We start from the raw sequence: 56,774 nt of genomic DNA on the forward strand, positions 1-56,774 counted from the left end.
GCTGGCCGACGTGCGGATACTCGCCGTCGAGCAGTACGGGGCGGGCCCGTTCGGCTCGGTGCACCTGGCCGACCTGGGCGCGGAGGTCATCAAGATCGAGGACCCGCGGTTCGGCGGCGACGTCGGACGGCTCACCCCGCCGTACGCCGAGGACGGCGATTCGCTGTTCTTCGAGGCGTTCAACCGCAACAAGCGCTCCGTCGTGCTCGACCTCACCAGCCCGGCCGGCCGCGAGGTCTTCGAGAAGCTGGTTGGCGTCAGCGACGCGGTGTACTCGAACCTGCGCGGTGACGTGCCCGCGAAGATGGGCATCCGCTACGACGACCTCAAGCACCTGAACCCGGCGATCGTGTGCTGCTCGCTGTCCGGCTACGGCATGACCGGGCCGCGCGCGAAGCAACCCGGCTACGACTACATGCTGCAGGGCCTGGCCGGCTGGATGTCGGTGACCGGCGAGCCGGACGGACCGCCCACCAAGTCCGGACTGTCCATGGTGGACTACTCGGGCGGCCTGGTGGCCGCGATCTCGCTGCTGTCGGCGATCCACGGCGCGCGGCGCGACGGCGTCGGCTCGGACTGCGACGTGAGCCTGTACGACACGGCGATCGGCATGCTCACCTACCTCGCCACCTGGCACCTCAACGCCGAGTTCGAACCGAAGCGCACGCACCACTCGGCGCACCCGAGCCTGGTGCCGTTCCAGAACTTCCCCACCGCCGACTCGTGGATCGTGATCGGCTGCGCGAAGCAGAAGTTCTGGGAGAAGTTCGTCGACGTGCTCGGCTCCCCCGCCTGGGCCGCCGAAGCGCGGTTCGCCACCACCTCGGACCGCTACGCGCACTCCGCGGACTGCGTGCGGCTGATCGAGCAGGAGCTGGCGCGGCGCGGCACCGCCGAGTGGCTGGGGCTGCTGGAGGCCGCCGGTGTCCCGTGCGCGCCGATCAACACGATCCCGCAGGCGCTGCGGGAGGAGCACACCGAAGCCCGCGGCATGGTCGTCACCACCGAGCACCCGCGGTTCGGGGAGGTCAAGCAGGTCGCCTCCCCGGTGCGCGCGGGCGAGCCCAGGACCGACCACCAGCGCGCGCCGTTCCTCGGCGAGCACACCTCGTCCACATTGGACGATTTGCTCGGGCTGGACGCGGCGGAGTTCCAGCGGTTGGCCGGCGAAGGTGCTTTCGGAGCGAATGGAGACGCGCCGTGGATTTCGAGCTGAACGAGGACCAGGCCCAGTTCCAGCAGGTCCTGCGGGACTTCGTGGACTCGGAGATCGTGCCGGTCGCGCAGGAGTGGGAGCACGCGGGCCGCTACCCCACCGAGATCGTGGCGAAGATGGCGGAACTCGGCCTGTTCGGCCTGCTCATCCCCGAGGAGTACGGCGGGGTGGACGCGGACTTCGTCACCTTCACCCTCGTGTTCGAGGAGATCGCGCGTGGCTGGATGGGCGTCGCTGGCATCCTCGGCAGCCACTCGGTGTCCACCTGGATGATCAACCGGCACGGCACCGAGGAGCAGAAACGCACGTACCTGCCCGAGCTGGCGACCGGCGCGCGCCGCACCGGCATCGCGCTGACCGAACCGGACGCGGGCACCGACCTGCAGGGCATCCGCACCACCGCCGAGCGCGACGGCGACCACTACGTCATCAACGGCAGCAAGATGTGGATCACCAACGCCCGCTACGCGGACCCGCTGCCGGTGCTGGTGAAGACCGACCGCACCGCCTCACCCGCGCACAAGGGCATGAGCGTGCTGCTCGTCGACGCGGGCACCCCCGGGTTCACCGTCACCAAGGACATCCCGAAGCTCGGCTACAAGGGCACCGAGTCCTGCGAGGTCGTGTTCGAGGACGTGCGGGTGCCCGCGGCGAACCTGCTCGGCGGCGTCGAAGGGCGCGGGATGCAGCAGGTGCTCTCGGCGCTGGAGACCGGTCGGCTCAACATCGCCGGACGCAGCCTCGGCATCGCGCAGCGCTCCTACGACGAAGCGCTGTCCTACGCGGGCGAGCGCAAGGCCTTCGGCAAGCCCATCGCCGAGTTCCAGGCCATCCAGATCCGCATCGCCGAGATGGCCACCCAGCTGCAGGCCGCGCGGCTGCTGTCCTACTGGTCGGCGAGCAAGCTCGACCGCGGGGAACGCGCCGACCTGGAGACGGGGATGGCGAAGCTGTTCGCCTCCGAGGTCGCACTGCAGGCCGCGCAGGACTCGATGCGGGTGCACGGCGGCTACGGCTACTCGGCGGAGTTCGAGATCGAACGGCTCTACCGCGACTCGATCCTGATGACCATCGGTGAGGGCACCAGCGACATCATGCGCACCGTCATCGCGAAATCCCTCTCCGCCGGGAAGGGGAAGGTCGGATGGTGAGCCCGCGCAGCTGGCTGTTCTGCCCCGCCGACCGGCCCGACCGGCTGCGCGGGGCCGCCGACGCCGCCGACGCGGCCGTCGCCGACCTGGAGGACGCGGTGCACGTCGACGGCAAGGCCGCCGCCCGCGAGCAGCTCGTCCCGGTGCTGCGCGAGGACCCGGTGCGCGCCTGCCGGATCTGGGTGCGGGTCAACGGCGACGAGCACCTGGCCGCCGACCTCGCCGCGCTCGCCGGACTGCCGGTCGCGGGGATCGTGGTGCCCAAGGCCGAGCCGGAGCTGCTGCGGGCCGTCGCCGAACGGGTGGACGTCCCGCTGCTGGCGCTCGTCGAGACCGCGGACGGCCTGTGGCGGGTGCGGGAATCGGCCGCGGTGCCGCAGGTGCGGGCGCTGACCCTCGGCGAGTACGACCTGGCCGACGACCTCGGCACCTGCTCCCCGGAGGTGGACGCGGAACCGCTGCGGTGGGCGCGCTCCCGCGTCGTGGCGGCCGCGGCCGCCGCCGGGCTCGACCCGCCGCCCGCGCCGGTGTCCGCGGACCTCGCCGACCTCGACTCGTACGCGACCGAAACCGGACGGTTGCAGCACTTCGGGTTCTTCGGCCGGATGTGCGTCCACCCGAAGCAGGTGGCGCGGGTGCACGCCGCGCTGCGCCCCGCCGCCGACGAGGTGGACCGGGCGCGGAAGGTGGTGCTGGCCGCCGACGCCGCCGAACGCGACGGCCGGGCCGTGCTCGTGGTGGACGGCCGCATGATCGACGCACCGGTGGTGCGCCGCGCGCGGCGCGTCCTCGACCTGGCCACCGCCGACCTGGCGACCGGTCACGGGTAGGCGCGGCGTTCCAGCAGCGGCGTGAGCCGGTGGTCCACGAGGTCGCGCATCACCAGCGCCGTGTCGGTGCGCTCCACGCCGGGGATCGCGAGCACCTGCCCGGCGATCCGGTACAGGTCATCGGTGTCGCGGGCGACGACCTGCACGAACAGGTCGGCGGGGCCGCTGATCCCCGCCACCTCCAGCACCTCGGGGATGGCGCGCAGCTCCGCGGCCACCGGACCCAGCAGGCTCTGCGTGACCTGCACCGTCATCAGCGCGCGCAGCGGGTAGCCGAGGGCGCGGGGGTCGACGCGGCGCTCGAACGAGCCGAGCACGCCCCGCTCCTCCAACCTGCTCACCCGGCTCTGCACCGTGTTGCGGGACAGGCCGGTCTCCGCGGCGAGCGCGCTGATCGTGGCGCGCGGGGCGCGGGACAGCGCCAGCAGCAGCCGGGCGTCCACGGCGTCGACCGAGTCCTGACTTGGCACCTTGCTCAGCTCCTTCCGGACGATCACGGGCGGACTTGAGCATTCTGCTGCATCACGCCGCGCTGACTTGTGCAGAAAACGAAGTGTTGGTGGAGTTCCCACCATTCATGCCCAGCGGTGGCCGCGGGTCACCCGGTTCGTGAGGAGTTCGACCGATGGCCGACGACGCAGTCGCCCAGCACAGCGGTACGCGCGAGCAGGAGGCGCTCGCCGAGATCGAACGGCGGGTGCTGTGGCTGTCCACCGCGATCATCCACGAGGCGAACCGGAACCGGCCGAACCCCTCGGGTCTGAAGGTCGGCGGGCACCAGGCGTCCTGCGCCTCGATGGTGTCGATCATGACGGCGCTGTGGTTCCACGAGCTCGGCCCCGACGACCGGGTGTCGGTGAAACCGCACGCCTCCCCCGTGCTGCACGCCATCAACTACCTCATCGGCGAGCTCGACGAGCGCTACCTGCCGACGCTGCGCGAGTTCGGCGGCCTGCAGAGCTATCCGAGCCGTTCCAAGGACCCCGACCCGGTCGACTACTCCACCGGGTCCGTCGGCATCGGCGCCACCGCCCCGATCTGGGGTGCGCTGGCGCGCCGCTACGTGCGCTCCACCACCGGGGGCGGCGGCACCGGGCGGCAGTTCTCCCTCGTCGGCGACGCCGAACTGGACGAGGGCGCCGTGTGGGAGGCGCTGCTGGACCCGGCCGTCGCCGAGCTCGGCGAGCTGGTGTGGGTCGTCGACCTCAACCGGCAGTCCCTGGACCGGGTGGTGCCGAACATCGCCGCCGGGCGGCTGCGCGGCATGTTCGCCGCCGCGGGCTGGCAGACGCTGGAGCTCAAGTACGGGCGGCTGCTGGAGGAGCTGTTCGCCCGCCCCGGCGGCGACGCGCTGCGGGACCGCATCGACACCATGACGAACCCGGAGTACCAGCGGCTGCTGCGCTGCGACGCCGCGCAGCTGCGGGACCGGCTGCCCGGTGACGGCCCGGCGCGCGAGGCCATCGATGCCCTGATCGCCGAGCTGGACGACGCGACGCTGCTGGCCGCGATCCGCAACCTCGGCGGCCACGACCTGGGCGCGCTCGGCGAGGTGTTCGGCGAGATCGACGACACCCGGCCCACGGTGATCTTCGCCTACACCGTGAAGGGGCACGGGCTGCCCACCGAGGGGCACCCGCAGAACCACTCCTCGCTGCTCACCCACGAGCAGTTCGCCGAACTCGCGCCCCGGCTCGGCGCCGACGTGGACCGGCCGTGGCAGCGGTTCGACGCCGGCACCGACGCCGGCCGGTTGTGCGCCGAGGCGGGGGCCCGGCTGCGCCGCGAACCGGTGCCGGCCACCGCGCCGCCCGCGCTGCCGCTCGACATCGGCCGCACCCCCACCGGCACCGCCACCACGCAGGCCGCGCTGGGACGGGTGCTGCTGGACCTCACCCGGCAGTCCCCGGAGGCGGCGCGGCGCGTCGTGACCGTGTGCCCGGACGTCAGCTCCACCACGAACCTCGGCGGCTGGGTGAACAAGGTCGGGGTGTGGTCCTCGCGGCAGCGCCGGGACTGGTTCGCCGACGACGCCGAGACCATCCTGCACTGGCGGGAACAACCCACCGGCCAGCACGTGGAACTGGGCATCGCCGAGACGAACCTGGTGGGGCTGCTGGGCGAGCTCGGCTCGACCTGGAGCAGGTGGGGCGAGCCGCTGCTGCCGATCGGCGTGCTCTACGACCCGTTCGTGGAACGCGCGCTGGAGCCGTGGGCGTTCGGCATCTACAGCGGCGGTCAGTCCATCCTCGTCGGCACGCCCTCCGGGGTGAGCCTGGCGCCGGAAGGCGGCGCGCACCAGTCCGTGAAGACCCCGTCCATCGGGCTCGAACAACCCGGCTGCACCAGCTACGAACCGGCGTTCGCGCAGGACGTGGAGTGGGCGCTGCTCGCCTCGCTGGCGCAGCTCGGCAAGCCGGGCGGCACCTCCGCCTACCTGCGGTTGTCGACCCGGCCGCTGGACCAGAACCTCGCCGCGGTCCCGGCCGATCCGGCGGCGCGGGAACGCCGCAGGCGGCAGGTCGTCGCCGGGGCGTACCCGCTGCGCAGCACCCCGGACCCGAAGCTCACCATCGCCGCGATGGGCGTGACCGTGCCGGAGGCGCTGGCCGCCGCCGACCGCCTCGGCCAGGCCGGGGTGGACACCGACGTGGTGTGCGTGACCAGCCCCGACCTGCTGTTCCGCGCGCTGCGGGCGCGGCAGGGGCGCCAGGACGGGTCGAGCTGGATCTTGGACCAGGCGTTCCCCGCGCACCGGGCGGCACCGCTGGTGACGATCGGCGACGGGCACCCGCACACCCTCGCGTTCCTGGCGACGGTGAACCGGGTGCCGAGCACCACCCTCGGCGTCACCGACTTCGGCCAGTCCGGTTCCCCGGAGGACGTCTACCGCCACCACGGCCTGGACACCGACACCATCGTCCGAGCCGGGCTCGACCTGCTGGCCTGATCCACGTCGGCCAGGCCGAATCCACAGCGGAGGGAACCCGGTCCCCGAACTCGTCCCGCCGGTTCCCGGTCAGCGGCGAAGCCGTCGAGCCGCCGACCACCGGGCCCCCGCGAGTTCTCAGCGGTTCCCCCGCGAGGACGGCGATGTCGCCGCGGTGCTGCACGAGGAATGGGTCCCGCAGCGAGGGAACCGCTGAGAAGTCCGCCACCCGGCCCCCGGGGGCAACCGAGCGGCGGGGTCACTCATGCGGCGTCGATGAGCCACCAGTTCTTGTCCTGGTCGCTGTTCGGCTCCAAGACGACGACCTCGTTGAGCGCGTTGCCGTAGTACGGCGCCACGACCTGTTCGGTCGACCGGGACACGATCTTGTACTCGTTTCCGCCGAACGACCTGCTCGGCAGGGACCACTGGAACTCGGGGACGTGCCTGCACTCGCCCTGGGTCAGCGCGGTCTTCCCGTAGTACTGGCCGCCCGGCTTGAGGCACTTCCCGGTCTTGTCGTTGCGGATCAGGTAGTAACCGCCGGAGTTCTCCACCGACCAGCGGTCACCGTCGGCGGTGCTCGCCGAATTCCACGCGTACATCCAGATTCCGTCGTTCGAGTTGTTCCCGTAGTTCTGCGGGAGCAGGCTCCCATCGGTGGCCGAGTTGATGATGCGCAATTCCGCGGACGCCGCACCGGCCGCACCGGTGAGCATTCCGGACAGCGCGGTCAGCACCGCGGCCGCGAGGACGCCGAACCGGACGAGAACACGTTGCATGGCACACCTTTCCCAGAAGTAGGCGAGCCGATCCGGCCGCCACCATCTTGATCGGCGACCGGCAACCGGAACTCGATCACACGAACGGGCGGACGATTCGATTTCCGGAGCCGTTCGACAATGGAAATGAACACTTCGAATTCCGCATCGGGGAGGACCCATCTGTTCCGCAGCTGGCGGCCATCGAGAACGGTCGTTGGACCGGGGCGGACATCGGCCGAACACTCGGAGCGAGCGCACCGGACGCGTTCCGGAGCGCCGGCACCCCCGAGAGGAATCCCGACATGCCTTCGAGCGATCTGGCCCGGTTGATGCGCTGCTTCGCCGCGCGGGCGCTGCTGCTCGCGCTCGCGCTGGGGCTCGCGGGCGCGCAGCTGCTCGCCCTGCTGGCGCTGCTGGCGGCGACCGGCCTGCTGGCCTGGTCCGGTGCTCCCGCGCTCACCACCCGTCGTTGCACCTGCGCGGCGGGTCGTGGTTCTTCCTGCGCCGCAACGGAAGTCGAGGGACCGGCCGTCAGCCGACGAGATGCGCGAGCAGCGCCCGAGCCGCCGGGTTGGTGAGCTCCGCGGAGCGCCCGACCAGGCGGATCGGCCGGACCAGCGCCGGTTCCGCCAGCCGCGCGTGCGGCAGGCCGGAGCGCTCGGCGACGACGTCCGGCACGATGCTCACCCCGAGCCCCGCCGCCACCAGGGCGATCAGCAGCGGGACGTGCGTGGCCTCGCAGACCCGGTTGAGCCGCACCCCGGCGTCGGCGAACCCGCGCGCGATCATCGCTTGCAGGCTGCTGCCGAGGAATTCGACGAACGGCTCGTCTCCGCACTCGGCCAGCCGCACCCGGTCGCGACCGGCCAGCGGATGCCCGGGGTGGCAGACCAACGCCATGCGCTGGGTCCACTCGCCGAAGCGGACGAGCTCCGCGTCGAACGGGCCCTCCCCGGCCACGTACGCCAGGTCCAGCTCACCGGCCACCACCGCGTTCGCCAGGTCCGGCATGATCCCTTCGCGCACGTGGATGCGCACCCCCGGGTACCGCGCCCGGAACTCGCCGAGCTCGGCGGGCAGGTCGAGCACCGTCAACGTCTGGATGGTGCCGATCGACACCCGCCCCCGCGACAGGCCCTGCACCGCGGCCACCTCGCCGCGGGCCGCGACCACGTCGGCGGTGATCCGCCGCGCCGTCGGCAGCAGCGCGCGGCCCGCCTCGGTGAGCAGCACCTTGCGGCTGGTGCGCTCGAACAGCGCGGAGCCCAGCTCCACTTCGAGCTTGCGGACGGACGCGCTCAGCGCGGACTGCACGACGTGCACCTCGCGCGCCGCCCCGGTGAAGCTGCCGTGCCGCGCGACCGCGAGGAAGTGCTCCAACTGCCGCAGCTCCATCGGCCCACGGTAGCGCCACCCGCCGGGACGAACGCCGAGATGGTGGTCACGGCGGGGCGTTCCTCGACCGCCGCCGGCCCGTCCTTCGTGGACCTTCCGGGAAGCCGCCGCGGGCGAACGCCTGCGACGTCCGGTTCGATCCCGGTGGCGCGGCCGGCTGCCGTGCGAGGACGCGCTCGCCGCTCCCCGTTGCTCCAGGTGGCGCAATTCGGCGCGTTCGGCCACGTGGGCGCGGGTTCGGGGATTAGCGTGCCGGGCCCGACCTCGCGGCCGATCGCCGTGGGGGCGCGACGGCCCGCCGGTGCGGGCGGCCCGCGAGGTCGGGAGCGACGCGGGGAACGCCTGGGGCCCGCGTCGACCTCGATCGGAAGGAGCACCACCCATGGTCAGCCGACGATGGCGCGGAGCGGCCGCGGCACTCGCCGCCGGACTGGTCCTGAGCATCCCGGCCACCGCGCAGGCGGTCGACGACCTCGGCGCCGCACCCGCGGCCGAGCAGCCGACGATGCTGCTGGTGCACGGGTTCAACTCCGACCCGCCGACGTCCTGCAACAGCTCGACCTGGAAGACCGCGCTGGAGTACTACCAGGACGCGGGCGGCCGGGATCGCGGCTCGCTGCGGACGATCGGCTACTACGCGGGCGATTCCGCGCACTGCGACGACGTGATCGGCGATGGGAAGGCCACCAAGAACCGGCCCATCCAGGAGATCGCGAAGGACTTCGCCAACCACATCCACGCGAACTACACGGCGAAGGGGAAGCAGGTCGACATCGTCGCGCACTCGATGGGCGGGTTGATCACCCGCGTCGCGATCCTCGGTGCCCGGGAGGGCTGGAGCGGGTTCCCGTCGGAGGTGGACGTGCGCAACGTCGTCACCCTCGGCACCCCGCACCAGGGATTGCGCGACGGCTGCACCGAGGACGAGTTCGAGGCGAAGAAGTGCAGCAGGCAATGGCACCAGATGACGCCGACGAAGGACGGCGGCTCCGGGTTCATCGACAAGCTGCACGAATCCGCGAAGGGGAAGGCCGACCGCGGTCTGGACGACCCGTGGGCGAAGGGCATCGACTGGAGCCTCGCCGGGTCCACTGAGGACGGAACCGTCTCGTACCACTCCGCGATCGACAAGGGGTACTTCGCGCACCAGAAGTACGGCTTCGACGAGGACCTCGACGGCGACGGGTCGAACGAGTGCTCCGACCCGGAGATCAGCCACGGCGCGCTGCGCTCCACCAAGGGAGCCGGCGGGTTCTGCCTGCGCTACTGGCACCACGGTGCCGGCGGCGGGCCGCACACCACGGAGAACGGCTGGTCCCCGCTGAAGGTGGCGTTCAAGGCCGCCACGCACATCGGTGACGACCTGCCGAAGTGACTCCCGGGCCGTGGCGCGGACTCGATCTCCGCGCCACGGCCGGGATTCCGGGTGCTCGCGCCGGGCGGCGTCACCGCACCGGGGCCCGGTGGTCGGCCGCGCGCAGCCCCAGCAGGTCGTCGGTGTCGCCGAGGTCGTGCAGCCGCCACACCGGCATCCGCACCGCTGAGCGCACCCCCGGTTCGGGGTCCAGCAGCTCGCGGCGGCGCAACATCCGGTGCAGGTGCTCGGCCGGATCGACCCCGCCCTCCGGCCCCCGGTCCAGCAGCACCGACAGCGGCACCCCGCCGTCGGAGATCGACGCGTCCACCCGGTGGCCGTTCAGCACCTGGTCCAGCTGCACCGACATCCCCGGCAGCAGCTCGTGCAGCCGCCGCTGGTGGACGTCCGGTTCGGGCGCGCGGTGCCCGCGGCGCGCGGCCGCGAGCAGATTCGCGCCGATGCCGTGGCGCCCTTCCCAGAACGTCGCGTCCCCGACCACCACGAGCTGCGAGCGCGCCCGGGTGATCGCCACGTGCCACAGGTCGCAGCGCCGGTCCAGCCAGCGCGCCGCGCCCTCCGCGACGCCGGGCGCCGCGACCGGGGAGAGCACCACCGCGTCGCACTCCCCGCCTTGGAAGTCGTGCACGGTGCCGATGCGCACCCGCGGATCACCGGCGAGCCGCTGCTCCAGCAACCGGCTCTGCGGGCCGAACAGCGCGATCACGCCGATCGTGGCGTGCTCCGGCAACGAGCGGCGCAGCGCCGCCACCACCCGGGCGACCACGGCGGCCTCCTCCGGGTTGTGCCAGCTGCCGCCCCGCTCCGGCGCGCACGCGCGGCCGGGCACGTCCCGCCACTCCAAGGCGGGTCGTTCCATGGCGGGCCTGCCGCGGATGTCGGTGAGCACGACCTGCGCCTCGCCGGGGAACAGGGCGGCGGCGGTGTCGGCGATCCGCGGGTGGCAGCGGTGGTGCTCGTCGAGCCGGATCGCGCCGCCGGTGGCGCGTTCGGCCGCGTGCCAGGCGCTGTGCCGCCGGAAGCTCAGCGCCCGCTCCTCCAGCCAGTCGGCCGGGATCCGCAGGTCCCGGCGGATCCGCGACTCGGCCGCCGGGTCGAGGTGCGTGACGTGCGCGAGCTGCCCGGCGTCGCCGAGGACGACGGCGCGGCGGGCGCGGAACAGCAGCGGCAGCAGCGCGGCGATGCCGCAGTGCGCGGCCTCGTCGACGACGACCAGGTCGAACAGGGCGGGCACCAGCGGCAGCCGCGCCGCCTCCTCGCAGGTCACGGCCCGGCTGCGCACCGCGGGGTCGCCGTCGTCCTGCTGCCGGACCGAGGCGAGCAGCACCTGTTCGGCCGCGGTGCGGGCCGCGTCCTGCGCGCTGCGCAGCGCGTCGGCGAGCCGCTGGTCGTCGGGGCGCTCCCGCAGCAGCGCCCGCTGCTCGCGCCACGTGTGCTCGGCCGCGGCGAACTCGGCGACGGCCCGGCAGATCGCCCGCGGGTTCCGGTCCGCGCAGTCCCCCGGTTCGATGCCGAGGGCGCGCTGCACGCTCGCACGCCGCCAGCGGGTGAAGATCCAGGCGTCGGCGGCCCCGCCGGCCCGTCGCGCCCACCGGCGCGGGCGCGGGCCGATCCGGTCGGCGAGTTCGACGGCGGTGCGGCCCAGCGACTCGGCGGCGGTGCGCCGGCGCCGGCCGGCCGCGCGCAGCGCAGCGTCGATGCGGCCGATCGCGCCGAGGTCCAGGCGGGCCCGGACCGCGCGTCCTTCGGCCGCGGTGAGTTCGGCGAACGCCGCCGCCAGGTCGGGTGCCGGGCCGGGCCGCCCCGCCGGTTCGGCGCCGGTGCGCACCAGTGCGCCGGGCACCGCCGCGCAACGCCGCCACACCTCGTGCACCGCGCGGTCGTCGGCGGCGGCCACCAGCACCCGCTGCCCGGTGCTGACGGCGGTCGCGACGAGGTTCGCGACCAACGCGGTCTTGCCGCTGCCGGGCGGACCGGTGACGGTGCTGAGCCGCCTGCTCATCGCCGCGCGCACCGCCTGCCGCTGCGATTCGTCGGCGGGCCACGGCAGCACCGGTCGCGGCGGTTCGCCGACCTCGGCGGTGTCGCCGTCGAGCAGCGCGCCCAGCGCGGTGCCCGCGACCCGGCCGGGTTGTTCGGCGATGCCCGCCAGGTCGTCGAAGGCACCCGGGCTGATCAGCCGCGGCTGCTCGGCGAACAGCACCGCCACGTTGCGGGCGCCGTCGCCGCGACCGTCGAGGGATTCGTCCAGGGCGTCCGGCTCCGGTGGCGCGCCGCCCGGCAACCGGTAGGTGCCGTGCAGCAGGTCGTGCACGTCGGCGGCCATCCGCGCGCGCCGCCCGCCGCGCCAGCCCGGCGCGAACCAGGCGGCGAGGGCGTCGGTGCCCTCCACGCCGAGCCGCCGCCGCGCCAGCCCGCGGTGCGGCAGCACCGGCCCGACGGGGCGGAGCCTGCGCCCCGCACCGGAACCGACGGGTTCGACGCGGCGCACCAGCAGCGGCGCGAACTCGGCGGCGGCACCGGCGCGGCCGGGCAGCAGCACCGCCGGGTAGCCCGCCCACAGCGGGCGTCCGCGCCGCTCGGCCTCGTCGAGGAACGCGGCCGCGCCGGGCGGCACCGGTGCGCAGCCGTCGTCGTCGAGGTCGCCGGACAGCAGCCGTTCCCGGCCGGGCAGCACGACGTACCGCTCACCGGCGGCGCGCACCGGGATCAGCCCGGAGTGCGGTTCCTCGGCCAGCAGGCAGCGCCGGTAGTAGCCGAGGACCGCGGCCAGGTCCGGGTCGTCCCGGCCCGAGTCGTCCCGCTCCGGTGCGGGACCCGGTGCCCGCCGCGCGCGGAAGGAGAGCGCGATCGCGTCGTCCACGTCGACCGCGGACCGCACCGGTGGTCGCTCGCCCGCGGCCCGCAGCCGCCGGTCGAGGTGCTCGAACAGCGCGTCGGCGGTGAGCTCCGCCCCGCCGCGCCCCGCGGTGCGCCACGCCTCGGCGAGCCGCTCGGCGAACGCGCCGGTCCCGGCGAGCACGTAGGTGCCGCGCGCGGTCAGCGGGCAGCTCCGCACGGACGTTTCTCCTCGCTGCGGCGGCGAATCCACGATCGCGACCGCGTGCGCGGCGCGGCACGCTTCGAGCTGCTCGTCGACGAACCCGGCGTGCACCCCGGTGCCCGCGAGGTCGTCCGGATCGGTGTCGGCGGCGAGGAACACGTGCTCGCCGCCGGGCCCGATCGCCCCGGGTGCGGCGAGGTGCAGCAGGGCGAGCTCGTCCGGCGCGCAGCCGTCGAGGAACTCGGCGATCTCGGCGCGCAGCCGGGCCGCCGACGGGTCCCGCACCACGCGCACCGGCCGGTAGCCGTCCGCCGTGAGCCGCCGGACGCCCGCCGCGTGGTCCCGGCCGACGCCGATCAGCAGCGCCCGGCCGCGGCGCGGCCGGGTCACGCGTCGGCCCGCAGGTCGCGCGGGAGCGCCCGGACCAGTTCGGGGCATTCGTTCGGCCGGCCGGACAGCCATATCGACCGCCCGCCGAGCACCAGCTCCACCTCGTGGGAGGCGTCGCGGGCGCACCACTCGCTGATCGCGCAGAGCAGCGCCGGTGCGGTCACCGCGCCGGAGGATCCCAGCGACGCCCACAGCAGCGGGCCGGGGGCGTCCTGCTCGGTGGCGAGCGAGACCTGGATGCCCAGGGCGTCGCGGAGCTCGTCGCGCAACGATCGCACCAGCCGTCCGCCGCGGTGCGGATCACCGCCGACCGCGACCCTGATCCAGAAGACCGTCGAGCCGTCCGCCATGCCGCCCTCTCCAGCTGAATCCGCTCAGATCGCCGCAGATCTTAGAAGATCACCGGCTCGATCCGGTCGAATTTCCGGAGATGGCACCCCGACAGCGCAGAACTGAGATGATCTCAGCACGGTCCGCCGGGTGATCCCGCAGCCGCGCGGGTTCAGGCCGCCGTTCGGGGGCGCGCGGTGCGCAGGTGGAACGCGGCGCTGGACGGGTGCGCGTATTCCGGCAGCAGGTGGTCCAGCCGCTCCCCCGCGTCGAACCCCGCCGCCCGCAGCAGTTCCCCGGTCTTCGCGGCGGTGAGCCCGCTCCAGTTCGGCGTGGCCCGCCCGATCTTCCGGTAGTCCCGGAGCACCTTGGGCAGGTAGCCGTGGTCCGCGCCGGGCCGCAGCGAGGCCAGCACCCGGCGCGCGTCGTGCCGCCAGCCGTGCCACACGCCGTCGGCCAGCAGCAGCGCGCCGCCCGGGGCCAGCACCTGTCGCCACACCCGCAGCGCCCGCACCGGGTCCGGCAGGGTCCACAGCACGTAGCGGGCGCTGACCAGGTCGAAGCCGTCGCCCACCACCTCGCCGACGTCGTGCCCGCCGCACTCGGCGAACCGGACGTCCACGTCGCGGCGCCGCGCCTCCTCCCGGGCGTAGCCGAGCATCGCCGGGGACGGGTCGACCGCGGTGACCTCGTGGCCGAGCTCGGCCAGCAGCGTGCTCAGGAAACCGGTGCCGGTGCCCACGTCCAGCACCCGCAGCGGCGCGGTGCGCTCCGGGAACGCCGCGTGCACGGCCTTGTCGCACACCGCGCGCCACGCCTCGCGCTTGTCCTGCGCGTAGCGCTCGTAGAAGTCGTTGTAGGCCGCGGCCCGCTGGGTCCAGTTGTCGCGGACGGCTTCGATGGCGCGGTCGGTCACGGGTGGGTCCTTTCGCCTGGGTCACCTCACCCTGAGCGTTGTCGCAACCGATGTGCAACAGCCTCGTCCGCACGGGAACGCACGTCACATCCCGGCCGTTCGCGGCCACCTTGCCCCGAGTTCTGCCCGATCGGACCTTCCACCGGACCGATCAACCACGGAGAGTAATGATCAATACCGATCGGAGGGCGTTCATGCGAGTACCACGCGCACGCGGTGTACCCGGCCAGGACCGACCCCGCCCGATGACCCACCCGCGGCCGGACCCCGCGCCCGCAGCTCCGATGTCCAGCACCGGCGTGGTGCACCTGCAGCGCACCGCGGGCAACCAGGCGGTGGCCCGTTCGCTGCAACGGGCGCCGGAGCAGGAGTCGTCAACGGCGCCCGGCTTCCTGCGGCAACCCGGCGGCGGGTTCCACGCACTGGTCCCCGACTCGATCGAAGCGCTCTCGGTGAAGGACAAGCTCCTGGACCGCCTCGTGGAAGGGCCGGTGTTCAGCGACTCCGAGATCGCCGACCTCGAGCGGCAGGACCCGAAGTGGCTGCGGGCGATCGGCACCGGGAGCTACGCGGAAGCGGTGGCGTACGCGACAGAGGGCACCTACTACGACTGGCTGCGCCTGGCACCGGGGAAGCGGCTGCTGATCGCCACCGTCGAATGGCGGAAACGCCTCGGCCGCACGGAGAAAAGCCCGGCCTTCACCCTGGGCAGGCACCTGGACCTGCGCGGCGACGCCGTGCCCGCGGCGGACCGCGAGCGGGTCATCGCGGAACGCGACGAGCAGATCAAGGACGCGTTCGTCCGGACCTTGGCGCCCGCGTTCGAGGACGACCCGCTGGTGTCCGCCGACGACGCGAAGCGGAACGTGCGCGCGAACACGATCCTGAGCCGGATCTTCCTGATCCTGCAGAACGGTCTGAAGGTCTACGACGACGCCGCCGCCGACCACGTCGACTACGTCGACGGCGACGTGGCCAGGGCCTTGGCGCACGGGGGCCGGGTCAACATCCGCATCCCGGCGCTGGGCGCGGACGGACCCCCGCCGACCGCCCTGCTGGATTGGCTCGGCGTCACGGAGAACGGCGTGAACGCGCGGGAGAAGGAGGAGAAGCGGGACTACGCCACCCACCACATGGACATCCGCGGGACCGACGAGTTCGTGGAACGCGGCGGCATGGCCGCATCGGCCTCCAACGTGCTCTCCCGCCTCAGCGACGAACAGGTCCGCATGTGGGGCCTGCCCCTCGCCGCCGACGGGATGGGCGGGCACGACTTCAACGGTGACGTGATCCTCCCGGACAACTCGCACGGGCACCTGCTGCTGATCTTCACCCCGCCGCAGCAGGACCAGGACGGGGCGTTGCAGGTCGGCATCGAGACGATCGGCCCCGGCGGCAAGAGCCCCGTCGGCTACCGGCACAACGCCCTGTCCACGGAGGCCACCGCGAACCCGGAATCCAGCTTCTACGGCCACAAGAAGGACAAGATCGGCGGTGGCCGGCTCAAGGACAACCAGCGCTACGTGCCGCTGGCGGAGCTGCCGCTGGGCTGGGTCCGGTTCCTGGACGAGGTGAAGGAAGACTGGCAGGACCGCCTGTTCGAGGCGGGAGACGACCTCCGCTCCCGCCGAGCGCTCTACGGCGAGCTGGTGGGCAGGCGCACGGGCCGGTTCGCACCCAGCACGCTGGGCGAGCGCTCCTTCCTGCTCACCTAGCCGGCTCCGCCGACCTGATCTCGGCGAGCTGCGCGGTGATCGCGGCCATGATGCGGTCGGTAGCCTCCCGCAGGACGGCCGCGGTGAGCGGCAGGCCGATCAGGTCGTCCAGCGGCACCGGTGGTCCGGCGGCCAGCTCGACCGCGGTGCGCCGGAACAACCGGGGCGGGCGGCGGCGCGGCAGCAGGCGGTGCGTGCCCCAGTTCGCCAGCGGCACCACCGGAACCCCGGTGCTCAGCGCGACGCGGGCGATGCCGGTGCGCCCGCGCGCGGGCCAGTGCGCGGGATCGTCGGAGAAGGTGCCCTCCGGGAAGAACACCACGCATTCGCCGTCCGCGGCGGCCCGCACCGCGTCCCGGTAGGCGTCCTGGGCGCGGGCCGTGCCGCGGTGCACCGGGATGTGCCCTCCCGAGCGCATCACGTTTCCCACCAGCGGAATCCGCCACAGGTCGGCGCGCGCCAGGTAGCGCGGGACGCGCCCGGCGGCGAGGCAGAACGCGGTGGCGGTGATCGGATCGGCGAAGGACAGGTGGTTCGTGGCCACCAGCACCCCGCCCGCGGGCAGGCCCCCGCGCAGCCGCAACCGGGAGCTCAACGCCAGCACCGGCCACACCAGGTCGATGGCCAGCCCGAACCAGGGACCCCGGCCGCGGCGGGGGAAGCGCCGCCCGAGCCGGACGGCGTCGCGCAGGCGTTCCGAGATCAGTCGCACGAGGTCCATTCGTAGCCGACGCCGTACCGGACTGGTCGGCCGGCCCGGCGCGCGGGTGCTCTGGTGGACTGCCGTCCCGGGCATCCGGTGGCCAGGGCATGCGGGGGCACCGGCGCGCGAAGGCCCCGCCCGGCCCGGTCGGCCGGACGGGGCGTCCGCACCCCGCGCCGGGTCACATCTGCTGCGCGCCCGCCTTGATGGCCTTGCGGATGCGGGTGTAGGTGCCGCAGCGGCAGATGTTGCGGATCTCGTCCAAGTCGGCCTCGGTGATGTCGCGACCTTCTTCAGTGACCTGCCGGACCTTCGCGACCGCCGCCATGATCTGCCCGGGCTGGCAGTAGCCGCACTGGGCGACGTCCTCGTCCAGCCACGCCTCCTGCATCGGGTGCAGGTCGCGGCCGACGGTGCCGGGCAGGCCTTCGATCGTGGTGACCTCGTCGTCGGGCCCGATGTCGCCGACCCGCACCGAGCACGGGTTGAACGCCTTGCCGTTGATGTGCGAGGTGCACGCCTTGCACACGTTGATGCCGCAGCCGTACTTCGGCCCGTAGAAGCCGAGCACCTCGCGCAGCACCCACAGCAGCCGCACGTCGTCCTCGATGTCCACCGTCACCGTCTCGCCGTTGAGCCGGAAAGTGTGCTGTCCCATGCCGAAAGCTCCTCCCTCATCGCGCCGCGCGCGGTCGACCCGAGCGACCGCCCGCACAAGTCCAGTTCTTGGAAAACCCCGCCGCGCACCCGAACCCCGCACGGCCCACGTCCTTCTTCTCGTCAGCGGCGAAGCCGCTAGCAACGACCCAGCACTCAACCGGACCACCCGCGGGTTCTCAGCGTTCTCCTCGCGAGGACAGCGTTTTCTCCTGTGGCGGAGCCACCGGTGAAAACGATCCCGCAGCGAGGAGGACGCTGAGGTTCCGCCACCCGCCCCGCAAAGCAGGACGACCCGCAAACACGAGACTCAGTAAGCGAAGTCCAGGCCGTTGGTGGGTGATTGCGGCACGGGAGGCACCACCGGCTTCGGATCGAAGCTCAACGTCCCGTGGTTGATGGGGAAGCTCGTCGGCATCGTGCCGGTCGCCGCCCCGTAGGCGCAGGCCGTCGCCGCCATCGACGCGGGCACCCCGAACTCCCCGGCACCGCCCGGTTTTCCGGTGGTGGGCGGCATGATGATGACCCGCACGTCGGGCGGGGCGTTCCACTGCCGGGTGTAGAAGTAGTCATCCCAGCTGCCTTCGAGGAACGTGCCGTCCTTGAGGTGCAGGCTGGAGGTGAGCGCCTGCGCGATGCCGTCGGAGATCCCGCCCTGCATCTGCGCTTCCAGTCCGCGCGGGTTGAGCGCGAGCCCGGTGTCGACGGCGAGCACCACCTTCGTCACGCGCGGCCCGGTGACGGCGTTGCGGATCTGCCGGTTCACCGTCTCGGGCCGGCAGTCGATCTCCACGAGGACCGCGACGGCGCCCTTGTACTCCTTGTGCACGGCGATGCCCTGCGCGCAGCCGTCGGGCATCGACCGGCCCCACTCCCCTTCCTCGGCGACCTCGTCGAGCACCGCGATCAGGCGTTCGTCGTCGAGGAAGGAGCGGCGGAACTCGTAGCGGTCCTTGCCCATCTTCGCGGCCAGCTGGTCGACGATGAGTTCCTGGGCGGTGCGCACGTCCGGGTTGAACAGGTTCCGGTTGGAGCCGGTGGGGAACGTGTCGTACTGCATGATCTCGTTGAGCAGCTGGGTGGTGACCCCGAACTTGTAGGGCACGCCGACGGTCAGCTCGAACACCGGCACCGAGAACGCGGCGAAGTTGCCCAGCCCCAGCGGGGGCAGCCGGGCGGCGACGGACGTGATCGCCTCGGCGAAGCCCATCGTGTAGTCGGTGGCGATGCTGGTGTGCCGCTGCTCGAAGGTGAGCACCTTGTCGTCCACGTAGCTGGCGCGGATGCGCGAGGTGCACATCGGGTGGGTGCGGCCCTGGCGGCACTCGTCGGTGCGGTGCCACATGAGCTTGACGGGCTTGCCGATCTCCTTGGAGATCTCCACGGCCTCCAGCACGACGTCGTTGAACATGCGCCGCCCGAACGCGCCGCCGCCCTGCTGGACGTGCACGCTGACCGCTTCCTGCGGCAAGCCCAGCTTCGCGGCGACCTCCTGCTTGCACAGGATCGGCGACTGCAGGCAAGACCAGATCTCGGCGCTGCCGGGACGCACGTCGGCGACGGCGGTGTTCGGTTCCAGCGCGGCGTTGTTGCGGAAGTGGAAGGTGAATTCACCCTCCACTGTGGACCCGGTGTCCGGGACGACGAGCGGGATCTCGGAGGCCTTGATCTTCTCCAGGATCGTGTCGTCGGATTCGCCGTCGACGGTGCCGGGTTCCCAGTTCACCTCCAACGCGCGGACCGCGTCGATGCACTGGCCGAAGGTGCGGGCGCGCACCGCGACCCCGGTGGAGATCGGGACGACGTCGGTGACGCCGGGCATCCCGCGCACCTCGTCGAGGTTCACCACCGACTCCGGGCCGCCCTTGATCGTCGACGGGCGGCACACCATCGTCGGCAGCGCGTCGGGGATGTCGAGGTCCATGCTGAACTTCTTGCGGCCGGTGACGGCGTCGAGGGCGTCGACCCGGTTGTGCGGTTTGCCGAGGACGCGGAACTCGCTCTCCGGCTTGAGCACCGCCTCGACCTGCTCGGTGACGTCGCTGGCGGCCTTCTGCGCGAGGTCGCCGTAGGGCAGCTGGGTGCCCGTGACCGAGCTGATCACGCCGAGCTTGCTGGTCAGCAGGCCGACGGGTTCGCCGAGCTCGTTCGCGGCGGCCTGCAACAACCGACCACGGGCGATGGCCGCGGCCACCCGGACCGGCGTGTAGATGGAGATCGCCGTGTTGGAGCCGGCGGTGAACTGGTTGAACAGCAGCTCGGGGCGGGCGTCGGCCAGCGACACCCGGACCTTCTCCACCGGCAGGTCCAGCTCCTCCGCGATGATCATCGCGACCATGGTGGTGATGCCCTGGCCGCTCTCGGTGCGCGGCATCTCGAAGGAGGCGGTGCCGTCCTCGTGCACCTGCACCGAGATGAGGTTCGAGGTGGGCAGCGCCGACTCGGTGAGCAGGTCGTTGAGGTCGAGGATGTCGGAGGGTTCCGGCAGCGCCGCGTGCGCGGTCGCCGGATCCGCGAGCTGCCCCAGCTGCGCGGCGGCGGCCACGGTGGGCGCGGCCAGCAGCAGGCCGAGGAACCGGCGGCGGTCGAGGCCGGTGGCCCCGGGGTCCGGGCTTTCCAGGCTGCTCGGCCAGGGTCCACGGCCTGGTCGGGAGGTGCGGCGCTGGTCCATCGCGCTCCTTCCGCCGCCTCCCCGCGCGGCGGGGACGGCGATCGATCGACGTTGATCGGTGGTGGGATCGGTGACCCATCCTGATCAGCACCGGCCCGCGGATCGAGGGCGTTCCGCCCACCGATCCGCACCGGATCTTGTGCGGATTGCCATCACGCGCGCCGCCGGATGGCCCATCGGGTGCTCGCACGACTGGTGGACTTGCCGTGATCCGGAAATTACCCTTCCCCGAACGGCGCTCGCGGGAGCCGCAAAGGAGCGGAGCTCATGACCGACGAATCCACCACGGAACAGCCAGGTCAGGACACCGGCGGCGGGGAGCAGCGGATGCTCGCCGGGCTGGCGCGGGCCTCGCTGGCGAGGGTTCCGGAGCTCGCCGACGCGCTGGTGGACCAGACGTGGGGTTCGGTGTACACCCCGGACGGACCGGTCGCCAAGGACGACCTGTGGCGATCCTGCCGGGACAACATCCACGGCATGCTCACGACGCTGAGCGGCACCGGCCCGTCCCGGCCGGACCTGCTGGGGCCGGCCCGCAGCACCGGCATGCGCCGGGCGCAGCAGCACTGCCCGCTGGACTGGGTGCTGCACGCGTGGCGGCTCAGCGGCCAGGTGCTGTGGGCGGACATGGCCGAGCACACCGGGGCGCACGGCCCGCGGCACCTGCGGGAGCTGGTCGGTTCGGCCGGGGAGCTGTGGGGCGTCACCGAACGGTTCTCCATCGAGATGGCGCTGAGCTACCACGCCGCGGAGCAGGAACTGCTCGGCGGTGCGGAACTGCGCAGCACGATGATCATGGATGCGCTGCTGGACGCGCGGGCCGCCGAGGTGCGCGGGGAAGCCGAGCACCTGCTCGGGCTGGGACGCGGCAAGCGGTTCGTGGTGGCCGTCGCCGAAACCTCCGGCGAGCGCCCCGCATCACCGCGCGAACTCGCCGACGGGTTGCGGCGGCGCGGCCTGGACTCCACGTGGCGGCTGCGCACCGGCTGCCAGGTCGGGATCATCGGCGTCGGCGAGGGCCAGCCCGCCGAGGTCGCGGGCGCGCTGCGCGAACGCGCGGTGGCGCGCATCGGGGTGTCCCAGTCGCTGTCGGCGCTGATGGAGGTCGGCGCCGGTTACCGGATGGCGATGCTGGCGATGACGACGCTGCCCGCGCACCGGCCCGGCGCGGTGTCGCTGGACGAGTGCCTGCCCGACGCCTTGGCGCTGAGCTCGCCGGAACTGGCGGACCGGATGGTGCTGGTGACGTTCGGGCCGGTGCTCGCGCTGCCCACCGCGGAGCGGGAGGAGCTGCTGCACACGGTGTCGGTGTGGATCCGCTCGCTCGGTTCCACGCTGCGCGCGGCGAAATCGCTGTACTGCCACCGGAACACGGTGCTCAACCGGCTGCGGCGGATGGAGTCGCTGACCCACCTGGACCTCAGCGATGTGACGGTGTGGCCGCAGATCCTGCTCGCCCTGTCCATCCTCCGCCGCGAAGGCCGCCTCCCCGCCGAACCCGACACGCCCTGACCGGACCACGACCGCAGAACCCACCCACCGAGCCACATCGTCCGCCTGTCAGCGGCGAAGCCGCTGAGCTGACGACCACGCACGCAACCGGACCACCCGCGGGTTCTCAGCGCTTTCCTCGCGAGGACGGCTTTTTCCCTCGTGGCGGAGCCACTCGGGAAAAGATCCCGCAGCGAGGAAAGCGCTGAGGTTCCGCCACCCGACCCACCCCGCAACAGGAGCGGGACGCACGATCACACATCGCCGGTCGCGAAATACGCTCGGCAGCGGCCTTCGTCGTCGTAGTCGGTGGCGATCTCCAGGACCTGCGCCTCCCCGACCGGCAGCAGCGAGGAGCTGTAGTTCGGGCACGGGTCGTCGCGCGCCGCCGGGACCTCCACGGGTGCGGGGATCGGGACGGGCGTACTCGAACCCGGCTGCTCGGTGACGAACAGCGTCGCCCCGTTGCCCTCGGCGACGGTCCCGTCCGCGTGCTTGAGCTCCTGGCCGACGGTGGGACCTTCCCGTCCGGCGTCACCGTGATCTTCGGCGCGTGCGCGAAGAACCGCCCGTCCTCGGTCGCGAGCAGCGTGCCGTGCGCGGCCGGATCGCCCCAGTCCGAGCCGTCGCCGGAGAGCCGGAAGTAGGCGGCGCAGCTGTACGGGTCGCCGCCACCGCAGATCTCGTAGGACAGGTAGTGGCGGCCGTCCGGCAATGGCCGCACCACCGCCATCCCGGGTCGCAGGTCGCCTTCCGGGACCTGCACCACCGGTTCCGGCGCGCCCCAGTTCACGCCGTCGGTGGAGGTGGTGCGGTGCAGCACCTGGCTGTGGCCGGGCTGGTTCTCGTCGGCGTAGTAGCAGCCGAGGGTTCCGGCGGCGTCCACGGCCAGCTCCGGTTCCCACATGCCACCGGTGCCGGTGGCGGTCGCGCAGGTCGACAGGTACGTCCAGGTGCGACCGCGGTCCTGGCTCTGGAACACCGGCAGCCGCATCCGCCGGTCGGTCTCCTGGTCGGCGCCCGCGCTGCCCGTCCACAGCAGCGTCCCCGCGGGCAGATCTCCCACCGGGCTCGGCAGTTCCAGCAGGGAGCCGCAGCACAGGCCGTCGCTGAAGCCGTCATCGGTGATGCGGCCGACCTCGGTGAAGGTGACGCCGTCGTCGGTGCTCTCGTAGAGGGGGACGGAACCGCCGCCGGGCCCGAAGCTCACCGTCGCCGTCAGCACCGCCCCTGATTCCTCGCCCGCGTGCCGCAGCCGGACCGTGGTCGGGTAGTAGGCCACGTCGTCGGACAGCGGGGTCCCCGTCGCGGCCGGTGCCACCGCCGATCCGGTCCCGTCCGCCGGCCCGGCCTCCCTCGCTGATCCGGCCCCCGCCGCCGATCCGGGCAGCGCCATCGCCGCCAGCACCCCGCACAGCAGCAGCATCCCCGGTCTCGCACGCCGCATCGGTTCCCCTTCCGCCCAGCCCACGAGCGCACCCGCTCGATGATCAGGGGGAAGTCTGCCCGTTCCGGGCGGTTCGCGGTAGCCGCCGACAGTGGCAGCCCGCGGGCTCACCGCCCCGCCCACTCCGGGCCGTCGGGGAAGCGGAAGCGGCGCAGCGACTCGGGCAGGATCCGCGCGCTGTAGCCCGGTGCGTCCGGTGGCAGGTAGCGCGGGCCGCGCAGCCGCACCGGGTCGGCGAAGTGCTCGTGCAGGTGGTCCACGTACTCCACCACCCGCCCGTCCATCGACCCGCTCACCGCCACGTAGTCGAAGATCGACAGGTGCTGCACCAGTTCGCACAACCCCACTCCCCCGGCGTGCGGGCACACCGGTACCCCGCGCGCCGCGGCCAGCAGCAGCACCGCGACGGCCTCGTTGACCCCGGCGAGCCGGCACGCGTCGAGCTGGCAGACGCCGATCGCCTCCGCCTGCAGGAACTGCTTGAACATGACGGCGTTGTGCGCGTGCTCGCCGGTCGCGACGCGGGTGGGGGCGATGGCGCGCTGGATCGCGGCGTGCCCGAGCACGTCGTCGGGGCTGGTGGGTTCCTCGAACCAGTGGACGTCGTGCTCGGCGAGGCCGCGGTGCCAGCGGATCGCCTCCGCCACCCCGAGCGCCTGGTTCGCGTCGATCATGAGGCGGCGGTGCGGGCCGAGCTCCTCGCGGGCGATGCGGCAGCGCCGCCGGTCGTCGTCCAGGTCCGCGCCGACCTTCAGCTTCACCGAGTCCCAGCCCGCGGCGACCGCGTCCCGGCACCGCCGCCGCAGCTTCGCGTCGTCGTAGCCGAGCCAGCCCGCGCTGGTGGTGTAGGCCGGGTAGCCGCTCTCGCGGACGCGCCGCTCCCGCTCGGCCCGGCCGGGTTCGGCGCGGCGCAGCAGGTCCAGGGCCGCCGCCGGGCTCAGCTCGTCGCGCAGGTAGCGCCAGTCCACCAGGTCCACGATGCGGTCCGGCGCCATGTCGGCCAGCAGCTTCCACACCGGCCGGTCCGCGAGCTTCGCCGCCAGGTCCCACACCGCGTTCACCACGGCGGCCGTCGCCAGGTGCAGCACCCCCTTGTCCGGGCCGAGCCAGCGCAGCTGGCTGTCGGCGGCCAGGTGCCGGGCGAAGCCGCCGAGGTCCGCGGTGATCTCCTCCACCGGCATCCCGCGGACCCGGCGGGCGACGACCTCCACGGCGGCCACGACGAGCTCGTTGCCGCGGCCGATGGTGAAGGTGAACCCGTGGCCCTCGGGGACCCGAGGGTGGTCGGTGCGCAGCACCAGGTAGGCCGCCGAGTAGTCCGGCGCCGGGTTCGTCGCGTCGGAACCGTCGAGCTCCCGCGAGGTGGGGAACCGCAGGTCCACGGTCTCGAAGTCCAGGATGCGGGCGGTCATCGGCGGCTCCTCGCTGCGGCGGCTCCTGCTCGAACCCACCAGATGACCCGGCCACGCGCAAGGAGGAATCCCGTTGCCCCGCACGGGATTCCTCCATCCGGACCTGCGCTCAGCCCGCGCGGCGGCCGACGCGTTCGACCGCGGCGACCAGCGCGGAGCCCTGTCCGGTCAGCGCGTCGCGGAGCCGGGCGACCTGCTCCGGCCGCGCGCGCTGCGGCGTACCGGCGTCGAACGGCGGCGCCGGGTCGTACTCCAGGACGAGCTGCGCGAACTCGGCGGTCTCCGCGCCGAGCAGGCGGGCCACCAGGGTGAGCCCGAAGTCGATGCCCGCGGTGACGCCGCCGCCGGTGATCCGGTTGCCGTCCTCGCACACCCGCTCGGCGGACACCTCGACGCCGAGCCCGGCCAGCAGCTCCCGCGTCGCCCAGTGGGTCGCCGCCCGGTGCCCGTCGAGGAGCCCCGCCGCGGCCAGCACCATCGACCCGGTGCACACCGAGGTCACGTACCCGGCGGTGCGCCCGCGATCGGCGAGGAATTCCAGCACGGCCGCGTCGGACAGCAGGGCGCTGACGTCCCCGCCGGGCACGAACAGCACGTCCACCTCGGCCGGGCAGTCCGCGAAGGTGGCCGTCGGCTCGATCCGCGCCCCGCTGTCGCAGCGCACCGGGTCCGGCGTCGCCCCGACCAGCGACACCCGCATCCCCGCGGCGGTGAACACCGCCTGCGGGCCGACCAGGTCGAGCAGCGTCATCCCGTCGAACACCAGCATCGCGGCGGTGCGGGCGGGTGCGCCCGGGTTCTCGGTCATCAGTCCTCCGTCGTTCGATCCGATCACCTCACGCTAGGAGCGATCGACTCCCCGGAACCGGGGTGGAACGGCCAGGTTCCGCCGGATTCCGGCCGCTCACCGCCGACGCGGCGCGGCCCGGTCCAGGCCGAACAGGTCGTAGAGCCGCTGCTGCACCTCGGTGCGGTCGGTGATGACCCGGCGGGTGCGCGGCCTGCCGCCGGTCGACGGGTAGCGCAGCACCGTCTCCTGGATGCCGGCGAGCTGCTCGAACAGCTCCCGCACGGACAGGTCCAGCCCGGCCTGGTTGGCCTCCTGCCGCATCAGGTGCAGCACCGACGCGGCCAGCACCGAGAGCATCCGGTCCACCGCGATCCGCTCCGGGTCCGCCCGCCCGCGCGTCTGCGGGGCGCGGAGCCTGCCGAACGTCGAGTCCAGGTGGTAGCGGGCGCGGTAGGCGGTGATCACCTCGGCGGCGGACCACGAGTCCCGGTCGGTGACCAGGAGCTGCTTGCCGAAGAACTCCGCGGCCACCCGCCTGCGCGCGGCGGTGTCGAGGTGCCAGTGCAGCCGCAGCTCCCCCGGCGCCGAGCCCCGCAGCGAGGTCACCAGCACCCGGTCCAGCCAGCGCACCCGGGTGATCCGGGAGATCTCCGCGAGCACGTGGTCCCGGGAGCGCCGGTTGCCGCCCGCGGCGAGCGCCTCGGCGAGGCCGTCGAGCCGCCGCGCCGCCTGCCCCAGCGCCTCGGTGAACCCGCGGGCCTGCGCGGCGTGCAAGGTCTCCGAGTGGGTGAGCAGCACCCGCCTGCTGACCCCGTCCACCACGGCCCGGGTGTCCAGCGCCGTCAGCCCCGGCAGCCGCCGCGGGTCCACCGGCCGCCGCGCCGTCGGCGGGTGCGCCAGCAGCTCCGGGTGGTCGCCGGGCAGCAGGCCGCCGACGAAGCCCAGCCCCGCGTCCGGGTGCGCGTGCGGATGGGTGCCGGCGTCGTGCACCACGGTGATCTCGCCGGTGCCCGCCCGTTCCCGGTGGCGTTCGGCGAGGCGCTGCGCCAGCTCCCCGTACGGTGCGCGGTCGGCCCCGCCGCACAGGTGGTCCTGGGTGAGCAGCGGGATCGTGCCGTCCCGGCTCACCAGCACGCCCATCCCGGCCGGTTCGCCGCGGTCCGGTGCGGCCGGGGAGCTCAGGTGCGGAACGTCCACGACCAGCGCGGGCAGCACGTCCGGGGCGCCCAGCTGCTCGCGCACCGCGGCGGCCACCCCGAACTCCACCTCGCGGCGCTGCTCCGGGCCGACCTTGCGCAGCGCGCGCCGCATCCGGCCCGGCTCCCACAGCTGCGCGGGCGGCTCGGGGCGGATCAGCCGGGACACCTCCGGCCACCACCGCGCCGGTTCCCGGTCCGCGGTGGCCCGGTGCAGCACGGCCAACGCCACCACGGTTCCCGCCGAGACCGCCGCGCGCTGCCTGCCGACCGCCGCGTCCACGATCCCGGCCAGGTCCAGCCGCCGGATCGCGCCCCACACGGCGGCGACCTCGCCGAACGCGAGGTGGCGGGTGTGCTCGGGTTCGGCGGCGACCCGGTCCACCGCGGCCGCCACGTCCTCGGCGGTCCCGAGGTAGCGCTGGGCCACGATGCGCGGCTCGCCGTCCACCCGCGCGGACTCCACCGCGTAGTAGTAGGTGCGGCCCCCGATCCGCTTGCCGACGATCGAAGCCATGCTTTAGGTAATACACGCGCCGGGAGCCGCCCACAACCGGATGTGAGCCGCTGATCAGGGACGACACCGCCGGTGACGGACCGGTGGCGGGCGGCCGCGTTCGTGTACTGGCGAGGGTCGCCGGGGGCCGCTTAGCGTTCCCCGCATGGCTTCCGACGACGTTCCCACCACCGCGGCCGCCCCGAACGCCTCCGCGATGCGCCGCGCCCTCGCCCGCGCGCGGGACGGCAAGGCGCTCGACCGCGACGAGGTCACCGTGCTGCTGCAGGCGCGGGACGCGGACCTGGACCGGTTGGCCGAGTACGCGGCCCGCACCCGCGACGCCGGGCTGCGCGACGTGGGGCGCGAGGGCGTCATCACCTACAGCCGCAAGGTGTTCATCCCGCTGACCCGGTTGTGCCGGGACCGCTGCGGGTACTGCACGTTCGTCACCGTCCCGGGCCGCGTCGAATCGCCCTACCTGTCCCCGGACGAAGTGCTCGACATCGCCCGCAAGGGCGCGGCGATGGGCTGCAAGGAAGCGCTGTTCACCCTCGGCGACCGCCCGGAGGACCGCTGGACGGCGGCCCGCGACTGGCTCGACGCGCACGGCTACGACGACACGCTGTCCTACGTGCGGGCGATGGCGATCCGGGTGCTGGAGGAGACCGGCCTGCTGCCGCACCTGAACCCGGGCGTGATGAGCTGGCAGGAGCTGCAGCGGCTCAAGCCGGTGGCGCCGTCGATGGGCATGATGCTGGAGACCACCGCCGCCCGGCTGTTCACCGAGAAGGGCGGCCCGCACTTCGGCTCCCCCGACAAGGACCCCGAAGTGCGGCTGCGGGTCCTGGAGGACGCCGGGCGCACCACGGTCCCGTTCACCACCGGCATCCTCATCGGCATCGGTGAGGACCACGGCGAACGCGCCGACGCGATCTTCGCGATCCGCAAGGCGGCCCGCGCCTACGGCGGCATCCAGGAGGTGATCGTGCAGAACTTCCGCGCCAAGCCGGACACGAAGATGCGCGCCACCCCCGACGCCGACCTGCAGGAACTGGCCGCCACCATCGCGGTCACCAGGATCGTGCTCGGCCCGAAGATGCGGGTGCAGGCGCCGCCGAACCTCATCGGCGACGAGTACGCGCTGATGATCCGCGCCGGCATCGACGACTGGGGCGGGGTGTCGCCGCTGACCCCGGACCACGTGAACCCGGAGCGCGAGTGGCCGCAGATCGACGAGCTGGCGCGGCTCACCGAGCAGGCCGGGTTCCGGTTGCGCGAGCGGCTCACCATCTACCCCGAGTACGTGCGGGCGGGCGAGCCGTGGCTGGACCCGCGGCTGAACGCGCACGTCGCGGCGCTCGCCGACCCGGACACCGGCCTCGCCAGGGAAGGCGTGCAGCCGACCGGCATCACCTGGCAGGAACCGGACGGCGGCTGGCAGAACCTCGCGGGCAGCGGGCGCACCGACCTGCACGTGGAGGTCGACACCGTCGGGCGCACCGGCGACCGGCGCAGCGACTTCGACTCGGTCTACGGCGACTGGGGTGAGCTGGCCGAGCGGGTGCCGACCGCGCCGCGCCGGATGGACGCCGACGTGCGGGCCGCGCTGCGGCGCGCCGAGCAGGACCCGGCGAACCTGCCGACCGAGGACGCGCTGGCGCTGCTGCACGCCGACGGCGCCGACCTGGACGCGGTGACCGCGCTGGCCGACGGGCTGCGCCGGGACGCGGTCGGCGACGACGTGACGTTCGTGGTCACCAGGAACATCAACTTCACCAACGTCTGCTACACCGGCTGCCGGTTCTGCGCGTTCGCGCAGCGGCGCACCGACGCGGACGCCTACACGCTGTCGCTGTCCCAGGTCGGCGACCGGGTGGACCAGGCGTGGGAGGCGGGCGCGACGGAGATCTGCATGCAGGGCGGCATCCACCCGGACCTGCCCGGCACCGCCTACTTCGACCTGGCCGCCGAGGTGAAGCGACGGCAGCCCGGCATCCACCTGCACTCCTACAGCCCGATGGAGGTCGTCAACGGCGCCTCCCGCACGAACCTGTCCATCCGGGACTGGCTGACCCGCGCGCACGAGTCCGGTGTGGACTCGTTGCCGGGCACCGCCGCGGAGATCCTCGACGACGACGTGCGCTGGGTGCTCACCAAGGGCAAGCTGCCCACCTCCAGCTGGATCGAGGTGGTCGGCACCGCGCACGAGCTCGGCATCCCCACCACCTCCACGATGATGTACGGGCACGTGGACACCCCGGAGCACTGGGTGGGGCACCTCAAGCTCATCGGCGAGCTGCAGCGGAAATCCCTGGAGAAGACCGGGAAGCGCGGGTTCACCGAGTTCGTGCTGCTGCCGTTCATCCACCAGAACTCGCCGATCTACCTGGCGGGGCTGGCGCGCGCGGGCACCACGCCGCGGGAGAACCGGGCGGTGCACGCGGTGGCGCGCATCCTGCTGCACGGGCTGATCGACAACATCCAGTGCTCGTGGGTGAAGCTGGGCGTGGACGGCTGCCGGGACGTGCTGGCGGGCGGGGTGAACGACCTGGGCGGCACGCTGATGGAGGAGACGATCAGCAGGATGGCCGGCGCCGACAACGGTTCCTACAAGACGATCAGCGATCTGGCGGAGCTGGTGGCGCCGACCGGGCGCCCGCTGCGGCAGCGCACCAGCCTCTACGGCAGGCCGGACGAGGAGCGCGTCGCGGCGGCCACGGCCAGCGACGGGGTGACCCCGGCGGTGCGCCGGTCGCTGCCGGTCGTGAGCTGAGCCGGTTTCGAGCGGGGCCGGTCGCGCACGCGCGGCCGGCCCCGCCGCGCTTCCCGGGGAGTTCCGGAGCGCGGAACCGCCGGAGAACGCGGGGTCTCCCGACGGCGGTCTCCCGACGGCACGGGGCTTCCAGCGGCACGGGGCTTCCGACGGCACGGGGCTTCCGACCGCACAGGGCTTCCGGCGGCACGGGGCTTCCGGAAAGCCCGTGAAACGCGAACCCGGACCGGACGGTGGACCGCGAACGGTCTCGCCCGGTCTCGACGATTCACCATTGTCGAGCGCGCGGACGCGCCGTTCGTCAATTCCGCTGTCGATTTCTCGCCAAGCGAGTCGCACGACCACCCGACGGCAGCCGCACACCGCGGCGCCGAACCGGGCCGCGCCCCACGCGCATCCCGCTCCGCACCGCCATGACCTGCGGGTGAGCACTGCGACCACGGGTCCACCCGAGCCGGTGGGTGGACCGCGGCCGATCGCATCACCGCCCTGCGCCGGCATCGCCCGCGAGACCGGGAGAGCCCTTCGGAACCGATTCCGACGACGAGCAGGGGTGAGTTAACAACACGGCAATCGCGGGGTCAAGTTCTCATCCGACGATCCGGGCGGAACTCCTTTTCCCATTCACATCTCCGGGAATTCCCGGGGCGATCTCCGGTCTTGACTTTCGGACGCGGGACCGCAGAATCATGGGAGCGTTCTCACGGGAGCGGCCACCCCACGGGCCACCCGCGAGCGACGACGAGCCGGACGAGTCCCGCGCGGACCGCCGCCCACGTGGCGACCGCGGAACCCGTTGGACACGCCCTCGTCGGAAAGGCTCGCCGTGCCGCTCCCCCTCCGCGCAGGCCGCGCCGCGCCGACGTCCCCCGATCCCCCGCCGCCCACCGGGCCGCGGGCGCAGCACGCCGCCCCAGGAAGGAGCCCACGACACCGGACATCTCCCGCTCCCCAAGGATTCAACCGCGAGGGGTCGCAGACCCCCGCCCCGTCAGACAGGCAGCAGCATGAAGATCTTCGGTAGAACCGAGACCCGCCCGCGGCAGGCGGTGCTGGCGCTGGCGACGGCGTCGGCCGTGGCCGCAGGGCTCGTCACCGTCACCGCCGCGGGGGCAGAGCCGCAGGCTCCGGCGCCGCAACCGGCGCAGGCGGTGCGCGACACCGACCCGAAGAACCCGGACTTCGGTCCCAACACCTACATCGCCACCCCGTCCACTCCCGCGGGCGAGTTGCAGGGCAAGCTCGACGAGATCGCCGAGCGCCAGCACACCAACCAGTTCGGTCCCGAGCGCGACGCCGTGCTGTTCCAGCCCGGCGACTACTCGGCCGACGTGAACCTCGGCTTCAACACGCAGGTCGCCGGCCTGGGCATGTCGCCCGACGACGTGAACCTGAACGGCCACGTGCGGGTCGAGGCGGACTGGCTGGGCGAGGGCAACGCCACGCAGAACTTCTGGCGCACCGCGGAGAACCTCTCGGTCACGCCGCCCAGCGGCGAGATCGAGCGGTGGGCCGTCTCGCAGGCCGCTCCGTACCGGAGGATGCACCTGCGCGGCCAGATGCAGCTGTGGAACGGCTACGACGGCTGGGCCAGCGGCGGCTACATCGCCGACTCCAAGATCGACGGCCTGGTCGAGTCCGGTTCGCAGCAGCAGTTCCTCACCCGCAACAGCGAACTGGCCGGTGGCTGGGACGGTTCGGTGTGGAACATGATGTTCACCGGCACGGTGGGCGCTCCCGCGCAGCACTTCCCGGACCCGTCGCACACCAACGTGCCGGAAACCCCGAAGCTGCGGGAGAAGCCGTTCCTGAACATCGGCGAGGACGGCGGCTACAACGTGTTCGTCCCCGCGCTGCGGGAGAACACCCAAGGGGTCAGCTGGGCGAACGGCGCACCGGAAGGTGAGCAGATCTCGCTGGCGGACTTCTACGTCGCCAAGGAGGGCGACAACGCCGCGACGATCAACGCGGCGCTGGCCGAGGGCAAGCACCTGCTGTTCACCCCCGGCGTCTACCACCTCGACGACACGATCAAGGTCGACAACCCGGACACCGTGGTGCTCGGCATCGGCATGGCCTCGCTCGTCCCCGACACCGGCAAGCCCGCGGTGTCGGTGGCCGATGTGGACGGCGTGAAGCTGGCCGGGCTGTTCATCGACGCCGGTGAGCAGAACTCGCCGTCGCTGATGACCCTCGGCGAGGAGGGCGCGGACCAGAGCCACGCGGAGAACCCGACGCAGCTCTCGGACGTGTTCTTCCGGATCGGCGGCCCCGGCGTGGGCAAGGCGACCAACACGCTGACCGTCAACAGCAACGACGTGCTGCTCGACCACTCGTGGATGTGGCGCGCCGACCACGGCGACGGTGTCGGCTGGGACGTCAACACCGCCGAGACCGGCCTGATCGTGAACGGCGACAACGTCACCGCGCACGGCCTGTTCGTGGAGCACTACCAGAAGAACAACGTGGTGTGGAACGGCAACGGCGGCCGCACCTACTTCTTCCAGAACGAGTTCCCCTACGACCCGCCGGACCAGGCGGCGTGGGGCGGCGACGGCGGCTGGGCGGCCTACAAGGTCGCCGACGACGTCACCGACCACGAGGCGTGGGGCCTGGGCAGCTACTGCTTCTTCGACACGAACCCCGAGGTCACGGCCGCGCGTTCGTTCGAGGTTCCGGTGAACCCGGGCGTCAAGATGCACGACCTCGTGTCCGTCTCGCTGGGCGGCACGGGAACGATCGACAAGGTCATCAACGATCAGGGCGACACCGCCAACGGTGACAACCAGATCAGCTACGTCCCGGAGTACGGCGGCTGACCTCCCGCTCCTCCGACCGGTGCCCGGGTGCGCGATCCGCCCCCGGGCACCGGCGCGTTCCGGGGACGTGCGTCACCGCCGCGCGAACCGGCCGCCCTCGCCGCCTCACCCGGCGCGCGGGACGTAGGCGAGGCCGTGCGCGCCGGCGTCCCCGGCCTTCGCGACCCGTATCCGGGAGAGCACTCGAAGCGAATCCAGGTCGACGACGTCCACCGCGGAGTCGACGACGCAGGACGCGTAACCGAGGGCGCCGTCCGGCGAGGAGGTGATGGTGAGCGGGCTCCGGCCGATCTCCAGCTCCCCCAGCCGCTCGTGGCCGTCCGCCGCGAACACCACCAGCCGGCCGGGATCCTGCCCGGTCACGCCGGCGGCCGCGTCCGGACGCGGCCGGAGCTCCCCGACCAGCAACTTCCCGCCCGCGGTGAGGTGCACCGGCATCACCCGGTTCTCGGTCGGCAGCACCTCGGCGACGGTTCGGGTCTCCGCGTCGATGACCCGGACGCCGTTGGCGTTCGCGGAGCCGTCCTCGGTGAACGAGACGTGCGGTCCCGCGACGTACACGCGGGCGCCGTCCGCCGACACCGCCAGCCCTTCGCTGCCCGGGACCTCCACCCGGCCCACGAGCTCGCCCGCGACGAGATCGACGACGGAGACGAACGGCGCCTCCTTGTTGGTGGCGTACCCCGTCGTGCCGTCCGGGCCGATCGCGAACCAGTGCGGGCCGGGCGCTCCGGTGTCGATCCGGCCGAGGGGCTTGCGCGAGCCGGTGTCGACGACGACCACGCCGCCGGGCCGGCCCGGCGCGCCCTCGACGCTCACGTACAGCCGACCGCGGTCGGCGTCGAGGGCCAGCCCGTGCGGAGCGTGCTCGGGGGCGAGGTCGACCACGTCGATGATCCGCCTGCTGTCCGGGTCGATCGCGGTGATCTCGCTGCGCCGGCCCGTGTTCGCGTGGTAGTAGCCCGATCGGTAGGTGTGCGTGCACCACAGCACGCGCCGGGTCGGGTCGAACAGCAGCTCGTGCGGTTCGGGCAGCACTTCGACGACGCCGACACCCCGGTCGGACTCGGCGTCGAAGAACGACACGGTGGAACCGCTCTGGCTCACCACGGCCAGCACGTCGCCGGATCTCCCCGTCTTGGCAGGACTTCGCATGATCGGTTCCCTCTCAGGACGTTTCCGAGGACGGCGCGGTCAGCGATCCGCGCCGTGCGAACACCCTCGAGCCTGGCGGGGCCGATCGATGCCGGCAATGCAAAGATCAGCACGGAATCATTTCCCTCAGCGCAAAGATGGTGGAGGTGCGCGTGGACCTGAACCTGCTGCTGGTGCTCGATGCCCTGCTCGCGGACAACAGCGTGACCAGGGCGGCCGAACGGCTCGGCACCTCACCGGCCGCGGTCAGCCGCAAGCTCGCGAGCCTCCGGCGGATCGTGGGAGATCCGCTGCTCGTCCGCGCCGGGCAGGCGCTGCAACCCACGGCACGAGCCCTCGAACTCCGCGGCGAGGTGCGGGCGCTCATCGAGCGGTCCGAGTCGGTGCTCACCGCCACCGACGTCCCGGATCCGGCGACGCTGCACCGGGTGTTCACCGTGCAGGCAGGCGACTTCCTGCTCGCCGGGCTCGCCGCGCCGTTGATCTCCACGCTCCGGTCGCAGGCCCCGCACGTGAGCGTCGTCTTCCTGCCGGAGTCGTTCGAGGGCACACCCGCGCTCCGGCAGGGCGTGGTGGACCTGGAACTGGGCGTGCTCGGCCACCTCGACCCGGAGACGTGCTCCGAACGGCTGATCACCACGGCACTCGTGGGCGTGGCCCGGCAGGGCCATCCGCTGTTCGACGGTCCCATCGACGCCCGCCGGTTCGCCGAAGCCGACCACATCGGCACGTCCCGCACCGGCAAGCGCCACGGCCCCATCGACACGGCGCTGGCCGAGCAGGGCCTGCGCCGCCGGGTCCCGATCACCGTGCCCGGTCACACCAGCGCGATGCTCCTGGCCAGGACGACCGACCTCGTCTGCCTCGCCCTGCCCGGAGCTCCCGCCGCCGACTGGCTCAACGCGCTCGGGCTGCGCACCTTCCCCGTGCCGCTGGACATCCCGCCGATCGAGATCGGCATGGCCTGGCACCCGCGCAACGACGCCGATCGCGCGCACCGGTGGTTCCGCGAGCACGTCCGCGGCATGCTCGCTCGGCAGCGCCCGGCCGACCTCGTGCCCGCCACGCCGCGCGGCGCGGGAACGACCGATGAGGTCATCGGCGATCAGGGCGACACCGCCAACGGTGACGACCGGATCAGCTCCGTCCCGGAGTACGGCGGCTGACCTCGACCGGTGCCCGGGTGCGCGATCCGCCCCCGGGCACCGGCGTCTCCAGCTCAGGTGGTGGGCGGCAGGGTGACGCGCTGCCGGTCCGGAGCGACGGTCCACTCCCACGCGGGCAGCGGCGGGCGGCCGCGGTCGGTCCACCACCGGTAGGCCGCTTCGGCGGCGTCCCACAACCGGCGCGGCCCGTGCTGGCGCACCGCGTACCGGCCGTCCGCGGGCACGACGGCGGCCCACGACCCGGACAGCGGGTCGACCAGCCACGCCTCCCCCGGCCGGTCCGCGGTGCGCTCCCGCACCTCGTAGCGGCAGCCGGGCAGCGCGACCGCGATCGGCCACCGGTGGTCGTCGGCCAGCAGCGGCACCCACGGTGCCAGCTCGGTCCACGACGACTCGGCCGGCGCGTCGTCCCGCTCCGACGGGTCGAGCTCCGCCGGAACCTCCCGCGGCGATCGCAGGTCCATGAAGGACACCCCGAGGTCCGCGATCGCGTTCCCGCGCGCCGTGCCGTCCGCGCCGACGACGAACCGCACCAGCGGTCCGGTGGCCAGGTCGGCCCGCATCGGCGCGACGATCACCCCGCCCGGAACCGCGCTCCGCACCCAGGAGTACGGAAACCGTCCGATGTGGACACCTGCGGTGACGGTGATCCGGTCGAAGCGCCGCGCACCGGCGATCGCGCTCGCCGCGTCGCCCTCGACCACCTCCACGCGGTCGTAGCCCGCCGCGCGCAGCCTCGCCCGCGCCCCGGCGGCGACCTCCGGGTCGATCTCCACGGTCGTCACCTCACCGGTCTCGCCCACGACCTCCGCGAGCAGCGCGGCGTTCCAGCCGGTGCCGGTCCCGACCTCCAGCACCGACTCCCCCGGCCGGGGTCCCAGGGCGCGCAGCATCCCCGCCACCACCGACGGCGCGGACGCGGAACTGGTGGGCCGATGACCGAGCTCCGGCCACACCGTCGCTCCGGCGTCGAACTGAGTCACCAGCGGACGGTCCGCGTACACCGCGGCCAGCCACCGTTCCGGCGCGTCGTCCCGGCTCAGCGCCACGTCCGCGACCGCCTCGTCCGGCCGGTACCAGAACCGCTCGGGGACGAACCACTCCCGCGCGGCGGCGAGGAAGGCCGGGCCGAACGCGGCGGGCAGCGCGCCCGCCGCGTCCAGCTCGGCGACGAGCCGGCCCGGCCCGTCCGGTGCGGCGACCTCGGTCACCGGAACCCCTGCTCGTAGTCCTTCGGGTCGATGTCGTCCGCGGTCTTGCCGGTCTGCCCGTCGCGGCCCACGTCGTGCTGCCCGCCGTCGGTGGCGCCGGTGTCCTTCTTCTCCGTGCCCATGGGACTCCTCCGCTCGTTCATGGTAGGAATCCGCGCGGTCGCGCGGAACCTCGTCCGCCCGCCCGCCCGCCCGCATCGGAACGGCGGTGGGCGGGGACGACCGGGACGTGTTCGGCCGTCCCCCGCTCCATCGGCACCCCGCGACGCGGACCGGTGCGAGTTCCTCCTGTCAGGGCACCGGAATGCTCCTCGCGGGTGATCACGGCCGCGTCCCGCCACCCGGTCGGCGGCGTCGCCACCGGGTCCCCCCCGGACCGGGCCGGTCGGGTCGCACCGCTCCCGGCGGCGGACCGGGCGGACGCGCCTAACCTGGGGCGGGAAGATCGGAACTAGGGCGGGGTGGGGATGGGTTCGAGCCTGCTGGTGGTGGACGACGAGCCGACCGTGCGGGAACTGCTCGCCGCGACGTTGCGCTTCGCGGGTTTCCAGGTGACGGTCGCCGCGACCGGGGCGGAGGCCGTGCGGGCGGCGGTGGACGAGCGGCCGGACCTGGTGCTGCTGGACGTGATGCTGCCGGACGCGGACGGCTTCGAGGTGCTGCGGCGGTTGCGGGAGGAACGCGGCGGGCAGGTGCCGGTGCTGTTCCTCACCGCCCGCGACGCCCCGCGGGACAAGGTGCGCGGCCTGACGCTGGGCGGTGACGACTACGTGACGAAGCCCTTCGACCCGGAGGAGCTGATCGCCCGGATCCACGCGGTGCTGCGCCGCTCCGGGCACGCGGCGACCTCCCGGGCGATGACCGTCGCGGACCTGGAGCTCGACCCGGACAGCCACCAGGTGCTGCGCGCCGAACAGCCGATCCGGTTGTCCCCCACCGAGTTCCGGCTGCTGACCTACCTGGTGCGCAACGCGGGCCAGGTGGTGTCGAAGCGGCAGATCCTCCACGAGGTGTGGCGGTACGACTTCGGCGGCGACCCGAGCATCGTCGACACCTACATCAGCTACCTGCGGCGCAAGGTGGACCGCGTCGAGCCGAAGCTGATCCACACCGTGCACGGGGTGGGCTACGTGCTGCGCGGGCCGCGCTCGTGATCGCCCGGATGTCGTTGCGCGCCCGGGTGCTGCTGATCGCGGTGGGGCTGCTCGCGGCGGGCCTGGCGATCGGCGGCGCGGTGGTGATCGGCGCACTGGAGCGCACCCTCGTCGGCAAGCTGGACGCGCAGCTGGCGGCGACGGCGACCGCGGGCGCGAAGATCTTCCAGGTGCCGGACGCGGGGCTGCCCGGGCCGGGCACGGTGGTGGTGCGGGACAACTTCGCGCTGCCCGGTTCCACGACGTACGCGGCACGGCTGGGCGCGGGCGGCGCGGTCACCGAGCAGGAGTGGACCGGAGAGCGGTTGCCGGGCCCGGACCTCACCGGGCTCACCGCCACCGCAGGCCCGGTGGACGTGCCGAGCCGCGACGGCACCCAGCGCTGGCGGTTGCTCGCGCAGCCCGGCCGGGACGAGCTGGTGGTCACCGCGCTCTCGCGCGCCGAGGTGGACGACACCGTCGCCCGGATGCGGGCGATCTCCGCGGGCACCGCCACCGCCCTGCTGGCGGTGCTCGCGCTGGCCGGGTGGTTCGCGGTGCGCGCCGGGTTGCGCCCGCTGCGCCGGATCGAGCGGACCTCGGCGGCCATCGCGGCGGGCGACCTCGGCAGCCGCGTCCCCGAATCGGCCGGACCGGACACCGAGGTCGGGCGGCTGTCGCGGGCGCTGAACGCGATGCTCGACCGCAACGAGGCCGCGTTCGCCGCCCGCGCCGAATCGGAGGCGCGGATGCGCCGCTTCGTCGCCGACGCCGGGCACGAGCTGCGCACCCCGCTGGCCGGGATCAAGGGGTTCAGCAAGCTGCACCGGATGGGCGCGGTGCCCGCGGGCGTGGACGCGATGTCCCGCATCGAGCGGGAATCCGACCGGCTGGAGCGGCTGGTGGACGACCTGCTGCTGCTGGCGCGGCTCGACGAGCGGCTGCCGCTGCAGCTCGCCCCGATGGACCTGCGGACCCTCGCCGCCGACGCGCTGCACGACGTGCACGCGCTCGACCCGTCGCGGCCCGCCGAGCTGACCGGACCCGGCGGTGGCCCGCCCGCCGCCGCGCCCGCGCTGGCCGACGAGGAACGATTGCGGCAGGTGGTCACCAACCTCGTCGGCAACGCCGTGCGGCACACCCCGGAGGGCACGCCGGTGCGCATCGGCGTCGGTTCGATCGACGGACGCGCGGTGCTGGAGGTCGCCGACGACGGGCCGGGACTCGCCCCGGAGGAAGCGGAGCGGGTGTTCCAGCGGTTCTACCGGTCCGACGGGTCGCGCAGCCGGGCCAGCGGCGGAGCCGGGCTGGGGCTGGCCATCGTGCGCTCGCTGGTGGAGGCGCACGAGGGGCGGGTCGAGCTGGCGACCGCGCCCGGGGCGGGCACCTGCTTCCGGGTCGTGCTGAGCGGCGCCGGAGCGGAGTCCGCACGGCCCGCCGAGGCGGGCTGACCTCGGGCCGCTCGACGAGCGGCGGTGGTGTCGGACCGCCGCCGAGCGGCACGACCTGGCGCGGGGTTGGTCTCGGCCGGATCGAATTCCTGGGAGTTCTCCGGGAGATCCACGAGCTCCGGACCACCCCGGTGATCGCGAGCTGCCGGAACGGTCCGCGGCTCCCAGGAACCTCTCAGAACCGCACCGGATCCACCGAGATCGGGCGGTCAACCTGAACGAGTCCGCAAGTTCACGAGGAGAGGAAATCCCATGCGGCTCAACACCTTCCGACGCACCGCCGCCATCGCCGCGCTGGCCCTGGCGCCCGCCCTGGCCATCGGCGCCGCCGCGCAGGCCGCGACCGGCAGCGACACCGCGCGGTCGGCCGAGGTCGCCCAGTCCGCGAGCACCGCCCAGCCCACCGGGCTGGACCGTTCCGCGGTGTCCGAGCAGGCGCCGCGCGACATCGTCGCCGAGCAGGGCGTCGTGCAGGAGCGCGGCGACGTGCAGACGCCCGACGGCGAGTTCGTCGTGTTCAAGGCGAACGCCGACGGCCTCCTGTGGGTCGTCGGCGCGGACACCGCGGTGCTGAAGGACGGGCAGCCGGTCGGCGCCGACGAGCTGCGCGACGGCGACCAGGTCACCGTCTCCGGCGTGCCGAACGGCGAGCACGCCGACGCCACCCGCGTCGAGATCGGCTGACCCGAGCCCCGGCCGCGGAGGGTCCGAGGGGTCCCTCCGCGGCCTACGGCTTGCGGGCGACCGCGGCGAAGCAGACCGCGTTCTTCGGGTTGGCGGCGGCGAAGTCGTCCACGTCGGTGAGGTCGGACCGCCATTCCGAGGTGAACGCGACGCCCGGGTCCAGCAGCTCCCACCCGGTGAAGAACCGCCGGAACTCCAGCTCGTCGCGAGCGGTGAATCCCGGGTTCTGGGTGTCCTTGTAGGAGTCGATGAAGTCGAGGGTCTGCGAGCGGACCGGTTCGGCGACGCCGTCGACGGTGGCGTGGCTGATGGCGAGCCGGCTGCCCGCGGGCAGCGCGTCCTTGTACCGCTCCAGCGCCGCCTCGGGGTGCTGCTCGCGGGGGATGAAGTGCAGCAGCGCCACGGCGAGGACCCCGACGGGCTTGGTGAGGTCGAGCAGTTCGCGGGTCGCGGCCGCGCCGAGGATCGCGTCGGGTTCCAGGAAGTCGCCCCGCACGACGGCCGTGCCCGGCACGTCCTTGAGCAGCTCCTCGGTCTGCACGACCGCGACCGGCTCGTTGTCGGCGTAGACGACGCGGGCGTCCGGGTTGGTCCGGTGCGCGATCTCGTGCGTGTTGCCCGCGGTGGGCAGGCCGGAGCCGATGTCGAGGAACTGGTCGATGCCCTCCTCGGCCATGGTCTGCACGGCGCGGCGCAGGAAGGTGCGGTTCCAGCGCGCCACGTCGGCGATGTGCGGCAGCTTCTCCTTGGCCCTGGCGAAGAAGGCCCGGTCCGCCGCGAAGTTGTGGGCGCCGCCGAGGTAGGCGTCGTACACGCGGGCCGCGCTCGGCAGCTCCACGTCGACACCCAGCGCCCGCCACCTGTCCTGATCACCAGCCATTCACCCAAAGTAGTGATCTTGGTGGTCGACGACAACCTCCTCCCGCACGGGAGGGCGCGTGCGGCCGCGCGGCGGGCGCGCTGTGGCCTGGGCAATCCCGGTCGGCGCGTAACGAACCTCACCAGCGACGACGGCGTTCCGGCCGAGCGCGGCGGGGATCGAGCGGTCCGCTCAGAGCAGGTCGGTCTCGCCCAGCCGGTGCAGCAGCCGGGCCAGTTCGGCGATGTCCGCCGGGTCCCAGCCGCCCAGCACCGCCCGCCACCGCCGCCGCTGCTCGGCGAGCTGTTCGCTGACCCGCACGCCGCCCTGCTCGGTGAGCACGACCAGCTTGGCGCGCGCGTCGACCGGGTCGGCCACGCGTTCGGCGAGCCCGATCCGCACCACCGCGTCGACCTGCCTGCTCACCGTGGACTTGTCCAGCGACAGCGCGGCCGCGATCGCCGACATGCGCTGCGCGCCCTCCTTCGCCAGCAGCACCACCAGCGGGTAGGCGGTCGGATCCAGCTTCGGGTGCACGTCCCGTGCGAGTTCGCGGGTGCGCAGCCTGCTGCGGCGCGTCAACGCGCGCAGCTCCTCCTCCAGCGCGGGCAGTTCGTCCTCGGATGACACCGGGTGCTCCTCCCGTAGCGGACCGCGCTCATGATCTCATCCGCCGGGCCGCGCGAGCGCGTCCGGAGATCGCGCGCCGGAACCCGCCTCCCCGCGTCCGGTGGCCGTCGCGGAACAGGCATCCTGGGGTCGGCGCCGCCCGTCCGGCGGCGCGCCCCGAGCACGCCGAGGAGGCACGGCATGAGCGAGCCCGACCCGTTGACCGACCCGTCCCGCGACCCGCACCCGGGGGTCCCCGACCACGCCGCCCCCGAGGGCGCCGGCGTGGACCCGCTGATCGACCTGTCCCGCGACCCGAACCCCGGCGTGGCGGACCACGCGAAGCCGGACGAGGACTGACCTCGGGTCGTCACCGCGCCCGGGTGGCGGAACCGCGGACGGGTTCCGCCACCCGCCGCGGGGCGGACCTCACGGGCTGTAGCGCAGCACCGGGTCGTCCGGCGGGCGGCGCCGGCCCTTCCCGTCGCGGCCGGGATGGCCCTTGAGCCGCCAACCGATGCCGCGGGCCATCTCGCGCTCGGCGTCCCGAGCGGCGATGTCGCGGCGCTTGTCCCAGTTCTTCTTGCCGCGCGCCAGCGCCAGCTCCACCTTCACCCAGCCGTCGCTGAAGTACATCGACAGCGGGACCAGCGCGTGCCCGGTCTCCTTGGACTTGCCGGTGAGGGTGCGGATCTCCTTGGCGTGCAACAACATCTTGCGGGTGCGCCGCGGGGTGTGGTTGGTCCAGCTGCCGTGCCAGTACTCGGCGATGTGCAGGTTGCGCAGCCACACCTCCCCGTCGTCGACGGTGGCGAACGCCTCGGCGAGGGAGGCGCGTCCGAGCCGCAGGCTCTTCACCTCGGTGCCGACCAGGACGAGCCCGGCCTCGTAGGTGTCGAGGATCGTGAAGTGGTGCCGCGCCCGGCGATTCCTCGCGATCACCGAGCGGTCGCCGTGCTGGACCATGCCCCCGACTCTACGACCTCCGCCGGACGTCCCGCACCGAGCCGCCGCGATCATCCGTGCGGGTGATTCCGGTGCCGGGGCGGCGGAGATCGGCGGCGGAGCTGCTGAACTGTCCGGTGATCGAGTTCCGATTCCCGGAGGTCCCCGGTGCGACTGCCCCGCTGCCGCGACGTCGTCCTGCTCCTGCTGGTACCGGCGCTGCTCGCGCTCGGCGTCCCGCCCGCCGCCGCCGCGCCGCAGCGGAACGGATCGGAGTGCGCGCGCACCCTGGACTGCACGGCGCTGGAGCTGGACCGGCTGCCGCTGTCCGAACGGCTGGTGTTCGTCCGCGCCGTGCAGGACGAGATCGCCGCCGAGTACGTGCCCGGCTTCCGGCACTGGCGCAACATCGAGGGGATCATCCGGTTCTTCGCGGAGAACGGCTTCGGCGCCCCGGGCAGCTGGGTGTCCTACGTGGACGCGGGCATCCTGGAGGGGGTGGAGCGCGGAGCCGCCATCGCGCTGGGCCGTTCGGCGGACGACTTCGGCAATCCCGGGGCACCGCTGTGGGCCGACTACCTGCACCGCCTGCACCGCGGAGAGCTGGCGCAGCGGTGGGTGCACGACCCGGCGTGGAGCGCGGCCGAGCAGGCCTCCACCGAGCACGGGGTGCGGATCGCGCAGCGCCACGGCGCGGTGGCGAGCCGCGTGGACCAGCGGATCTTCGAGTTCTCCGAGCTCTACCGGTGGATGCTGCGCAACCCGCCCGCCGCGCTGCTCGCGTTGAACGAGGCGCTGGCCGGGAGCACGGGGATCCCGCTGGCCCCGGCCGACTTCCTGCGCTGGTTCACCGACGTCACCATCCCAGAACCGGCCTACCGCGGGGCGCACGTGGCCCGCGACGTGGCGCTGCCCGATCCGGTGGCCGCCCCGGTGAGCGCCCTGCGGCTGCTGCTGGCCTACGCGCCCGAACTCCTCGGCCCGGAGGCGGCGGCGCGGTAGGTCAGTGCACGGCGACGGCGACCTGAGCGCCACCGGGGCGCGGGTGGTCGACCAGCTGCTCGCCGATCAGCCGTCCGCCGTCGCGGCGAGGGCGGTGGTGAGGTCGGCGATGAGGTCGGTGGCGGATTCGAGGCCGACGGAGAGCCGGACGAGGCCGGGGGTGACTCCGGCGGCGCGCTGCTGGTCCTCGTCGAGCTGGGCGTGCGTGGTGGACGCCGGGTGGATCACCAGGCTGCGCACGTCGCCGATGTTCGCCAGGTGGCTGAACAGCCGCAGCGCGTCCACGAACCGCTTCCCCGCCGCCAGGCCACCGGCGAGTTCGAAGGCGAGCACCGCCCCGGCCCCGCCGGCGAGGTAGTGCTTCGCGGCGGCGTGCCACGGGCTCGACGGCAGCCCGGCGTAGTGCACCCGCGTCACCTCGGGCTGGTCGTCGAGCCAGCCGGCGATGGCGCGGGCGTTCGCGACGTGCCGTTCCATCCGCAGCGACAGCGTTTCGAGGCCGTGCAGCAGCAGGAACCCGTTGAACGGCGACACCGCGGGCCCGAGGTCGCGGACCAGCCGGGTGCGCACCCGCATCAGGTAGCCCAGCTCGCCGAACTCGGTGCCGAACACCAGGCCGTGGTAGCTCGGGTCGGGCGCGGTGAGCTGCGGCCAGCGCTCCGGGTCCGCGAAGTGGTCGAACCGGCCGGAGTCGACGATGATCCCGCCGACGCCGGTGCCGTGGCCGGAGAGGAACTTCGTGGTGGAGTGCACCACCACGTCCGCCCCGTGGTCGAGCGGACGGCACAGGTACGGCGTCGCCACCGTGTTGTCCACGACCAGCGGTACCCCGGCGGTGTGCGCGACGGAGGCGACGCCTTCGACGTCGAGCACGGCGCCGCTCGGGTTCGCGATCGTCTCCCCGTACAGCGCCCTGGTCCCGGGGCGCACCGCCTCCCGCCACTGGCCGAGGTCGTCCGGGTCGTCGACGAAGTCGACGGTGATCCCCAGGTCCGCGAAGGTGTGCGCGAACAGGTTGTGCGTCCCGCCGTAGAGCGCCGAGGACGCGACCACGTGATCACCGGCGCGCGCGATCGCGAGCAGCGCCAGCGCGGAGGCCGCCTGCCCGCTGGCGACCGCGACCGCGCCGATGCCGTTCTCCAGGTCGGCGATGCGCTGCTCCACGACGGAGTTCGTCGGGTTGGACAGCCTGCTGTAGGCGTGCGTGTCCAGGTCCTGCAGCGCGAACGCGGCGGCGGCGTGCTCGGCGTCGCCGAAGACGAACGACGTGGTCTGGTAGATCGGGGTGGCCCGCGCCCCGGTCGTCGGGTCCGGGCGGGCACCGGCGTGCACCTGGCGGGTGTCGAACGCCCAGCGCGGTCCGGTTTCCAGCGGTCCGGTCATGATCGCGCCTCCAGCACGTCGGACCACCAGCGCCGCGCCACCTCGGGGTGCGAGCGCAGCCAGCCCAGCAGCGCCTTCTCCCCGTACGCGGCCAGCAGCGGGTTGTCCGGGTCGGCGCTGATCCCGCGGGCTTCGGCGGCGAGTTCGGCGGGCAGTTCGAGGGGTTCCACCACGGCGTCCAGCCGCGGCGCGAGGAAGAACGGCACCGAGTACCGGTCCACACCGGGTTCGGGGCTGCGCACCCGGTGCCGGGTGGCGGTGAGGTAGCCGCCGGTGGCGACCTCCAGCAGTTCCCCGATGTTGACCACGAACGTCCCGGGCACCGGGTCGGCGTCGATCCAGCCGCCCGCCGCGTCCTGCACCTGCAGTCCGGCGATCGAGTCCTGGTGCAGCAGCGCCAGGTAGCCGTAGTCCTTGTGCGCGCCGACGCCTTGGCCGCGGTCGGCCGCGCCCGGGTAGTGCACGAGCTTGAGGTGGGTGCTGGCGTCCGCGTCGAACCAGGTGTCGAAGTGGTCCTCGGGTTGCCCGAGGGCGGCGGAGAGCGCGCGCAGCACTTCGCGGCCGACGCGCAGCATCTCGGCCTGCCAGGCGAGGACGACCTCCCGCAGTTCGGGCAGCGCGGCCGGCCACTGGTTCGGCCCGATCAGCCGCTGCCACGGCGGATCGCCCGGCCCGGTGGGCACCGGCTCGCGCTCGGGGCCGATGTCGAGCTGTTCGCGCCGGTCCGGGGTGCCGCCGGTGAGCTCGTGGCCGGTGGCGGTGTAGCCGCGGAACTGCGGCGAGCGCACGTTCTCGATCTCCCGGCGCTGTTCGACGGGCAGCGCGAAGAACCGGTGGGTGACCTCGAAGATCCCGGTCATGAGCTCGTCGGGCACGCCGTGGCCGGTGAGGTGGAAGAAACCGACGTCGTGCGCGGCTCGGCGCAGCTCGGCCAGCAGCGCCTCCCGCTCGCGGGGGTCGCGGAACCGGGAGAGGTCGATCAGCGGGAGCGCGGTCTGGGTCATGGCGGCACCTCCGGTCGGCAGCGTAGGCCGCGAAGATCCGCCGATGCCGATCTTCCACCGCACGGGACCCGATCGGGGCACCGGTGGACACCTTCGGGAACGACACCTAGGTGAAAACGATTATCGATATCGTCTAAGCTGGGCGTGCCATCGACGAACGTCGTGTTCCGCACCGCGAGGAGGACGGATGAAGGTCCGCGCATCGCTGAAGTCGCTCAAGGACAAGGACGGGTCCCAGGTCGTGCGCAGGCGCGGCAAGCTCTACGTGGTCAACAAGCGCAACCCCCGCTGGAAGGGCCGCCAGGGCTGACCGCCCCGAGGTGAACGGCCCACCCGCCCGGGCCGGTGGGCCGTTCACCTGGTCACGGGCGGGCGGGGAGGATGCGGCCGGCTGCGTCGCCGAAGGCGAGGCGGCCGCCGGACGCGGTGGGGGCGGTGGCGGTGAGGACGACCTCGTCGCCGTCCTCCAGGAACGTCCGCTGCTCGCCGCCGACCCGCACGGGTTCCGCGCCGCCCCAGGTGAGTTCGATGAACGCGCCCCGCTCGTGCTTGCCGGGCCCGGAGATGGTGCCGGAGGCGAACAGGTCGCCGGGGCGGCAGCTCGCGCCGTTCACGGTGAGGTGCGCGAGCATCTGCGCCGGGGACCAGTACATCTCGCGGTACGGCGGGCGGCTGACCTCCTCGCCGTTCCACCGCACGCTGAACTCGACGTCCAGGCCCCACGGGTCGTTCTCCCGCAGGTACGGCAGCGGTTCCGGGTCCTGCACCGGGGTCGGCACCCGGGCGCCGCGCAGCGCGGCCAGCGGCACCACCCACGGCGAGATCGAGGTGGCGAAGCTCTTGCCGAGGAACGGGCCGAGCGGCACGTACTCCCAGGCCTGCAGGTCGCGGGCGGACCAGTCGTTGACCAGCACCGCGCCGAACACGTGCTCCTCGAACGCGGACACCGGGATCCGCTCGCCCAGCCGCGATCCGGTGCCGACGACGAAGCCGAGCTCGGCCTCGATGTCCAGCCGCCTGCTGGGCCCGTAGCTCGGCGCTGCCTCGTCCGGCGCCTTGCGCTGCCCGCTGGGCCGCACGATCGGCGTGCCGGACGGGACGACGGTGCCCGCGCGGCCGTGGTAGCCGACGGGCAGGTGCTTCCAGTTCGGCAGCAGCGGGGCCGCGTCCGGCCGGAACAGCCTGCCGAGGTTCGAGGCGTGGTGCTCGGAGGCGTAGAAGTCCACGTAGTCGCCCACGTCGAACGGCAGGTGCATCGTCACCTCCGCCACCGGGTGCACGGCCGCGTCGGGCACGTCGCCGTCGACGAGCGCGGTGATCCGGGCGCGCACCTCGTCCCAGCTCTGCTTGCCCCGAGCCAGGAACGGGTTTAGCGAGGGCACGGCGAACAGCGGGTCGTCCAGCGCCGCCGCCAGGTCGATCACCCGGTCGGCGAGGCGGACGCCGACGCGGGGCGTGGTGCCGGGCGTGCTGAACACGCCGTAGGGCAGGTTCTCCCGGCCGTAGCCGGAATCGGCGGGCACGTCGATGATCACGAGTCGGCTCCTGGGTGGATCGCGGGCAGGTCGGTGGCCAGGTGTGCGGGCAGCAGGCCGAGCGCGGCCAGTTCGGCGAGCGGTTCGGCCACGCTGCAGGTGCCGAAGGAGGTGAACCGGGCGCGCAGCTCCCGCGTCCGCTCCTCCCCCAGCGCGGCGACGCGGGCGGCGATCCCGGGCGCGTCCCGGTCGGCGAGCACGGCGGCGAGGTCGGCGACCGAGCCACCGCGCAGCGCGGCGTCCACGGCGAGCAGGATGTTCAGGAACCCGTGCTCCTCGAACCCGCGGCTGCCGCGCACCGCGTGGTGCAGCCCGGCGGTGGCCTTGAACGGGACGTCGAGGCGCACCACCTCGTGCACCGCGGCGGCCAGCTCCGCCTCGCCGGGGTGCAGGTCGGCGCGCACCCCGCCGGTGCGGAACTTCGCCCGGCAGCCGAGCGGCCCGAGCGCGGCCAGCACCGCGGCGCGGCGGTCGTCCCGGGGCACCTCCACGAACACCTCGGCGTCGGTGCTCCCCCGGACCCGGCGCAGGGCCTCGGGCAGCTCGCCCGGGTCGTAGTCCGGCAGCGGGATCTCCAGCGCCCGCAACGGGAAACCACCCAGTTCGGCGAGCGCGGCCGGCACGGCGGCGGGTCCGGCGGGCACCGTCACCGCCAGCGGCGCGGTCCCCGCCGGGTCGGCCCCGCGCAGCTCGGCGAGCGCGGGCGCGGCCACGACCAGCGGCCCCACCGCCGCCGAGTGCGCGGCGGTGCGGTGCCCGGCGTGCGCCCGCACGGCCTGCGGCAGCGGCAGCAGGCCGGGCGGGAACATCGCCGCGTCGTCGAGCAGCCCGGCGACCAGCGGCGGCGTCACGACCGCGGCCCCCGTCCCGCCCAGGTCCAGGCGTACTGCCCGTCGTCGCAGGCCAGCCCGCCTTCGCCGAGTTCCAGCGGCCGGAAGGTGTCGACCATGACGGCGAGCTCGTCGAAGAACTCCACGCCGATGCTGCGCTCGTAGGCACCGGGCTGGGGTCCGTGCGAATGCCCGCCGGGGTGCACCGACACCGAGCCCTGCCCGATGCCGGATCCCTTGCGCGCCTCGTAGTTCCCGCCGCAGTAGAACATGATCTCGTCGCTGTCGACGTTGGAGTGGTAGTACGGCACCGGGATGGACAGCGGGTGGTAGTCCACCTTGCGCGGGACGAAGTTGCAGATCACGAAGTTCTCGCCCTCGAAAGCCTGGTGCACCGGCGGCGGCTGGTGCACCCGCCCGGTGATCGGTTCGAAGTCGTGCACGCTGAAGGTGAGCGGGTACAGGCAGCCGTCCCAGCCGACCACGTCGAACGGGTGCTGCGGGTACACGAGCCGGGTGCCGACGATGCCGGTGGACCCGCGGTGCTTGAGCAGCACCTCCACGTCGGTGCCCTCGCGCAGCAGCGGTTCGGCGGGCCCGTGCAGGTCCCGTTCGCAGTAGGGAGCGTGCTCCAGCAGCTGCCCGAACCGGGACAGGTAGCGCTTCGGCGGGGCGATGTGCCCGCCGCCCTCGATCGCGTAGGCGCGCAGCGGCTCGTCGCCGTGCGGCACCCAGCGGTGCGTGGTGGCGCGCGGGATCAGCACGTAGTCGCCGGAGGTCGCCTCCAGCGCCCCGAACACCGTCTCGACGGTCGCCGAACCCGATTCGACGTAGACGATCTCGTCGCCGATCCCGTTGCGGTACAACGGTGATTCCCGCTCGGCGACCACGTAGGAGATCCGCACGTCGGCGTTGCCGAGCACCAGCCTGCGCCCGGTGACCACGTCGGCGGCGGCCGCGGCCTCCGCGGTGAACAGGTCGTGCAGCTTCAGGTGCCGCGGGGTGAGCGGGTGGTTCGGGGTGGTCGTCTGGTCCGGGAGCTCCCACACCTGCGAATCGACGATCGCCGAGGGCAGGTTCCGGTGGTAGAGCAGCGAGGAGTCCGCGGAGAAGCCCTCCTCGCCCATCAGCTCCTCGAAGTGCAGCGCGCCCTGCTCGTCGCGGTGCTGGGTGTGCCGCTTCGGCGGGACGTCACCGAGTCGCCGGTAGTGCGCCATCGTTCTCGCCTCCTGTCCGCGGTGCCGGTCGGGCACCGCCGCGTGCTGCCATCCCGTCCGCGGTGGCGGACCGGGGCGAGGTCATTGCACCGATCAGACCCGCGCCGCACCACCGCCGAAAGCGCGAGCGGCTCACTCCGCCGCTCCCGCCGGTACCACCGTCCTGGCTGCCTCGTCCCGGGGCACGCGCACCGCCAGCAGCATCGCCGCGCACACCACGAGGCAGCCGATCGGGAAGTAGAGCCCTAGCGACACGTTCCCCTCGCCGGCGTTGATCCCGATGACGTACGGCCCGAGGAACCCGCCGAGCGCGGCGATCGAGTTGATCGCGGCGAGCCCCACCGCGGTGTGCTCGCGGGACAGCACGCGCGCGGCCATCGCCCAGTACGGCGCCATGTAGCCGAGCACCCCGACGGCCACCATCGACAGGCACACCAGCGCGGGCACCGGGTCCTGCCGGAACCAGATGGTGCCCGCCAGCCCGGCCGCGGCCAGCAGCATCAGCGCCACCACGTGCCCGCGCCGCTCCCCGGTGCGGTCGGAGTTGCGGGCCACCAGCAGCATCCCGACCGCGCCGACCAGGAACGGCACCGCCCCGAGCACCCCGATGTTGGTGGCCGAGTAGGACGGGTCGAGCTGGCTGATGATCTGCGGCAGGAAGAAGGTGAAGCCGTAGAGCCCGCAGGCCGCGAACAGGTTCGCCACCGCCAGGTACAGCACCTTGCGGTCCTTGAGGATCCGCAGCTGGCCCAGGAACGTCTCGGGTTCCTCGGACCGGTACTCGGCGCTGATCTCGCGTTCCAGCCAGGCGGATTCGGCCTTGGTGAGGAATCGGGCCTGGCTGGGCAGGTTCGGCAGGTACAGCAGGGTGAGCGCGCCGAGCAGCAGCGCAGGGGCGCCCTGCAGGATGAACACCCAGCGCCAGCCGCTGAGCCCGAACCACTGCACGTGGTCCAGGATGAACCCGCCGGTGAGGCTGCCGAGCACCATCGCGATCGGCTGCGCCAAGGCGAGCGCGGCGATGGCGCGCCCGCGTTCCCCGGTGCGGAACCACATGGTCATGTACAGCAGCAGCCCCGGGAAGAGCCCGGCTTCGGCGATGCCGAGCAGGATGCGGGCGCCGTAGAGCTGCGGCACGTTCTGCACGAACCCGGTGAGCACGGTGACCAGGCCCCAGGTGATGGCGATGCGCGCCAGCCAGAGCCGCGCACCGACCCGCTTCATGATCATGTTGCTGGGGATCTCGAACAGCACGTACACCAGGAAGAAGATCGACGCGGCGACGCCGAAGGTCGCGGTGGTGATGGCGAGCTCGTGCTGCATGCCGAGCTGCGCGTAGCTGATGTTGGCCCGGTCCATGTAGTTGAACACGTACAGCAGGCCCACGATCGGCAGGATGCGGGACGAGACCTTCCGGACCGTCCTCCTGCCGAGTTCGCCGTCGGCGGCGTCGGACATGGCGTTTCTCCTCGACGTTGAGCAGAGTCAGGCGGCGCGGCGCGCGGCGGACAGCCCGGCGGCGCGGCCCATGGTGATGGCGTTGGCGACGGCGTTGCCGCCGCCGACGTAGCGGGCGCCGAGCACCCCGGCCCCCGCCTCCCCGGCGGCGAACAGGCCCGGCACCCGGCCGCCGCGCTCGTCGAGCACGGCGGCGGTGGCGTCGATCTCCAGCCCGGCGTGGGTGCAGACCAGTTCGGCGGGCAGGGTGCGCACCGCGTAGAACGGGCCCTCGCCGATCGGGTCCGGTGCGGCGGTGGATCCCTTGGCGCGCAAGGTCTCGTTCCGGCCGAAGTCGGCGTCGGTGCCGTGCGGCAGCTGGTCGTTCCAGCGGGCCACTTCGGCGGTGAGCGCCGCGGCGGGCACCCCGATCAGCTCGGCGAGCTCCGGCAGCGTCGCGGCCCGCGCGGTGCGGCCGGCTTCGGCCTCGCGCAGCACCGCCGCCGCGTCCCAGTGCGCGTAGCCGGGCGGCAGCGCGCGGCGGGCCCGCTCGTCGAACACCGCCCACACCGGCCCGGGCTGGGCGTCGATGATGCCGGTGGACACCGCGTAGGAGGCGTCCTCGTCCATGAATCGGCGGCCGCGGGCGTTGACGTGGATGCGGGACTTCGGCGGGAAGCCCGACTGCCAGTGGTGCAGCCGCTGGAAGTAGGCGGTGGGCAGCATCAGCCCCCAGCCGTCCCCGGCGAGCGCGGCGCCGACCTGCGCGCCGAACCGCAGGTGGTCGCCGCGGCTGCCGTCGGCGGCGACGACGAACAGGTCCGCGCCGGCGCGGGCGGCGGCCGGGTAGTGCCGGGCCAGCAGCTCCGGGTCGCGGGCCAGGCCGCCGCTGGCGATCACGACCGCGTCGGCGCTGACCTCGACGTCGTCGGCGACGACACCGGACACCCGGTCGCCGGTGGTGCGCAACCGCTGCACCCGGGTGCCGAGCACCGCCTCCACCCGGTGCGCGCGGCGGGCCTTGTCCAGCACCCGCACCAGGCCGTAGCCCTGGTCCTTCGGCACGTGCCCGCGCCACACGTCCTCCACGCCCGCCCGGCACAGCCCGGGGGTGTGCGCGTCGCCGGAGATCGCGGCGGGGACCTCCACGCCGAGCCCGATCAGCCATTCCAGCGCGGCCCCGGCCCGGTCGCAGAACCCGCGGACCAGGCCGGGCCGCAGCAGCCACTGGTTGAGGTCCATGTAGTGCTGGAAGAACGCCTCCGGCGAGTCCTCGACGCCGAGCCCGCGCTGCACGGACGTCCCGGCGGCGGTGAACATGCCCGCGGACAGCTGCGTGGAGCCGCCGAGCTCGCGTTCCGATTCGAACAGCAGCACCGCGGCGCCGCGTTCGGCCGCCGACACGGCCGCGGCCAGCCCGGCACCGCCCCCGCCGACGACGATCACGTCGTAGTGCTCGGTCATCGCAGGTCTCCCCCGGTGTCGGCGAGGATGCGGTGGTACAGGCCGTTGGACACCAGCCCGCCGTCCACCGTCACCTCGCTGCCGGTCAGGTACGCGGAGCGGTCCGAGAGCAGGAACAGCACCGCTTCGGTGATCTCCTCGGGGGTGCCGGTGCGCCCGGCGGGGATGCTGGCGACCGCGGCGGCCACGAACGCGTCGGCGCCGTCCAGCAGCGCGGTGCCGACCAGCCCCGGGTGCACCGAGTTGACCCGGACGCCCCAGCGGGCGAAGTCCCCGGCCGCCGACTTCGACAGCCCGGTCAGGCCCCACTTGCTCGCCGAGTACGACGGGGAGAAGTAGCCGATCTGCCCGGAGATCGAGGAGATGTTCACGATCGATCCGCCGCCGGAGTCGCGCATCAGCCCGGCGACGGCCTGCATCCCGTGGAACGGGCCGTGCAGGTTGACCCGCAGCACCTGCTCCCACACCTCGGCGGTGGTCTCGGTGAAGCGCAGCCGCCGCGAGATGCCGGCGTTGTTCACCAGCCCGCCGAGCTCGCCGCGGCCGTCGCGGATCTCGGTGACGACGCGCGCCCAGGCGGCCGGGTCGGTGACGTCCAGCTCGTGCGCGGAGGCCGAGCCGCCCGCGGCGGTGATCTCGGCGATGACCTCGCCCGGGTCGGCCACGTCGGCGAGGCACACGTGCACGCCCCGGCGGCCCAGCGCCCGCGCGTGCGCAGCGCCCATGCCCCCGGCGGCACCGGTGATGAGCACGACCCCGGGGTAGCGGACGCGCTCGACGGCCTCAGACATGCCGGGACCCGCCGTCCACGGCGATGCTGTGCCCGGTGATGTAGCGGGCGCTGTCGGAGAGCAGGAACAGCAGCGCGCCGAACACCTCCTCCGGCGAGCCGATCCGGTGCAGCGGCACGGTGTCCACGGCGTGGCGCAGCGCCACCGGGTCCTCCTTGACCCAGCGGGTCATGTCGGTGTCGATGTAGCCGGGGCGATGGCGTTGACCCGGATGCCCTGGTCGCCGAACTCGACGGCGAGCGATTCGGTCAGGTGCGCCACCGCGGCCTTCGACGTGCAGTAGGCGCCGCGCCCGCGCCGGACCCGGGTCGCCGACACCGAGGACATGTTCACGATCGCGCCGCCGGGCCCGAGGTGCCGGGCCGCGGCCTGCGCGCCGTAGAGCACGCCTTCGACGTTGACGCGCAGCACGCCGCCGAGCTGGTCCGGGCTGATCTCCGCGGCGGGGGCGAACGGGAAGATCCCGGCGTTGTTGACCCAGTGGTCGAGCCTGCCGAACTCGGCGAGGGCGGTGGCGGCGAGGCGGTCGTGCTGTTCGGCCGACGTCACGTCCACCGCGGTGCCGACGACGCGCCCCGGTTCGTCCACTGTGGACTTCAACGCGTCGTTGATCTCGTCCGCGGTGGTGGACATCCGCTCGCCGTCGAGGTCGCCGCCGACGACGTGCACCCCGCGGGCGGCGAGGCCGCGCGCGAAGACCGCGCCCATGCCGCGGGCGGCGCCGGTGATCACCGCGACCTTGCCGGGCAGGTCCGGGTAGTGCGCGCCGATCGGCCGGTGCAGCGCACCGCCGGGGCCGGTTCCGTCCGAAGTGGACATGCGTTCTCTCCTCGCCTGGCTGGGCTTGCGGGGTTCAGCGCGCGTCGTCGCGGCGCACCTCGCGGCGGCGGACCCGCCACGTCCCGCCGTCGGCGACGAGTTCGTCGGTGAACGTGGTCATCCGCAGCAGCCGGGATTCGCCCGCGGCGGTGCGCACGATCTGCAGGTAGCCGTGCACGGTGAGCGCGCCGGGCCCGGCCGGTTCGGCGACCAGGTTGGTGATCACGTGCCGGGTGCGGGCGCCCGCGTCGCGGTCGGCGGCGGCGAAGCGCTCGGCGAACTCGACGAGGGCGGTGGTGCCGATGGCGGGTTCCGGGTAGCTGGGCGAGCGGAACTCGCCGTCGGCGGTGAACGTCGCGGCCCACCCGGCGGCGCGACCCTCGTCGATGTGCCTGCTCTGCGCGCCGTAGAGCTGGTGGACGTGCGCGAGCACGTCGGCGCCGATCGGCTGCACGAACCCTCCCGATCGATGTGCTATTATCGCACACAGCGTGCGATTAATTGGTACTGTAAGCGGGCTCACGCACCGCGTCAACACTGCGCAGGAGGAACGCCATGTCCGAGACCGGTGCGGTCGAGCTCGACTCCGGGATGTCGAAGACGCTGCACAACGGGCTGCGGATCCTGGAAGTCCTCGCCGAGGAGCCGCGCGGGCTCACCCTCGGCGAACTCGCCGAACGCGTCGGCGTGCACCGCACCGTCGCGCACCGCCTGGTGCGCACCCTCGAAGCGCACCGGCTGTGCCGCCGCGACGACGTCAAGCGCATCTCGCTCGGGACCGGGCTGGTGCAGCTGAGCGAACCCGTCGAGCAGGACCTGCGGACGCTGGCCCGGCCCGTGCTCGACGAACTCACCGAACGCACCCGGGCCACCGCGCACCTCGTGGTGCAGGAGGACGAGCACCAGGTGCGGATGCTGATGATCGTCGAGCCGCGGCGCGCGCGGATGCACGTGTCGTTCCGGCCCGGTCAGGTCGATCCGATCGACCGCGGCTCGGCGGGCCTCGCGCTGCTGGCCGCCGCGCCGCCGCGCGCGGGCGAGCGGGACGCGGTGCGGGAGACCCGCGAACGCGGATTCGCCGTGTCGCACGGGGAGATCGCGCCCTCGGTCACCGGGATCTCGGCGCTCGTGCCGGGCACCGAGCGGCCGGTCAGCCTCGGGCTGTCGCTGTTCGAGGTGGACGACGTGCAGGAGCTCGGCGGCATCGTCCTGGACGCGGCGCACCGGCTCGGCACCCTGCTGCGCTGACCCCGGACGCCAGAACGCCCCGCCCACGGGGAACCCGTGAACGGGGCGCTCGATCCGCCGGATCAGCACTCGCACGGCAGGTCTGCTCTATTCCACCGCCGCGGGAACCGGAACCGGCCGGCGCCGATCGGATGAGCCCGCCCGGGGTCCGCACCACACCCCGGACGCACGAACGCCGGGGCGGTCCACCCGGTCCTCGACCGGACGGGCACCACCCCGGCGCCGACGTGCGTCCGCTCCGCCACCGCGCAGAGTCCCTCGACCGGGCTCCGTCCGCGGCCGGAGCCGGTGGAGCTCAGTCCTCCTCGTCCGGGTCCCGGACGTAGAGGGTCCTGCCGCGCAGCACGGTGCGCTGGCAGCGCGGCAGCGGCGCGCCCGGGCTCAGGTCCGGCAGCGGCGGCACGCCCGCGCGCGGATCCGTCGACCAGCGCTGCACCCGCGAATCCGGTGCGGTGACGACGAGATCGCCCGTCTCCCACACCGCGTAGGTCGCCGGAGCACCCGGCACCAGCGCCCCCGTCACCCCGTCGTCCACCCCGGCGGCCCGCCAGCCGCCGCGGGTGTGCGCGGTGAACGCGGCGCGCGGCGAGATGCCGAACCCGTCCGTGCGGTGGTGCACCGCGGCCCGCACCGCCGCCCACGGGTCCACCGGCGTCACCGGCGCGTCCGAACCGAAGGCGAGCACGATGCCGTTCGCCGCCAACGCCGAGAACGGGTTCAGCCGCGTCCCGCGCGGCACCCCGAGCCGCCTCGCGTACATGTCCGACGGCCCGCCCCAGGCGGCGTCGAACTGCGGCTGGACCGAGGCGACCACGCCGAAGGCGCCGAGTTCCGCGGCCTGCTCGGCGGTCACCATCTCCAGGTGCTCCAGCCGGTGCCGCATGCTCGCCAGCGCGGGTACGCCGAGCACCTTCGCCGCGCGGCGGAAGCCTTCGCAGGCCTCGGCGACCCCGGCGTCCCCTATCACGTGGAACCCGGCCTGCAGGCCCTGCCGGGTGCAGTCGACGAGGTGCTCGGCGACGGCCTCGGCGTCCAGGTACAGCACGCCAGAGGTCGTCGGATCGTCGGCGTAGGGCGCGCCGAGCGCCGCGGTGCGCGAACCGACCGCGCCGTCGACGAACAGGTCGCCGCCCAGCCCGCGCACGCCGAGCTCCCGCGCGGTCTCCAGGGCACCCAGCTCGCCCCAGTAGCCGACGACCTCCGGCACGTCCCCGCGAGCCGACAGCTCCAGCAGGTCCCGCAGGTCGTCCGCGCCGGAGATGTCCGGGCCCGCGCACTCGTGCACGGCCGCCACCCCGCAGGAGGCCGCGTGCCGCAGGAACGCCAGCTGCGCCTCCCGGCGCTGCGCCAGGCCCAGCGATTCGCGGGCGGCGCTGCGCGCGTGGTGGTGCGAGACGCGGGTCAGCGGCCCGTCCGGGCTCCAGCCCTCGGTGTCCTTGGCCAGCGGGGCGCGCTCGATCAGCGCGCTGGAGACCAGCGCCGAGTGCACGTCGATCCGGGACAGGTAGACGGGCGCGCCGCCGCAGGCGTTGTCGATCTCCGCGCGGGACGGCGGGCGGCGCTCCGGCCACCAGGTCTCGTCCCAGCCGTGGCCCCAGACCAGCGCGCCCGGATGTTCCTCGACGTGGTCGCGCAGCGCGTGCAGGAATTCGGTCAGCGAAGCGCAGCCGGTCAGGTCCAGGCCGTTGATCAGCAGACCGGACGAGGTGGCGTGCACGTGCGCGTCGACGAACGCGGGGGCGACGAACGCCCCGCCGAGCTCGACGACCTCCGCCTCGGGATGCAGTGCACGGCCGACCCTGTCGGAACCGACCCAGGCGATGGTGCCATCGATGACGGCCATCGCGGTGGCGTCGGCATCGGCGGGCGAATGGATCCGGCCGCCGAGCAGCAACGTGGTCTCGGACATGTCCTGTGTTCCCTGTCCTGGGGATTCCCCCCGGCTTCGGCTTGCTGGCGGCGCAAGGCGTGACGAGCTGTTCCGCCCGGCCCCCGCGCGTCGGCGCGAGCCCCTCCGCTCCGGGTCGCACCGACCTGCTCGGTCGGCGGCGGACCGCGTCGGGTGGCTCGGCCGCCCGGTCCCCGTGTCCGCCCGCTCCGTCCGGAGCCGGGTGGATCACCTTACGCGGAGCACCGCGACCCCGGTGGATCGAGGTCCGCGCCGAGGTGAACCTCGCCATGCGCCACCGTGGCCGGAGTCGGGAGTGCCGCTCCCGGCTCCGGCCACGATCGTTCGCCGAAGCTTACCCGCAGTGCTCGCACGAGCGGCGCCACGCCGGGCGGTTCACCGCGGCGAGCCGCCGTCCGGGCGCTCTGCCT

At 73.4% G+C, this 56,774-nt stretch carries 48 protein-coding genes and 1 pseudogene (2 of these 49 only partly in view); 18 read left to right on the top strand and 31 right to left on the bottom strand.

The features are described 5' to 3' along the window. The 3 genes in view from H1226_RS17050 to H1226_RS17060 are tightly spaced (each overlapping or abutting the next) and all read left to right on the top strand, a layout consistent with a single transcriptional unit that may run on beyond the window. A protein-coding gene (locus H1226_RS17050) for a CaiB/BaiF CoA transferase family protein (protein WP_258341621.1) crosses the window boundary here: on the top strand, window positions 1–1,216 show its 3' portion. Its footprint begins 14 nt before the window's first position; 1,216 of the gene's 1,230 nt are visible here — the last part of the coding sequence; the start codon falls outside the window, past its left edge; the stop codon is at window positions 1,214–1,216. After that, the gene (locus H1226_RS17055; protein WP_258341622.1) at window positions 1,201–2,367 is read left to right on the top strand and encodes an acyl-CoA dehydrogenase family protein; all 1,167 of its coding nucleotides are present in this window, start codon (window positions 1,201–1,203) and stop codon (window positions 2,365–2,367) included. Before H1226_RS17050 ends, H1226_RS17055 begins: the two co-directional genes overlap by 16 nt. Further along, window positions 2,361–3,197 (top strand): HpcH/HpaI aldolase/citrate lyase family protein, encoded by an 837-nt coding sequence (locus H1226_RS17060; protein WP_258341623.1) that lies wholly within the window; start codon window positions 2,361–2,363, stop codon window positions 3,195–3,197. The genes H1226_RS17055 and H1226_RS17060 overlap by 7 nt, the downstream gene beginning before the upstream one ends. On the opposite strand, the gene H1226_RS17065 is transcribed toward H1226_RS17060, so the two are convergent. Beyond that, window positions 3,188–3,694, bottom strand: a complete 507-nt coding sequence (locus tag H1226_RS17065; protein WP_258341624.1) for an Lrp/AsnC family transcriptional regulator — start codon at window positions 3,692–3,694, stop codon at window positions 3,188–3,190. The two genes, H1226_RS17060 and H1226_RS17065, sit on opposite strands and share 10 nt — an antisense overlap. A gap of 128 nt (window positions 3,695–3,822) precedes the next feature. On the opposite strand from H1226_RS17065, the gene H1226_RS17070 reads away from it, so the two are divergent. After that, a complete protein-coding gene (locus H1226_RS17070) occupies window positions 3,823–6,147 on the top strand; it encodes a transketolase-like TK C-terminal-containing protein (protein WP_225044353.1) in 2,325 nt (774 codons plus the stop codon). 242 nt (window positions 6,148–6,389) lie between these two features. On the opposite strand, the gene H1226_RS17075 is transcribed toward H1226_RS17070, so the two are convergent. Continuing rightward, a complete protein-coding gene (locus H1226_RS17075) occupies window positions 6,390–6,908 on the bottom strand; it encodes an RICIN domain-containing protein (protein WP_258341625.1) in 519 nt (172 codons plus the stop codon). Window positions 6,909–6,955: 47 nt separating this feature from the next. Between H1226_RS17075 and H1226_RS17080 the strand changes: the two genes are divergently transcribed. After that, window positions 6,956–7,468: a hypothetical protein gene (locus H1226_RS17080; RefSeq protein ID WP_258341626.1), complete on the top strand. Its 513-nt coding sequence runs from the start codon at window positions 6,956–6,958 to the stop codon at window positions 7,466–7,468. Here the strand turns inward: H1226_RS17080 and H1226_RS17085 are convergent. Next, window positions 7,422–8,285, bottom strand: coding sequence for a LysR family transcriptional regulator (locus H1226_RS17085; protein WP_258341627.1), 864 nt, complete (start codon window positions 8,283–8,285; stop codon window positions 7,422–7,424). The two genes, H1226_RS17080 and H1226_RS17085, sit on opposite strands and share 47 nt — an antisense overlap. A 382-nt stretch (window positions 8,286–8,667) precedes the next feature. Here H1226_RS17085 and H1226_RS17090 point away from each other — a divergent pair, with 382 nt between their 5' ends. Then, on the top strand, window positions 8,668–9,660 hold the full coding sequence (locus tag H1226_RS17090; protein WP_258341628.1) for an esterase/lipase family protein: 993 nt from the start codon (window positions 8,668–8,670) through the stop codon (window positions 9,658–9,660). Window positions 9,661–9,730: 70 nt separating this feature from the next. On the opposite strand, the gene H1226_RS17095 is transcribed toward H1226_RS17090, so the two are convergent. The 3 genes from H1226_RS17095 to H1226_RS17105 all read right to left on the bottom strand — a co-directional run bounded on the left by H1226_RS17095 (window position 9,731) and on the right by H1226_RS17105 (window position 14,339). Continuing rightward, a complete protein-coding gene (locus tag H1226_RS17095) occupies window positions 9,731–13,093 on the bottom strand; it encodes an AAA domain-containing protein (RefSeq protein WP_258341629.1) in 3,363 nt (1,120 codons plus the stop codon). After that, entirely contained in the window at window positions 13,090–13,443 is a 354-nt protein-coding gene (locus H1226_RS17100; RefSeq protein WP_258341630.1) for a hypothetical protein, read from the bottom strand. Before H1226_RS17100 ends, H1226_RS17095 begins: the two co-directional genes overlap by 4 nt. Before the next feature lie 152 nt (window positions 13,444–13,595). Further along, entirely contained in the window at window positions 13,596–14,339 is a 744-nt protein-coding gene (locus tag H1226_RS17105; RefSeq protein ID WP_224958640.1) for a class I SAM-dependent methyltransferase, read from the bottom strand. 284 nt (window positions 14,340–14,623) lie between these two features. Here H1226_RS17105 and H1226_RS17110 point away from each other — a divergent pair, with 284 nt between their 5' ends. Then, on the top strand, window positions 14,624–16,054 hold the full coding sequence (locus H1226_RS17110; protein ID WP_258341631.1) for a hypothetical protein: 1,431 nt from the start codon (window positions 14,624–14,626) through the stop codon (window positions 16,052–16,054). On the opposite strand, the gene H1226_RS17115 is transcribed toward H1226_RS17110, so the two are convergent. From H1226_RS17115 to H1226_RS17125, 3 genes are all read right to left on the bottom strand, one after another. Then, window positions 16,047–16,775, bottom strand: coding sequence for a lysophospholipid acyltransferase family protein (locus H1226_RS17115; protein ID WP_373689957.1), 729 nt, complete (start codon window positions 16,773–16,775; stop codon window positions 16,047–16,049). The two genes, H1226_RS17110 and H1226_RS17115, sit on opposite strands and share 8 nt — an antisense overlap. Window positions 16,776–16,938: 163 nt before the next feature. After that, window positions 16,939–17,415, bottom strand: a complete 477-nt coding sequence (locus H1226_RS17120) for a (2Fe-2S)-binding protein (RefSeq protein WP_258341633.1) — start codon at window positions 17,413–17,415, stop codon at window positions 16,939–16,941. 309 nt (window positions 17,416–17,724) lie between these two features. Then, a complete protein-coding gene (locus H1226_RS17125; RefSeq protein WP_258341634.1) occupies window positions 17,725–20,085 on the bottom strand; it encodes a molybdopterin cofactor-binding domain-containing protein in 2,361 nt (786 codons plus the stop codon). Window positions 20,086–20,352: 267 nt separating this feature from the next. On the opposite strand from H1226_RS17125, the gene H1226_RS17130 reads away from it, so the two are divergent. Continuing rightward, window positions 20,353–21,597 carry a PucR family transcriptional regulator gene (locus tag H1226_RS17130; RefSeq protein ID WP_258341635.1) on the top strand — a complete coding sequence of 415 codons (1,245 nt, stop codon included), beginning with the start codon at window positions 20,353–20,355 and terminating at the stop codon, window positions 21,595–21,597. A gap of 106 nt (window positions 21,598–21,703) precedes the next feature. Here H1226_RS17130 and H1226_RS17135 read toward each other — a convergent pair whose 3' ends face one another. The 4 genes from H1226_RS17135 to H1226_RS17150 form a co-directional block, all read right to left on the bottom strand. Further along, window positions 21,704–23,023: a sialidase family protein gene (locus H1226_RS17135; RefSeq protein WP_258341636.1), complete on the bottom strand. Its 1,320-nt coding sequence runs from the start codon at window positions 23,021–23,023 to the stop codon at window positions 21,704–21,706. Between the two features lie 107 nt (window positions 23,024–23,130). Next, window positions 23,131–24,435 (bottom strand): enolase C-terminal domain-like protein, encoded by a 1,305-nt coding sequence (locus H1226_RS17140; protein WP_258341637.1) that lies wholly within the window; start codon window positions 24,433–24,435, stop codon window positions 23,131–23,133. A gap of 109 nt (window positions 24,436–24,544) precedes the next feature. After that, complete coding sequence (locus H1226_RS17145; protein WP_258341638.1) at window positions 24,545–25,243, bottom strand: DJ-1/PfpI family protein; 699 nt, start codon at window positions 25,241–25,243, stop codon at window positions 24,545–24,547. A 96-nt stretch (window positions 25,244–25,339) separates the two neighbouring features. Then, window positions 25,340–26,938 (bottom strand): IS1634 family transposase, encoded by a 1,599-nt coding sequence (locus H1226_RS17150; protein WP_258341639.1) that lies wholly within the window; start codon window positions 26,936–26,938, stop codon window positions 25,340–25,342. A gap of 145 nt (window positions 26,939–27,083) precedes the next feature. Between H1226_RS17150 and H1226_RS17155 the strand changes: the two genes are divergently transcribed. Both H1226_RS17155 and H1226_RS17160 read left to right on the top strand, forming a co-directional pair. Continuing rightward, window positions 27,084–29,693 (top strand): bifunctional FO biosynthesis protein CofGH, encoded by a 2,610-nt coding sequence (locus H1226_RS17155; RefSeq protein WP_258341640.1) that lies wholly within the window; start codon window positions 27,084–27,086, stop codon window positions 29,691–29,693. Between the two features lie 1,007 nt (window positions 29,694–30,700). Further along, the gene (locus H1226_RS17160; RefSeq protein ID WP_258341641.1) at window positions 30,701–32,512 is read left to right on the top strand and encodes a sialidase; all 1,812 of its coding nucleotides are present in this window, start codon (window positions 30,701–30,703) and stop codon (window positions 32,510–32,512) included. 105 nt (window positions 32,513–32,617) lie between these two features. On the opposite strand, the gene H1226_RS17165 is transcribed toward H1226_RS17160, so the two are convergent. After that, window positions 32,618–33,667, bottom strand: a complete 1,050-nt coding sequence (locus H1226_RS17165) for a YncE family protein (protein ID WP_258341642.1) — start codon at window positions 33,665–33,667, stop codon at window positions 32,618–32,620. 137 nt (window positions 33,668–33,804) lie between these two features. On the opposite strand from H1226_RS17165, the gene H1226_RS17170 reads away from it, so the two are divergent. Then, the gene (locus tag H1226_RS17170) at window positions 33,805–34,833 is read left to right on the top strand and encodes a LysR family transcriptional regulator (protein WP_258341643.1); all 1,029 of its coding nucleotides are present in this window, start codon (window positions 33,805–33,807) and stop codon (window positions 34,831–34,833) included. A 53-nt stretch (window positions 34,834–34,886) separates the two neighbouring features. On the opposite strand, the gene H1226_RS17175 is transcribed toward H1226_RS17170, so the two are convergent. Further along, on the bottom strand, window positions 34,887–36,044 hold the full coding sequence (locus H1226_RS17175) for a methyltransferase domain-containing protein (protein ID WP_258341644.1): 1,158 nt from the start codon (window positions 36,042–36,044) through the stop codon (window positions 34,887–34,889). Further along, window positions 36,041–36,166 carry a hypothetical protein gene (locus H1226_RS17180; RefSeq protein ID WP_255615648.1) on the bottom strand — a complete coding sequence of 42 codons (126 nt, stop codon included), beginning with the start codon at window positions 36,164–36,166 and terminating at the stop codon, window positions 36,041–36,043. The genes H1226_RS17175 and H1226_RS17180 overlap by 4 nt, the downstream gene beginning before the upstream one ends. Before the next feature lie 345 nt (window positions 36,167–36,511). Here H1226_RS17180 and H1226_RS17185 point away from each other — a divergent pair, with 345 nt between their 5' ends. From H1226_RS17185 to H1226_RS17195, 3 genes are all read left to right on the top strand, one after another. Continuing rightward, the gene (locus tag H1226_RS17185; RefSeq protein ID WP_258341645.1) at window positions 36,512–37,198 is read left to right on the top strand and encodes a response regulator transcription factor; all 687 of its coding nucleotides are present in this window, start codon (window positions 36,512–36,514) and stop codon (window positions 37,196–37,198) included. An 8-nt stretch (window positions 37,199–37,206) separates the two neighbouring features. Beyond that, the gene (locus tag H1226_RS17190; protein ID WP_258341646.1) at window positions 37,207–38,628 is read left to right on the top strand and encodes a sensor histidine kinase; all 1,422 of its coding nucleotides are present in this window, start codon (window positions 37,207–37,209) and stop codon (window positions 38,626–38,628) included. A 252-nt stretch (window positions 38,629–38,880) separates the two neighbouring features. Next, window positions 38,881–39,312, top strand: coding sequence for a hypothetical protein (locus H1226_RS17195; protein ID WP_258341647.1), 432 nt, complete (start codon window positions 38,881–38,883; stop codon window positions 39,310–39,312). Between the two features lie 43 nt (window positions 39,313–39,355). Here the strand turns inward: H1226_RS17195 and H1226_RS17200 are convergent, their stop codons facing one another. Then, window positions 39,356–40,192 carry an SAM-dependent methyltransferase gene (locus tag H1226_RS17200; protein WP_258341648.1) on the bottom strand — a complete coding sequence of 279 codons (837 nt, stop codon included), beginning with the start codon at window positions 40,190–40,192 and terminating at the stop codon, window positions 39,356–39,358. 171 nt (window positions 40,193–40,363) lie between these two features. After that, on the bottom strand, window positions 40,364–40,801 hold the full coding sequence (locus tag H1226_RS17205; protein WP_258341649.1) for a MarR family winged helix-turn-helix transcriptional regulator: 438 nt from the start codon (window positions 40,799–40,801) through the stop codon (window positions 40,364–40,366). 180 nt (window positions 40,802–40,981) lie between these two features. On the opposite strand from H1226_RS17205, the gene H1226_RS17210 reads away from it, so the two are divergent. Then, entirely contained in the window at window positions 40,982–41,140 is a 159-nt protein-coding gene (locus H1226_RS17210; protein WP_258341650.1) for a hypothetical protein, read from the top strand. Between the two features lie 69 nt (window positions 41,141–41,209). Here H1226_RS17210 and smpB read toward each other — a convergent pair whose 3' ends face one another. Continuing rightward, window positions 41,210–41,746 (bottom strand): SsrA-binding protein SmpB, encoded by a 537-nt coding sequence (gene smpB / locus H1226_RS17215; protein WP_225045148.1) that lies wholly within the window; start codon window positions 41,744–41,746, stop codon window positions 41,210–41,212. Window positions 41,747–41,893: 147 nt separating this feature from the next. On the opposite strand from smpB, the gene H1226_RS17220 reads away from it, so the two are divergent. Beyond that, window positions 41,894–42,727 (top strand): hypothetical protein, encoded by an 834-nt coding sequence (locus H1226_RS17220; RefSeq protein WP_224960300.1) that lies wholly within the window; start codon window positions 41,894–41,896, stop codon window positions 42,725–42,727. A gap of 66 nt (window positions 42,728–42,793) precedes the next feature. On the opposite strand, the gene H1226_RS17225 is transcribed toward H1226_RS17220, so the two are convergent. Together H1226_RS17225 and H1226_RS17230 are read right to left on the bottom strand one after the other, a co-directional pair. Then, window positions 42,794–44,110: an O-acetylhomoserine aminocarboxypropyltransferase/cysteine synthase family protein gene (locus tag H1226_RS17225; protein ID WP_258341651.1), complete on the bottom strand. Its 1,317-nt coding sequence runs from the start codon at window positions 44,108–44,110 to the stop codon at window positions 42,794–42,796. Beyond that, window positions 44,107–45,114 (bottom strand): isopenicillin N synthase family dioxygenase, encoded by a 1,008-nt coding sequence (locus tag H1226_RS17230; RefSeq protein WP_258341652.1) that lies wholly within the window; start codon window positions 45,112–45,114, stop codon window positions 44,107–44,109. The genes H1226_RS17225 and H1226_RS17230 overlap by 4 nt, the downstream gene beginning before the upstream one ends. 187 nt (window positions 45,115–45,301) lie before the next feature. Here H1226_RS17230 and ykgO point away from each other — a divergent pair, with 187 nt between their 5' ends. Next, on the top strand, window positions 45,302–45,424 hold the full coding sequence (gene ykgO, locus H1226_RS17235) for a type B 50S ribosomal protein L36 (RefSeq protein WP_009943488.1): 123 nt from the start codon (window positions 45,302–45,304) through the stop codon (window positions 45,422–45,424). Between the two features lie 52 nt (window positions 45,425–45,476). Here the strand turns inward: ykgO and fahA are convergent, their stop codons facing one another. The 8 genes and pseudogenes from fahA to H1226_RS17280 form a co-directional block, all read right to left on the bottom strand. Continuing rightward, window positions 45,477–46,649 carry a fumarylacetoacetase gene (gene fahA / locus H1226_RS17240; protein ID WP_258341653.1) on the bottom strand — a complete coding sequence of 391 codons (1,173 nt, stop codon included), beginning with the start codon at window positions 46,647–46,649 and terminating at the stop codon, window positions 45,477–45,479. After that, the gene (locus H1226_RS17245; RefSeq protein WP_258349438.1) at window positions 46,646–47,458 is read right to left on the bottom strand and encodes a hypothetical protein; all 813 of its coding nucleotides are present in this window, start codon (window positions 47,456–47,458) and stop codon (window positions 46,646–46,648) included. Before H1226_RS17245 ends, fahA begins: the two co-directional genes overlap by 4 nt. 38 nt (window positions 47,459–47,496) lie before the next feature. Continuing rightward, window positions 47,497–48,696, bottom strand: coding sequence for a homogentisate 1,2-dioxygenase (locus H1226_RS17250; RefSeq protein WP_258341654.1), 1,200 nt, complete (start codon window positions 48,694–48,696; stop codon window positions 47,497–47,499). A gap of 132 nt (window positions 48,697–48,828) precedes the next feature. Continuing rightward, a complete protein-coding gene (locus H1226_RS17255; protein ID WP_258341655.1) occupies window positions 48,829–50,154 on the bottom strand; it encodes an MFS transporter in 1,326 nt (441 codons plus the stop codon). A 27-nt stretch (window positions 50,155–50,181) separates the two neighbouring features. Then, window positions 50,182–51,597 (bottom strand): FAD-dependent oxidoreductase, encoded by a 1,416-nt coding sequence (locus H1226_RS17260; protein ID WP_309148738.1) that lies wholly within the window; start codon window positions 51,595–51,597, stop codon window positions 50,182–50,184. Beyond that, on the bottom strand, window positions 51,594–52,388 hold the full coding sequence (locus tag H1226_RS17265) for an SDR family NAD(P)-dependent oxidoreductase (protein WP_258341656.1): 795 nt from the start codon (window positions 52,386–52,388) through the stop codon (window positions 51,594–51,596). Before H1226_RS17265 ends, H1226_RS17260 begins: the two co-directional genes overlap by 4 nt. Further along, window positions 52,381–53,207 (bottom strand): annotated as a pseudogene (locus tag H1226_RS17275) (SDR family NAD(P)-dependent oxidoreductase). Before H1226_RS17275 ends, H1226_RS17265 begins: the two are co-directional and overlap by 8 nt. Window positions 53,208–53,241: 34 nt before the next feature. Then, on the bottom strand, window positions 53,242–53,661 hold the full coding sequence (locus tag H1226_RS17280) for a nuclear transport factor 2 family protein (RefSeq protein WP_224960285.1): 420 nt from the start codon (window positions 53,659–53,661) through the stop codon (window positions 53,242–53,244). Window positions 53,662–53,762: 101 nt separating this feature from the next. Between H1226_RS17280 and H1226_RS17285 the strand changes: the two genes are divergently transcribed. Further along, window positions 53,763–54,455 (top strand): IclR family transcriptional regulator, encoded by a 693-nt coding sequence (locus H1226_RS17285; protein WP_258341659.1) that lies wholly within the window; start codon window positions 53,763–53,765, stop codon window positions 54,453–54,455. A 295-nt stretch (window positions 54,456–54,750) separates the two neighbouring features. Here H1226_RS17285 and H1226_RS17290 read toward each other — a convergent pair whose 3' ends face one another. Beyond that, window positions 54,751–56,364, bottom strand: a complete 1,614-nt coding sequence (locus H1226_RS17290) for an amidohydrolase (protein WP_224967620.1) — start codon at window positions 56,362–56,364, stop codon at window positions 54,751–54,753. A gap of 375 nt (window positions 56,365–56,739) precedes the next feature. Then, on the bottom strand, window positions 56,740–56,774 hold the 3' end of the coding sequence (locus tag H1226_RS17295) for an FxsA family protein (RefSeq protein WP_258341660.1). It continues 544 nt past the right edge of the window; 35 of the gene's 579 nt are visible here — the last part of the coding sequence; its start codon lies beyond the right edge, outside the window — the gene reads right to left on this strand; it ends in the stop codon at window positions 56,740–56,742.

This window comes from Saccharopolyspora gregorii (assembly GCF_024734405.1).
GTDB classification, from domain to species: Bacteria; Actinomycetota; Actinomycetes; order Mycobacteriales; family Pseudonocardiaceae; genus Saccharopolyspora_C; species Saccharopolyspora_C gregorii.

Coding starts and splice junctions, on each gene's coding strand:
- H1226_RS17060 (WP_258341623.1), top strand. CDS start 2,361: ATGGTGAGCCCGCGCAGCTGGCTGTTCTGCCCCGCCGACCGGCCCGAC.
- H1226_RS17070 (WP_225044353.1), top strand. CDS start 3,823: ATGGCCGACGACGCAGTCGCCCAGCACAGCGGTACGCGCGAGCAGGAG.
- H1226_RS17075 (WP_258341625.1), bottom strand. CDS start 6,908: ATGCAACGTGTTCTCGTCCGGTTCGGCGTCCTCGCGGCCGCGGTGCTG.
- H1226_RS17085 (WP_258341627.1), bottom strand. CDS start 8,285: ATGGAGCTGCGGCAGTTGGAGCACTTCCTCGCGGTCGCGCGGCACGGC.
- H1226_RS17090 (WP_258341628.1), top strand. CDS start 8,668: ATGGTCAGCCGACGATGGCGCGGAGCGGCCGCGGCACTCGCCGCCGGA.
- H1226_RS17100 (WP_258341630.1), bottom strand. CDS start 13,443: ATGGCGGACGGCTCGACGGTCTTCTGGATCAGGGTCGCGGTCGGCGGT.
- H1226_RS17110 (WP_258341631.1), top strand. CDS start 14,624: ATGTCCAGCACCGGCGTGGTGCACCTGCAGCGCACCGCGGGCAACCAG.
- H1226_RS17115 (WP_373689957.1), bottom strand. CDS start 16,775: ATGGACCTCGTGCGACTGATCTCGGAACGCCTGCGCGACGCCGTCCGG.
- H1226_RS17120 (WP_258341633.1), bottom strand. CDS start 17,415: ATGGGACAGCACACTTTCCGGCTCAACGGCGAGACGGTGACGGTGGAC.
- H1226_RS17125 (WP_258341634.1), bottom strand. CDS start 20,085: ATGGACCAGCGCCGCACCTCCCGACCAGGCCGTGGACCCTGGCCGAGC.
- H1226_RS17130 (WP_258341635.1), top strand. CDS start 20,353: ATGACCGACGAATCCACCACGGAACAGCCAGGTCAGGACACCGGCGGC.
- H1226_RS17135 (WP_258341636.1), bottom strand. CDS start 23,023: ATGCGGCGTGCGAGACCGGGGATGCTGCTGCTGTGCGGGGTGCTGGCG.
- H1226_RS17140 (WP_258341637.1), bottom strand. CDS start 24,435: ATGACCGCCCGCATCCTGGACTTCGAGACCGTGGACCTGCGGTTCCCC.
- H1226_RS17145 (WP_258341638.1), bottom strand. CDS start 25,243: ATGACCGAGAACCCGGGCGCACCCGCCCGCACCGCCGCGATGCTGGTG.
- H1226_RS17150 (WP_258341639.1), bottom strand. CDS start 26,938: ATGGCTTCGATCGTCGGCAAGCGGATCGGGGGCCGCACCTACTACTAC.
- H1226_RS17155 (WP_258341640.1), top strand. CDS start 27,084: ATGGCTTCCGACGACGTTCCCACCACCGCGGCCGCCCCGAACGCCTCC.
- H1226_RS17160 (WP_258341641.1), top strand. CDS start 30,701: ATGAAGATCTTCGGTAGAACCGAGACCCGCCCGCGGCAGGCGGTGCTG.
- H1226_RS17165 (WP_258341642.1), bottom strand. CDS start 33,667: ATGCGAAGTCCTGCCAAGACGGGGAGATCCGGCGACGTGCTGGCCGTG.
- H1226_RS17170 (WP_258341643.1), top strand. CDS start 33,805: ATGGTGGAGGTGCGCGTGGACCTGAACCTGCTGCTGGTGCTCGATGCC.
- H1226_RS17180 (WP_255615648.1), bottom strand. CDS start 36,166: ATGGGCACGGAGAAGAAGGACACCGGCGCCACCGACGGCGGGCAGCAC.
- H1226_RS17185 (WP_258341645.1), top strand. CDS start 36,512: ATGGGTTCGAGCCTGCTGGTGGTGGACGACGAGCCGACCGTGCGGGAA.
- H1226_RS17190 (WP_258341646.1), top strand. CDS start 37,207: ATGTCGTTGCGCGCCCGGGTGCTGCTGATCGCGGTGGGGCTGCTCGCG.
- H1226_RS17195 (WP_258341647.1), top strand. CDS start 38,881: ATGCGGCTCAACACCTTCCGACGCACCGCCGCCATCGCCGCGCTGGCC.
- H1226_RS17200 (WP_258341648.1), bottom strand. CDS start 40,192: ATGGCTGGTGATCAGGACAGGTGGCGGGCGCTGGGTGTCGACGTGGAG.
- H1226_RS17210 (WP_258341650.1), top strand. CDS start 40,982: ATGAGCGAGCCCGACCCGTTGACCGACCCGTCCCGCGACCCGCACCCG.
- smpB (WP_225045148.1), bottom strand. CDS start 41,746: ATGGTCCAGCACGGCGACCGCTCGGTGATCGCGAGGAATCGCCGGGCG.
- H1226_RS17225 (WP_258341651.1), bottom strand. CDS start 44,110: ATGACCGGACCGCTGGAAACCGGACCGCGCTGGGCGTTCGACACCCGC.
- H1226_RS17230 (WP_258341652.1), bottom strand. CDS start 45,114: ATGACCCAGACCGCGCTCCCGCTGATCGACCTCTCCCGGTTCCGCGAC.
- ykgO (WP_009943488.1), top strand. CDS start 45,302: ATGAAGGTCCGCGCATCGCTGAAGTCGCTCAAGGACAAGGACGGGTCC.
- H1226_RS17245 (WP_258349438.1), bottom strand. CDS start 47,458: ATGTTCCCGCCCGGCCTGCTGCCGCTGCCGCAGGCCGTGCGGGCGCAC.
- H1226_RS17250 (WP_258341654.1), bottom strand. CDS start 48,696: ATGGCGCACTACCGGCGACTCGGTGACGTCCCGCCGAAGCGGCACACC.
- H1226_RS17255 (WP_258341655.1), bottom strand. CDS start 50,154: ATGTCCGACGCCGCCGACGGCGAACTCGGCAGGAGGACGGTCCGGAAG.
- H1226_RS17260 (WP_309148738.1), bottom strand. CDS start 51,597: ATGACCGAGCACTACGACGTGATCGTCGTCGGCGGGGGCGGTGCCGGG.
- H1226_RS17265 (WP_258341656.1), bottom strand. CDS start 52,388: ATGTCTGAGGCCGTCGAGCGCGTCCGCTACCCCGGGGTCGTGCTCATC.
- H1226_RS17285 (WP_258341659.1), top strand. CDS start 53,763: ATGTCCGAGACCGGTGCGGTCGAGCTCGACTCCGGGATGTCGAAGACG.
- H1226_RS17290 (WP_224967620.1), bottom strand. CDS start 56,364: ATGTCCGAGACCACGTTGCTGCTCGGCGGCCGGATCCATTCGCCCGCC.